The sequence below is a fragment of the Leisingera sp. ANG-M1 genome (assembly GCF_000813745.1).
Taxonomy (GTDB): Bacteria; Pseudomonadota; Alphaproteobacteria; order Rhodobacterales; family Rhodobacteraceae; genus Leisingera.
Genome location: NZ_JWLC01000002.1, coordinates 31,046 through 80,872, shown reverse-complemented (window position 1 = coordinate 80,872; position 49,827 = coordinate 31,046). Strand labels below are relative to the sequence as shown.

General features: G+C 63.1%; 44 protein-coding genes. 15 read left to right on the top strand and 29 right to left on the bottom strand.

All coding sequences use genetic code 11. The annotated features are described in order from the left end of the window. Positions 1-248 precede the first annotated feature (248 nt). Entirely contained in the window at positions 249-1,346 is a 1,098-nt protein-coding gene (locus RA19_RS01275) for an AAA family ATPase (protein ID WP_039158823.1), read from the bottom strand. A 497-nt stretch (positions 1,347-1,843) separates the two neighbouring features. Between RA19_RS01275 and RA19_RS01270 the strand changes: the two genes are divergently transcribed. After that, positions 1,844-4,261, top strand: coding sequence for a GcvT family protein (locus RA19_RS01270; RefSeq protein ID WP_039158822.1), 2,418 nt, complete (start codon positions 1,844-1,846; stop codon positions 4,259-4,261). A 178-nt stretch (positions 4,262-4,439) separates the two neighbouring features. On the opposite strand, the gene RA19_RS01265 is transcribed toward RA19_RS01270, so the two are convergent. From RA19_RS01265 to RA19_RS01255, 3 genes are all read right to left on the bottom strand, one after another. Beyond that, positions 4,440-4,826 carry a type II toxin-antitoxin system death-on-curing family toxin gene (locus RA19_RS01265; RefSeq protein WP_039158820.1) on the bottom strand — a complete coding sequence of 129 codons (387 nt, stop codon included), beginning with the start codon at positions 4,824-4,826 and terminating at the stop codon, positions 4,440-4,442. Then, on the bottom strand, positions 4,823-5,047 hold the full coding sequence (locus RA19_RS01260; protein WP_008558191.1) for an AbrB/MazE/SpoVT family DNA-binding domain-containing protein: 225 nt from the start codon (positions 5,045-5,047) through the stop codon (positions 4,823-4,825). The genes RA19_RS01265 and RA19_RS01260 overlap by 4 nt, the downstream gene beginning before the upstream one ends. A gap of 81 nt (positions 5,048-5,128) precedes the next feature. Beyond that, positions 5,129-6,016, bottom strand: a complete 888-nt coding sequence (locus RA19_RS01255) for a LysR substrate-binding domain-containing protein (RefSeq protein ID WP_039158837.1) — start codon at positions 6,014-6,016, stop codon at positions 5,129-5,131. A gap of 222 nt (positions 6,017-6,238) precedes the next feature. On the opposite strand from RA19_RS01255, the gene RA19_RS01250 reads away from it, so the two are divergent. Genes RA19_RS01250 through RA19_RS01220 form a run of 7 tightly spaced genes read left to right on the top strand, consistent with a single transcriptional unit; the run spans position 6,239 to position 15,039 of the window. Further along, positions 6,239-7,591: an MmgE/PrpD family protein gene (locus RA19_RS01250; protein ID WP_039158818.1), complete on the top strand. Its 1,353-nt coding sequence runs from the start codon at positions 6,239-6,241 to the stop codon at positions 7,589-7,591. 45 nt (positions 7,592-7,636) lie between these two features. Then, positions 7,637-8,878, top strand: a complete 1,242-nt coding sequence (locus tag RA19_RS01245; protein WP_039158816.1) for an FAD-dependent oxidoreductase — start codon at positions 7,637-7,639, stop codon at positions 8,876-8,878. A 1-nt stretch (position 8,879) separates the two neighbouring features. Then, on the top strand, positions 8,880-9,146 hold the full coding sequence (locus tag RA19_RS01240) for a sarcosine oxidase subunit delta (RefSeq protein ID WP_039125145.1): 267 nt from the start codon (positions 8,880-8,882) through the stop codon (positions 9,144-9,146). Next, positions 9,143-11,983, top strand: a complete 2,841-nt coding sequence (locus RA19_RS01235) for a 2Fe-2S iron-sulfur cluster-binding protein (protein ID WP_039158814.1) — start codon at positions 9,143-9,145, stop codon at positions 11,981-11,983. Before RA19_RS01240 ends, RA19_RS01235 begins: the two co-directional genes overlap by 4 nt. Before the next feature lie 2 nt (positions 11,984-11,985). After that, positions 11,986-12,531, top strand: a complete 546-nt coding sequence (locus tag RA19_RS01230; protein WP_039158812.1) for a hypothetical protein — start codon at positions 11,986-11,988, stop codon at positions 12,529-12,531. Next, a complete protein-coding gene (locus RA19_RS01225) occupies positions 12,531-13,496 on the top strand; it encodes a D-2-hydroxyacid dehydrogenase (protein WP_039158810.1) in 966 nt (321 codons plus the stop codon). Before RA19_RS01230 ends, RA19_RS01225 begins: the two co-directional genes overlap by 1 nt. A gap of 4 nt (positions 13,497-13,500) precedes the next feature. Further along, entirely contained in the window at positions 13,501-15,039 is a 1,539-nt protein-coding gene (locus tag RA19_RS01220; RefSeq protein ID WP_039158808.1) for a trimethylamine methyltransferase family protein, read from the top strand. 123 nt (positions 15,040-15,162) lie between these two features. On the opposite strand, the gene RA19_RS01215 is transcribed toward RA19_RS01220, so the two are convergent. The 5 genes from RA19_RS01215 to RA19_RS01195 form a co-directional block, all read right to left on the bottom strand. Next, a complete protein-coding gene (locus RA19_RS01215) occupies positions 15,163-15,903 on the bottom strand; it encodes a maleate cis-trans isomerase family protein (protein ID WP_052261597.1) in 741 nt (246 codons plus the stop codon). Continuing rightward, the gene (locus RA19_RS01210; RefSeq protein WP_039158807.1) at positions 15,900-16,967 is read right to left on the bottom strand and encodes a pyridoxal phosphate-dependent aminotransferase; all 1,068 of its coding nucleotides are present in this window, start codon (positions 16,965-16,967) and stop codon (positions 15,900-15,902) included. Before RA19_RS01210 ends, RA19_RS01215 begins: the two co-directional genes overlap by 4 nt. After that, positions 16,964-18,616: a hydantoinase B/oxoprolinase family protein gene (locus RA19_RS01205; protein WP_039158806.1), complete on the bottom strand. Its 1,653-nt coding sequence runs from the start codon at positions 18,614-18,616 to the stop codon at positions 16,964-16,966. The genes RA19_RS01210 and RA19_RS01205 overlap by 4 nt, the downstream gene beginning before the upstream one ends. After that, a complete protein-coding gene (locus RA19_RS01200) occupies positions 18,616-20,727 on the bottom strand; it encodes a hydantoinase/oxoprolinase family protein (RefSeq protein ID WP_039158805.1) in 2,112 nt (703 codons plus the stop codon). Before RA19_RS01200 ends, RA19_RS01205 begins: the two co-directional genes overlap by 1 nt. Positions 20,728-20,999: 272 nt before the next feature. Next, positions 21,000-22,421 (bottom strand): aldehyde dehydrogenase family protein, encoded by a 1,422-nt coding sequence (locus RA19_RS01195; protein WP_039158803.1) that lies wholly within the window; start codon positions 22,419-22,421, stop codon positions 21,000-21,002. Between the two features lie 392 nt (positions 22,422-22,813). On the opposite strand from RA19_RS01195, the gene RA19_RS01190 reads away from it, so the two are divergent. Next, on the top strand, positions 22,814-24,235 hold the full coding sequence (locus RA19_RS01190; protein ID WP_039158801.1) for an efflux transporter outer membrane subunit: 1,422 nt from the start codon (positions 22,814-22,816) through the stop codon (positions 24,233-24,235). Between the two features lie 56 nt (positions 24,236-24,291). Here the strand turns inward: RA19_RS01190 and nqrM are convergent, their stop codons facing one another. From nqrM to RA19_RS01175, 3 genes are all read right to left on the bottom strand, one after another. Continuing rightward, on the bottom strand, positions 24,292-24,534 hold the full coding sequence (gene nqrM, locus RA19_RS01185) for a (Na+)-NQR maturation NqrM (RefSeq protein ID WP_039158799.1): 243 nt from the start codon (positions 24,532-24,534) through the stop codon (positions 24,292-24,294). A 29-nt stretch (positions 24,535-24,563) separates the two neighbouring features. Then, positions 24,564-25,592, bottom strand: coding sequence for an FAD:protein FMN transferase (locus tag RA19_RS01180; protein WP_039158797.1), 1,029 nt, complete (start codon positions 25,590-25,592; stop codon positions 24,564-24,566). 81 nt (positions 25,593-25,673) lie between these two features. Then, positions 25,674-25,862 (bottom strand): hypothetical protein, encoded by a 189-nt coding sequence (locus RA19_RS01175; RefSeq protein WP_039158795.1) that lies wholly within the window; start codon positions 25,860-25,862, stop codon positions 25,674-25,676. A 109-nt stretch (positions 25,863-25,971) separates the two neighbouring features. Between RA19_RS01175 and RA19_RS01170 the strand changes: the two genes are divergently transcribed. After that, the gene (locus RA19_RS01170) at positions 25,972-26,496 is read left to right on the top strand and encodes a CBS domain-containing protein (protein ID WP_039158792.1); all 525 of its coding nucleotides are present in this window, start codon (positions 25,972-25,974) and stop codon (positions 26,494-26,496) included. 670 nt (positions 26,497-27,166) lie between these two features. Here the strand turns inward: RA19_RS01170 and RA19_RS01165 are convergent. Beyond that, positions 27,167-27,610 carry a MarR family winged helix-turn-helix transcriptional regulator gene (locus RA19_RS01165; protein ID WP_052261596.1) on the bottom strand — a complete coding sequence of 148 codons (444 nt, stop codon included), beginning with the start codon at positions 27,608-27,610 and terminating at the stop codon, positions 27,167-27,169. Between the two features lie 155 nt (positions 27,611-27,765). Between RA19_RS01165 and RA19_RS01160 the strand changes: the two genes are divergently transcribed. Continuing rightward, positions 27,766-28,344: a YceI family protein gene (locus RA19_RS01160; protein WP_039158790.1), complete on the top strand. Its 579-nt coding sequence runs from the start codon at positions 27,766-27,768 to the stop codon at positions 28,342-28,344. A gap of 212 nt (positions 28,345-28,556) precedes the next feature. On the opposite strand, the gene nqrF is transcribed toward RA19_RS01160, so the two are convergent. The 16 genes from nqrF to RA19_RS01080 form a co-directional block, all read right to left on the bottom strand. Continuing rightward, on the bottom strand, positions 28,557-29,780 hold the full coding sequence (gene nqrF, locus RA19_RS01155) for an NADH:ubiquinone reductase (Na(+)-transporting) subunit F (RefSeq protein WP_039158788.1): 1,224 nt from the start codon (positions 29,778-29,780) through the stop codon (positions 28,557-28,559). Positions 29,781-29,795: 15 nt separating this feature from the next. Continuing rightward, positions 29,796-30,404 (bottom strand): NADH:ubiquinone reductase (Na(+)-transporting) subunit E, encoded by a 609-nt coding sequence (nqrE, locus tag RA19_RS01150; protein WP_019296950.1) that lies wholly within the window; start codon positions 30,402-30,404, stop codon positions 29,796-29,798. Next, positions 30,404-31,057: an NADH:ubiquinone reductase (Na(+)-transporting) subunit D gene (locus tag RA19_RS01145; protein ID WP_039158786.1), complete on the bottom strand. Its 654-nt coding sequence runs from the start codon at positions 31,055-31,057 to the stop codon at positions 30,404-30,406. The genes nqrE and RA19_RS01145 overlap by 1 nt, the downstream gene beginning before the upstream one ends. Further along, positions 31,057-31,860 carry a Na(+)-translocating NADH-quinone reductase subunit C gene (locus tag RA19_RS01140; RefSeq protein WP_039158784.1) on the bottom strand — a complete coding sequence of 268 codons (804 nt, stop codon included), beginning with the start codon at positions 31,858-31,860 and terminating at the stop codon, positions 31,057-31,059. The genes RA19_RS01145 and RA19_RS01140 overlap by 1 nt, the downstream gene beginning before the upstream one ends. Beyond that, positions 31,853-33,061, bottom strand: coding sequence for an NADH:ubiquinone reductase (Na(+)-transporting) subunit B (locus RA19_RS01135; RefSeq protein ID WP_039158782.1), 1,209 nt, complete (start codon positions 33,059-33,061; stop codon positions 31,853-31,855). Before RA19_RS01135 ends, RA19_RS01140 begins: the two co-directional genes overlap by 8 nt. A gap of 5 nt (positions 33,062-33,066) precedes the next feature. Next, on the bottom strand, positions 33,067-34,410 hold the full coding sequence (locus RA19_RS01130) for a Na(+)-translocating NADH-quinone reductase subunit A (RefSeq protein WP_039158781.1): 1,344 nt from the start codon (positions 34,408-34,410) through the stop codon (positions 33,067-33,069). Between the two features lie 403 nt (positions 34,411-34,813). Beyond that, on the bottom strand, positions 34,814-35,938 hold the full coding sequence (locus RA19_RS01125; protein WP_039158779.1) for a mandelate racemase/muconate lactonizing enzyme family protein: 1,125 nt from the start codon (positions 35,936-35,938) through the stop codon (positions 34,814-34,816). Beyond that, entirely contained in the window at positions 35,935-37,029 is a 1,095-nt protein-coding gene (locus RA19_RS01120) for an alcohol dehydrogenase family protein (RefSeq protein WP_039158777.1), read from the bottom strand. Before RA19_RS01120 ends, RA19_RS01125 begins: the two co-directional genes overlap by 4 nt. A 94-nt stretch (positions 37,030-37,123) precedes the next feature. Continuing rightward, the gene (locus RA19_RS01115; protein WP_039158775.1) at positions 37,124-37,363 is read right to left on the bottom strand and encodes a hypothetical protein; all 240 of its coding nucleotides are present in this window, start codon (positions 37,361-37,363) and stop codon (positions 37,124-37,126) included. 3 nt (positions 37,364-37,366) lie between these two features. Beyond that, positions 37,367-38,818 carry an aldehyde dehydrogenase family protein gene (locus tag RA19_RS01110; RefSeq protein WP_039158774.1) on the bottom strand — a complete coding sequence of 484 codons (1,452 nt, stop codon included), beginning with the start codon at positions 38,816-38,818 and terminating at the stop codon, positions 37,367-37,369. Beyond that, positions 38,815-39,969 (bottom strand): aromatic ring-hydroxylating oxygenase subunit alpha, encoded by a 1,155-nt coding sequence (locus RA19_RS01105; protein WP_039158773.1) that lies wholly within the window; start codon positions 39,967-39,969, stop codon positions 38,815-38,817. The genes RA19_RS01110 and RA19_RS01105 overlap by 4 nt, the downstream gene beginning before the upstream one ends. Before the next feature lie 95 nt (positions 39,970-40,064). Further along, positions 40,065-40,979: a LysR substrate-binding domain-containing protein gene (locus RA19_RS01100; RefSeq protein ID WP_039158772.1), complete on the bottom strand. Its 915-nt coding sequence runs from the start codon at positions 40,977-40,979 to the stop codon at positions 40,065-40,067. A gap of 96 nt (positions 40,980-41,075) precedes the next feature. Continuing rightward, on the bottom strand, positions 41,076-42,026 hold the full coding sequence (locus tag RA19_RS01095) for a GlxA family transcriptional regulator (protein WP_039158770.1): 951 nt from the start codon (positions 42,024-42,026) through the stop codon (positions 41,076-41,078). Positions 42,027-42,101: 75 nt separating this feature from the next. After that, on the bottom strand, positions 42,102-43,091 hold the full coding sequence (gene proX / locus RA19_RS01090; protein WP_039158768.1) for a glycine betaine/L-proline ABC transporter substrate-binding protein ProX: 990 nt from the start codon (positions 43,089-43,091) through the stop codon (positions 42,102-42,104). A gap of 53 nt (positions 43,092-43,144) precedes the next feature. Next, on the bottom strand, positions 43,145-44,080 hold the full coding sequence (locus tag RA19_RS01085) for an ABC transporter permease (RefSeq protein ID WP_039158767.1): 936 nt from the start codon (positions 44,078-44,080) through the stop codon (positions 43,145-43,147). A 12-nt stretch (positions 44,081-44,092) separates the two neighbouring features. Next, the gene (locus RA19_RS01080) at positions 44,093-45,175 is read right to left on the bottom strand and encodes a quaternary amine ABC transporter ATP-binding protein (protein WP_052261598.1); all 1,083 of its coding nucleotides are present in this window, start codon (positions 45,173-45,175) and stop codon (positions 44,093-44,095) included. A gap of 159 nt (positions 45,176-45,334) precedes the next feature. Here RA19_RS01080 and RA19_RS01075 point away from each other — a divergent pair, with 159 nt between their 5' ends. Genes RA19_RS01075 through RA19_RS01060 form a run of 4 tightly spaced genes read left to right on the top strand, consistent with a single transcriptional unit; the run spans position 45,335 to position 49,802 of the window. Continuing rightward, a complete protein-coding gene (locus tag RA19_RS01075) occupies positions 45,335-46,045 on the top strand; it encodes a GntR family transcriptional regulator (protein WP_039158766.1) in 711 nt (236 codons plus the stop codon). An 8-nt stretch (positions 46,046-46,053) separates the two neighbouring features. Continuing rightward, entirely contained in the window at positions 46,054-46,965 is a 912-nt protein-coding gene (locus RA19_RS01070) for a dihydrodipicolinate synthase family protein (RefSeq protein ID WP_039158764.1), read from the top strand. A gap of 3 nt (positions 46,966-46,968) precedes the next feature. Then, positions 46,969-48,465: an aldehyde dehydrogenase gene (locus RA19_RS01065; protein ID WP_039158762.1), complete on the top strand. Its 1,497-nt coding sequence runs from the start codon at positions 46,969-46,971 to the stop codon at positions 48,463-48,465. Then, entirely contained in the window at positions 48,462-49,802 is a 1,341-nt protein-coding gene (locus tag RA19_RS01060) for an NAD(P)/FAD-dependent oxidoreductase (RefSeq protein ID WP_039158760.1), read from the top strand. The genes RA19_RS01065 and RA19_RS01060 overlap by 4 nt, the downstream gene beginning before the upstream one ends. Positions 49,803-49,827: the final 25 nt, after the last annotated feature.

The window sequence follows — 49,827 nt, the reverse complement described above, 5'->3', positions numbered from 1 at the left end:
CAGTTCAGTTGGGGAGGCTCACAGCGCCGGCAGCGAGAAGCGTGGATCCCGTCGTTAGGAATTCCCGCCCTACTAGAAAACCTGTGTTGTTGTCATGAGTTTCTTCCTTACTTCAGCTTTGCCGCTGGACGTTCGCACACTTCAGCGAGCAGCTTCATGAGACACAACGCTTCACCTTTGAAATAGAGGATTTAATCAGGAGTAGACCGCTGTATTGAACGAGTTCGGCGGCAGGAGAAACCGCTGCGTCAATGGAGGATCCCAGCCTCCTCCATCGTTACACCACGAGCTAGCATCCGGATGACATGTCGCAAGTTCAGCTCCGCACAGCGTCCGGCAATTTCCAGCGTCTCGGCCACAGCTTCAACCGATGCCTGCGTCAATCCGCGCCGCCCGCCCTCACGGCGGGCAAAAGCGGCCAGCTGGGATACAGGAACCGGCGGGAGGCGGATAACCTCCAGGCGGCTTAGCAGAGGGGCTGGCAGAGTGACCAGGGTGTTGGAGGTAAGCACCCAGCTGATCCAGGACATGTCGAAACCTACCTGATAAAAGGGGCACTGCCACGAAGCCGCGGAAGATGTTTCCAGGAGGGACAACAGCCCCTCAGTCAGGCCGAAGCTGTTTCCTTTGGTCGAGGTCGCAACCCCGGCCTTTTCCACTTCATCCACAACAACCACCGGGTTCGCGATCAGATGTTTCAAGATCGTCATCAAAGGGCGTCCCGGCTGCGCGTTGGACCAGCCGCGTTGAGAGCCCACGATACCGAACGACGCCTGCTCCGCCGTCGCCTCCACACCACAGCGGGGCACGCCAAGTGCGGTGCTCAGCTGACGGGCCCACATGCTCTTTCCAATTCCCGGCGGTCCGTCTAGCAGCACCGGAGGCAGGCGGAAGCCCGCGTCACCATTGCGGACCGAGCGCCGCATCGACTTCCAAAGAAGATCTGTCGCGGGCGCCATCCAGGGCATGTCGGCATGAATTCCGGCGGCGATTTCATCCGCCTGATGCTCTGTCCGGATCCGGTTCAGCTCCACACCGTTGCGCAGAACCTCCAAGGCTCTCCGGTCGTCCAGCTTGAGGTGGGAGAGGCCTGCGGCCGCAGCCCGCCTTTCCGCTAGCCTACTCACCCGGCGATCTACTCGGTCCTGACCTTCGCGCCCGAGACCGACCTGCATCAATTCATTCTCCCACCGAAGACGGTCTTCAGGATCCTCAGGGTCCGGAGGCACGATACCCCTCTCGAGGGCGCGGCGCGTTTTCAGGAACCGCTGCAGGCGATGCCGTATTGCCCGCCGGTCTTTGTCGGCATTGTGGAACTCTGCTTCGATGAACTTGATCTTGGACATAGCTTGCCCTTTCCCGGCGCGTCGCGCCGTCTGGTTCCCGATTGCACACAGTGCGGTCGGGGAATTGCGGGAAAGAACCTGGCCAGGTTTGAGCTTCAGTCCTGCTCAAAACCGCCGTTTCAGTCAACAGGAGGAGCTGAAGTCCGAGGGGGACACGTGTCCCCGCAACAAGAAAAACGCGGAAATCACCTAAGCTATTGTTTTAAAACAATACCACTGCCCGAAGTTCGGACGATGGCAAACAATCTCGTGTCGGAATGGCAGAAAACCCCCACCAATGGCAAATATTTCATGGGTCCGACAACTGCCGCGCAAACCCCGCTTTCAAGCCATGGGATCAGGCCGCAAATGACCTCGAAATTCCGGGGGCATTGGGTTTGAATTCTTCACGGGTCATCTTGTACCCCCGCCGCTAGGGTCGCCGGGAAGGATACAGCGGCCCTCCCCAGCCTGCAGGGGGGACCGTTTCCAGGCACGCAGGCAAGGGAACATGACGCATGAAAACCCATGCACAGGCAGTTGTTATCGGCGGCGGACTGGTCGGCTGTTCGATCCTCTACCACCTGGCCAAGCTCGGCTGGACCGACGTGGTTCTGCTGGAGCGCGACGAGCTGACCGCCGGCTCCACCTGGCACGCGGCGGCCAATATCCACGGCCTGCACGACAACAACAACGTCACCCGCATCCAGCACTACACCATGAACCTCTACAAGGAGCTGGAAAAGGAAACCGGCCAGGGCTGCGGCGTGTTCCAGCCGGGCTCGCTGTACCTTGCCAAGACCGAAGAGCGCGAGCACCAGCTGCGCCTGCAGGAAGCGAAGGCGAAATACTATGGCCTGAACTTCCACGAAGTCAGCCGCGAGCAGGCCAAGGAACTGCACCCGCTGGCGCAGTTCGACGACATCCGCTGCATCATGTATGAACCCGATGGCGGCAATGTGGACCCCTCGGGCGTGACCATGGCCTATGCCGCCGGCGCCCGCGCCATGGGCGCCGAGGTCGAGCGTTTCTGCCCGGTGATCGGCACCGAACAGCAGCCCGACGGCTCCTGGATCGTGAAGACCGAAAAGGGCGACATCCACACCCAGTGGGTGGTCAACGCAGGCGGTCTCTGGGGCCGTGAAGTCGCTGCCATGGCTGGCCTCACCCTGCCGCTGCAGCCGACCGAGCACCAGTATTTCGTGACAGAGACCATCGACGAGGTCGCCAACCTGGGCCGCCGCCTGCCCTCAATCGCCGACCGCGACGGCGAATACTACTTCCGCCAGGAGGGCAACGGCTTCCTGATCGGCGCCTATGAAAAGGACATGCGCTTCTGGGCTGAGGAGGGCACGCCTTGGGACTTCGCCCATGAACTGTTCCCCGACGATCTGGACCGGATCATGGAAAACGTGATCCGCGCGACCGAGCGCGTTCCTTGCGCCGAAACTGCAGGTGTGAAGCGTGTGATCAACGGCCCGATGATCTGGTCGCCCGACTCCAATGCTATCTGGGGCCCGGTGCCCGAGCTCAAGAACTACTTCTGCTGCACCGGCATCATCCCCGGCTTCTCGCAGTCCGGCGGGTTGGGCCTGCTGGCGGCCCAGTGGATGATCGAGGGCGAGCCGCAATACGACATGTTCGCCTGGGATCTGGCGCGCTTTGGCGACTGGGCCGACAAGAAGTTCACCAAGGCCCGCGTCGAGGACCAGTACGCGCACCGTTTTGCCATCCATTTCCCGAACGAGGAACGCAGCGCCGGCCGTCCGGCCCGTGTGCGCCCTGCTTATGAGATGCAAAAGGAAATGGGCTGCGTCTTTGGCCTGAACTGCGGCTGGGAACACCCCTTGTGGTTCTCCGGCGTGCCCGGCACCACCGACACCAACAGCTTCACCCGCCAGAACTGGTGGGAGCCGGTTGGCCGCGAGGTGAACATGCTGCGTGAAAACGTCGGTGTGATCGACATCTCGAACTTCGCCAACTACATCATCAAAGGCCCGGGCGCGTTCGAGTGGCTGGACAAGCTGGTTGCCAACAAGGTTCCGACCGAGGTGGGCCGCTCCTGCCTGACCCCGCTGATCTCGGTCCGCGGCGGCGTGGCCGGCGACTTCACCATCACCAAGGTGGCGGACGACGAATACATGATGGTCGGCTCGGGCATGGCGGAACGCTATCACCAGCGGTTCTTCAACATGGTCGAACTTCCGGAAGGCACCACCTTCGAAGTTGCCACCAACCGCATCGCGGGCTTCAACGTGGCCGGCCCGAAATCGCGCGACATGCTGCAGCGGATGACCAATGCGGATCTGTCAAACGAGGCCTTCCGCTTCATGCGCTCGCGCACCATCGAGGTCGGCGGCGTGGAATGCCTGGCGATCCGCGTGTCCTTCACCGGCGACCTGGGCTGGGAACTGCACTGCGCCGAAGAGGATCAGGTCAAGCTTTACTCTGCCCTGCTCGCAGCGGCCGCAGAGTTCGACGGCGGCCCGGTCGGCGGCCGTGCTCTGGGATCTTTGCGGATCGAGAAGGGCTACGGCTCCTGGGGCCGCGAGTACAGCCAGGAATACTGGCCGCAGGAAGTGGGTCTGGCCGGTCTGGTCAAGCTGGACAAGGACTTCCTCAACAAGGAAGCCTATCTGAAGGTCAAGGACAACGCCCCGCGCGAAGTGCTGGTCGGGTTCGAGATCGACGCGGTGAACAACGCCGATGCCTCCGGCGGCGAGCCGGTCTTCACACCGGACGGCAAGCCGGTGGGCCGGGTCACCTCGGGCGCCTATGGCTACTCGGTCGGCAAATCGCTGGCACTGGGATACGCCAACCCCGAGACCGCCAAGCCGGGGGATGAGGTCGAAGTCTACATCCTGGGCAAGCCGCATACGGCGCGGATCCTGGAAACTGCTGCCTTTGACCCCTCGGGCGCACGTCTGCGGGCCTAAGGTCAGCTCAGCAAGACAGCGGGCCGCCTAATTAGGCGGCCCGAAATGACTCGGGAAGGGCAATACCCGTCCGCAAGCGGAAGCAAAGCGCCCGCCCATGGGGGCGGACGGGCGCAGCCCGGCCTGCAACCGGGCGGGGCATGGTTGCAAAGAACCCGCAAAACTAACCCGAGATGAGCTAGATCGGTTGCATCCCGGCGGTCAGCCACTCTGCAAAACTGGCCTCATCCACATCTCCAGTGGCAAGGTCTTCCATCATCCTGACCCCTTCAACCGGGTCAGGGCGGAACTGAAAGCCGTTGAGGCGCAGGAAAGTGACCGCGGTCACAAAGGCGGTCCGCTTGTTGCCATCGACAAAGGCATGCGCCTTGGCGATCCCAAAGGCATAGGCAGCAGCCACTTCAGCCACACCGGCATCAGAATAGGCCGCCAGGTTCATCGCCCGCGCGCAGCCCATCTCCAGCAAAGCCTTGTCGCGCATGCCTGCGGCACCGCCATGGCGGGCAATCTGGCGGTCATGGATGACAGTCACCGCGGCCAGCGGCACCCATGTGTAGCGGCTCACGCCAGCGCCTGAAGCAGGTCGCGGTTCTCATCCATCACGATCTCAGCCGCGGCCAGCGCCTCAGCCACCGAGGGGTCATGCGCCATCACCTTGAGGCTGCCGTCATCTCCGCGTACCACAAACAGCGTATCGCCTTCTTTGGCGTCCAGCATGGTGAGCATCTCAGTCGTCAACGTGATGACGGCAGAGTTTCCGACTTTTCTGATCTTGGTCTCAATCATGGCAGGCCTCGCGTATATATACCCGTATATACGCCGACCATCGCAAAATTTCAATGCCGCCCGTATGCGGCGGTTAACACGCTACAACTCCATCTCTGCAGCGGCCTTCAGCAGCCAGCTCTTGAAATGCTTAACCGAGGGTGTCGCCGCCTTGTCCTTGAAGGTGGCGAAATAGGTCCAAGGGCAGTCGAGGTCGAAATCAAACGGCTCCACCAGCCGCCCGTCCGCCACATGGCTCCGCACCAGCGATTTTGGCAGCACCACGCAGCCAAGCGATTGCACCGCAAATTCCAGCCCCATGTTGGAGGAGTTGGTCTGCAGCCCGCCTTTGTGCTCGATCCCCGTAAGCCCATAATGCTTGGCAATTTTCTCCCAATAGATCGGGCGGCCAAGGATGTGGATCAGCTTGGCATCCGTCAGCTGCTCGGGGCGGGTCATCGCCTCGCCGCCGACCCGGTAGTCCGGCGAACACACCAGCGCCAGTTTCTCGTCCCAGAGCTTTACTGCCGACCCTACCACGTCATCCACGTGGTTGATAGTTATCGAAATATCCGAGACATTAGTCTCCACATCCACCCAGATGGTGCTGTGAATGGTCAAATCGATGTCCGGATGCACCTTGGTGAAATCCTCCACCACATGGATCAGCCATTTCTCGGCCAAGCTGACCGGGCATGAGATCACCACCTCGCGCTTGTGGCTCTGCGAAATCAGCAGCTGGGTGGCGCTGTCGATTTCCTGCAGCGCATGGCGGACCGAGGGCAGATAGGCCTCGCCCACATCGGTCAGCGACAAGGACCGCGGGTGGCGCACAAACAGCGGCCGGCCGATGAATTCCTCCAAGCTGCGCACGTGGTTCGACACCGCCGACTGGGTGCAGTTCAGCTCATCAGCTGCGGAGGTGAAGCTCAAATACCGCGCGGCGGCCTCAAACGAACGGAGAAAGGTCAGATGGGGGAGATTCTTCATCATGGGTCCGGCAGCGGTTTCGGGGGCCATGTTCCCATGCTTTGGATTGCACCGCAATTCCTTAGAGTTAGCGCCCCGGGAGGGTCAGAAAACGACGTCTATCACTGCTTTCACGAAATATCCCGAGGCTATGACCCATCTTAATTTGTGTGTCACTTGGCCCCGCACCCCCTACCCTGACGCGAGAGATTTGCCCCGACCCGCATCTGCCAGAGAGCCGCCATGACCGCCACCTTCGACCGCGCTGCCGATTTCACCTTTGACCTCGCCCCCGGCGACCTGCCGGAAACCACCCGCGAGGCGGCGGCGCTGATGTTCCTGGATACCATCGGCATCACCATCGGCGCAGGCCCCATGGAGGCCGGCCGAATCGCCCGCGAAACTGCAGTAGCGCTTTACGGCTGCGGCGAAGAGGGCCTGGGCGCGCGGATGATGTTCGACGGCCGCAAGGTGAGCGTCGCAGGCGCCGCCTATGCCTCCGCCACCGCCACCGACAATCTGGACGGCCACGACGGCTATTACCCGACCAAAGGCCACATCGGCGTAGTGGTGATCCCGGCGATTGCGGCGCTGGCGGAAACCGTACCGGATTTCTCCGGCCCTGAAGCGCTGGCCATCACCACTCTGGGCTATGAGCTGTCAGGCCGGGCGGCGCTGTCTCTGCACAACACCGTCAGCGACTACCACACCTCGGGCGCCTGGAACGCGCTGGGGGTGGCTGCCATGGCCGCCCGGATGCGCGGCCTCAGCCGTAAGCAGCTGCGCGAGGCATTGGGGATTGCCGAATACCACGGCCCCCGCAGCCAGATGATGCGCGAAATCGCCAACCCTTCGATGCTGCACGACGGCTCTGGATGGGGCGCGATGGTCGGCATGTCCTCGGCGATCCTGGCGGAAAAGGGTTTTACCGGCGCGCCCGCCATCACCATCGAAGAAGACCGGGTGGCCGAATACTGGGAAAATCTCGGCAGCTTCTGGCAGATGGAGCACCAGTATGTGAAGCCCTACCCGATCTGCCGCTGGGCCCATGCCCCGATCGACGCCGTGCGCCAGGTGATGCTGGACAACAATCTGACCCACGAGCAGATCGCCAAGATCCACATCAACACCTTCCACGAAAGCGCCTGCCTCTACCCCGGCATCCCCTCCACCACCAGCCAGGCGCAGTATTCGCTGCCCTTCGCGGTGGCAACCCAGGCCGCATACGGCCGGATCGGGGTTGAACATATCTCCGGCGAAGGCCTGAACGATCCGCTGGTTGCCTCGATCCACGAGCGTATCTCGGTTTCCGAGGCGGCGCGCCACTCGGTCCGCTTCCCGATGTGCCGGGTCGCCGATGTGGTGGTCACCCTGACCGACGGCCGGGTGATCGAGTCCGGCGATGTGCATGCCCGCGGCGGCCCCGAGGCACCGCTCACCCGCGATCAGGTGGTCCAGAAGTTCATGGAATTCGCCTCGCCGTCCCTGGGCGAAGCGCGCGCCGGAGAAATCCGCGACGCGGTGCTGGGCTTCACCAGCGAAGGCAGCAAGTTCTCGGACCTTGGCCGCCTGATTTACGACGCGCCTGCCAACTAACACCCACTAAGCCCGGCCAAAACCGCGGCATTTGAAGGACCGGCCATGCCCCTCCGGCTACTGAAATACGGGTTGTCCAAGGACTACCCGGTCACCGGCGATATTCCGGCGACCCCCGATCTGAAACCCTCTTACGACGTGGTCATCGTCGGCGGCGGCGGCCATGGCCTCGCCTGCGCCCACTACCTGTCGAAGTACCACGGCATCACCAATGTGGCGGTGCTGGAAAAGGGCTATCTGGCCGGCGGCAACACCGCCCGCAACACCACCACCATCCGCTCCAACTACATCACCAAGGAGGGCATCGCTTTCTACAAGGAAGGCGTGCAGCTCTATGAGGAGATGAGCGAGGAGCTGGACTTCAACGTGATGTTCAGCCAGCGCGGCCAGCTGACGCTGGCGCATACCGAGGCAACCCTGCGCTCCTTCCATCTGCGTGCCGAGATGGGCAAACACGCGGGCACCAACATCGAGGTGGTTGACGCCCAGACGGTCAAAGAGCTGTCGCCGCATCTCAACATGGACGAAGGCGGCCCGCTGGAGATCATCGGCGGCCTCTGGCATTCCGACGGCGGCACCGCCCGCCATGACGCGGTGGCCTGGGGCTATGCCGCGCAGGCCTCACGCCGGGGTGTTGAGATCCACCAGCGCACCGAGGTCGAGGGCTTTGATATCGAAGCCGGAAACATCACAAAGGTCCGCACCAACCGCGGCACCATCAGCGCCGGCCAGGTGATGATCGCTGTGGGCGGCATGAACTACGACATGGCGCTGAAGGCCGGTGTCGAACTGCCGATCCGCTGTTTCCCGCTGCAGGCGATGGTCACACAGCCGCTGAAGCCGTGGCTTCACACGCTGGTGAGCTCCGTCTCCTTGCACACTTACCTGGTGCAATCGTCGCGCGGCGAGATCGTGATCGGCGGCGGCTCGGACCCCTATCAGCTTTACTCCACCCGCTCGACGCTCGACATGAAGGAGCATTTGGCCGAGGGCGCCACCCACCTGTTCCCTTTCCTGCACGGAGTGCGGCTGCTGCGCCAATGGGCAGGCATCACCGACATGACACCGGACTATTCGCCGATCATGGGCGCGAGCCCTCTGAAAAACCTCTGGCTCGACTGCGGCTGGGGCACCTGGGGGTTCAAGGCAACCCCGGTGGCCGGCAAATACATGGCCCAGACCATCGCCAATCAGAAGGTCGCGCCCATGCTGGAGCCCTTCACCATGGAACGCTTTGCCACCTTCGACCTGCTCAACGAAATGGGCGCCACGGCTGCGAGTCACTGATATGAAGATCCTGACCTGCCCGATGAACGGGCCCCGCAACATCAACGAATTCCAAAGCTTCGGGCCGCTCAAAGCCAACCCCGACCCGGAGACCACCTCCGACCAGGACTGGGCCCGCCACCTGTTCCGCGCCGACAACACGCGCGGCGTGATCGTCGAATGGTGGCGCCATGTGCCGTCGAACTACTTCTTTCTAGCCGAGCGCAACGCCACCACAAACGAGGTGATCCGCACCTTTGACCCGTCTGAGCTGGAGGCCGCCCAATGACCCGCCTCCCCGCACCCTACGGCTCCCGGATCAACCGCGCCAAACCTGTCCGGTTCTCCTTTGAGAACAAGCCTTTCGAAGGTTTCGAAGGCGACGTCATTGCCTCCGCCCTGGCCGCAGGCGGCCAGTGGATGCTGTCGCGCTCGTTCAAGTACCACCGCCCGCGCGGGTTGATGTCGATGGCGGGTGCCGAGGCCGACACGCTGGTGCAGCTGCCCTCTGATCCCAACGCCCAGGCCGATCTCACCCCGGTGACCGAGGGCCTGAAGGTCACCGCCCAGAACGTGAACGGCTCGCTGGAGAACGACCGCGACGCCTTCATGGACAAACTCGGCCGCTTCATGCCGGTCGGCTTCTACTATCGCACCTTCATGGGCCCGGCGCGCTCCAGCTGGCTGAAGCTGTGGGAGCCGCTGATCCGCAAGAAGGCAGGCCTCGGCGTCATCGACCTGAAGGCGCCGCATCAGGATTACGAGAAAGCCAACCTCTACTGCGACGTGCTGGTGGTCGGCGGCGGCCATGCCGGGCTGGCGGCGGCTATTGAGGCTGCACAGGGCGGCGCTGACGTGATCCTCGCCGAGATGGAGCCGGAACTGGGCGGCGCCCTCACCTACCGCCGCGGCAGCGATGCCATGCTGCACGATCTGCTCTACCAGGCCCGCAAGCTCCCCAACCTCCGCCTGATGACCGGCACCACCGTCAACGGCTGGTTCGAGGACAACTGGCTGCCGCTGATCCAGGGCCGCAAACTGTTCAAGACCCGCGCACAGGAAGTGATCCTCGCCACCGGCTGCATCGAGCAGCCTGCGATCTTCCGCAACAACGACCTGCCCGGCGTGATGCTCGGCTCTGCCGCGCAGCGGCTGATGCGGCACTACGCCGTCAAGCCCGGCAGCCGCGCCGCAATGATGGCCGCCAATCCCGACGGCTACCGCGTGGCACTGGACCTTTTGGAGGCCGGCGTCGAAATCGCCCTCCTCGCCGACCCGCGCCCCGGCGGCAGCGGCGGGGGGCTGGCCGACGACCTCCGCGCCAAAGGCGTGCGCATTGTGCAAGGCCAGTTTGAGGAAGCCCGCGGCAAATCCCATGTCTCCGAGGTGAAAATCGCGGGCGAATGGGTGCCTTGCGACCTCGCCGTGGTCTCCGTGGGCTACGCCCCGATGTGGCAGCTCCCCTGCCATGCCGGCGCCAAGCTCGGCTATGACGAGGACACCGCGCAGTTCTCGCTGACCCTGCCGGATGCGCCGATTGGTGCAGCGGGCGGTGTGGCTGGCCTTTTCGGCGCCGAGGCAGTCGCAGCCAGCGCCCAATCCGCAGCCCAAACAGCGCTCGCCCGCCTCGGCAAGGACACCCGCGACATCGCGCCGGTTCCGGACAGCGAAGCCTCGCTTGCCAACTTCGAACTCCCGGTCAACGCCAACCCCAAGGGCAAGGATTTCATCGACCGTGACGAGGATCTGCAGGTCAAGGATCTGCAGAACGCGGTCAAGGAAGGCTACAGTGAGCTGGAGCTGGTCAAGCGCTTCTCCACCGTCGGCATGGGCCCCTCGCAAGGCCGCCACTCGGCGCTCGCCACCGCCCGCACCGTCGCCAAGGCCACCAGCCGCAAGGTGGCCGAGGTCGGAGTCACCACCGCCCGCCCGCCCTTTGCCCCTGAAACCCTGGGCGTGCTCTCGGGCCACCACCACCCGGCCGAGCGCCGCTCTGCCCTGCATCAGGAGCACATTCGCCTCGGCGCCGACATGCGCCCCGTGGGTGCCTGGCGGCGGCCCTATTTCTACGGCCCCAAGACAGACGCCAAACGGCTGATCGAGGAAGAGGTTCATGCCGTCCGCAATGGCGTCGGCGTGCTGGACGTCTCCACCCTCGGCGGGCTTGAGGTCCGCGGCCCGGATGCGGGCGAATTCCTTAACCGCATCTACACCATGGCCTACAAGAAACAGCCAGTGGGCCGCTGCCGCTATTGCCTGATGACCAACGAGATGGGCACAGTGATCGACGATGGCGTCGCCTACCGCCTGGCCGAGGATCTCTACTATGTCACCGCCACCACGGGTGCTGTGGCGCGGGTCTACTCCGATATGCTGTTCTGGAACGCCCAGTGGCGGCTGGATGTGGATGTGCTGAACGTGACCGCCGCTTTCTCCGGCTTCAACATCACCGGCCCCAAAGCCCGCGCCATAGTGGAGGCGCTGGAAAGCGATATCGACTTTTCGCGCGACGGCTTTGCCTATCTCGACGGCCGCGAGGGCACGGTGGCCGGCGTCCCGGTCCGCGCCATGCGGATCGGTTTCACCGGCGAGCTAAGCTATGAGCTGCATTGCCCCTCGACCTACGCCAAAACCCTGTGGGATGCGGTGATGCAGGCAGGCGTAACTCACGGTTTGCGCCCCTACGGGCTGGAGGCCAGCCGCATTCTGCGCCTTGAAAAAGGGCATATCCTGATTGGCCAGGACACCGACGCGCTGACCTCCCCGGATGAGCTGGGCTTTGGCTGGGCGGTCTCCAAGACCAAGCCGTTCTTTGTCGGCAAACGCGCCATCGAGATGCGCCGCAACAAGGGGCTGCCTCGCAAGCTGGTCGGCCTCACCTTCGACGGCCCCGACGTGCCGGGCGAAAGCTGCCTGGTGCTGAAGGACGACATTCCCGTCGGCCACGTCACATCGGTCCTGTGGTCGCCGACGCTGAACACCCATATCGCCCTGGCCTATGTGCATGGAGACGACGCGGCCGAAGGCACCCCCGTCACGGTGAAATGCCGCAATGGCGCCCGCGTCACCGCGCCGGTGCGCGGCCATGCCTTCTTTGACCCGGACAACAAACGGCAGGAGCTTTGACCATGCGCCTCTACCCGCTGGACCCGCAAGGCGCCGCCGAAGGCACGCCGCTGATCACCGGCCCCGTCTCCTTGCGCGACGACAGCCGCACGCCGCGCTTCGGCCTCAAAGGCCGCGGCACCGTCAGCTTCCTGCAGGCGCAAGGCTATGAGGTGCCGGAAGTGAACCGTATTGCAAACGGCCTGCTGCGTCTGGGCCGCGAGGAAGCGGTGGTGCTGAACCACCCGGAGGACCTGCGCACCCGCTGGGATGCAGCCGCAGCACCAAAGGGCTATTATTCCTGGCGGGAGGAAACCTGGGCGATGATGCACCTGTCGGGTCCGCATCTCTTTGACTTGATGGCCAAGATCTGCCCGGTGAACCTCGCCAACGGCGCGTTCGCTCAGGGCGAGATCGCCCAGACCCGTGTCGGCTATGTCGAGGCGATCACCTGGCGCGACGACCGCGGCGGCCCCGGCTTTTCAGTGCTGTTCGACATCGCCGCCACCGCCTTCTTTGCCAATGCCGTGGCCACCGCAGCGGGCGAGTTTGAAAGGGAGACCGCATAATGAAATCCCCTGTTGTCATCCTGCACACCGACAATCCCGCCCCGGCGCGCGAGGTGCTGGCCAAGGGCCACCCGGACCTGCTGATCCACACCTGCGACACCTACGAGGGCCTGCCCGCCATGGTCGCGGAAACCGGGGCCGAGGTAGTCTATTCCGTGCGCTTCAACGGAACCCCGACTTTTCCGCGCCAGGCTTTGCTGGACGCTTCAAGCGTCAAATGGGTCTCGGTCGGCGGCTCCGGCACCGACCACATGAACCCCTGGGACCCGGCGGCACTCACCGTCACCAATTCAGCCGGCGTCGCCGCCGACATGATGGCGCAATATGCGCTGGGGGCGATGTTCCACTTCAGCCTCGGCCTGCCTGCCTTCCGCGCGGCGCAAGCCCGGCGCGAGTGGCTGTCGGCACAGGTCGAACCCATCGACGGCAAAACAGTGCTGATCATCGGCCTCGGCAAGACCGGCGAGGCGGTGGCGGCGCGGTCCAAGGCTCTGGGGCTCAACACCATTGGCGTCCGCGCCCGGCCCAAGGACACACCCAATATCGATGAAGTGCATGGCATGGACGCCCTGCCCTCCCTCTGGGGCCGCGCCGATTTCATCGTCACCTGCGTGCCGCTCCTGGACAGCACCCGCGGCATCGTGGGTCCGGACGCCTTCGCCGCGATGAAAGACACAGCGGTTATCATCGACGTCTCCCGCGGCGGGGTGATCGACGAGGCGGCCCTTCTAGCGGCACTCGACGCAAATCGCATCCGCGGCGCGGCGCTGGATGTCTTCACCGTCGAGCCGCTGCCCGCAGAACACCCGCTCTGGGCCTATGAAAACGTCATCATCACCCCGCATTGCTCCTCTGTCTACCAAGGCTGGGATTTGAAATCGGTGGAGATGTTCTCCGAAAACCTGATGCGCTACCGCAAAGGCGAAGCGCTGAGCAATATCGTCAATCCTGAAAGGGGATACTGAAGTCATGGCACGTGAACGGCGCAGCGGCGGACGCCGCGGAAAATCCACCCGTTCCGGCGGCAGCATCGAACAGCTGCCTTGGACCCAGGTGAAAAACACCTACCCGGCGTATGAGCTGCTGAACCCCGACCAGATGGACCAGTTGCACGCCACCTCGATGCGGATCCTGTCGGAGGCCGGCATCCGGGTGATGGGCGACAATGTCATGGACATCTTCGAGGACGCAGGCGCCATCGTCGACCGGGACACCAAGACCATCCGCATGGATGAAAGCATTGTCATGGAGGCGCTGAAGACGGTGCCGCGCACCTTTACCCTGACCGCGCGCAACCGGGCCAAGCAGATCACCATGGGCGGCAACAACGTGAACTTCGGGCTGGTTGCTGGCCCGCCGAACGTGCACGACTGCATCAACGGCCGCCGCCAGGGCAACCTCACCGACTATCAGAACTTCATCAAGCTGGCGCATCACTTCAACGCTATCCACATTATCGGCAACCAGGTTACCGCACCGCTGGAGCTGCCCGCCAACAACCGCCATCTGGACACTTACCTGGCCAATCTGACCTACTCGGACCTGTCCTTCCACTGCACCGCCATCGGCCGCGGCCGCGCGGTGGACGGCATCAACATGATGGCAATCACCCGCGGACAGAAACCAGAGGAGATGAACGGTGATCCCGGCGTGATCACCATCATTTCAGTGAACTCGCCGCGGCTATTCGACGACACCATGGGCGACGGGCTGATCGCCATGGCCGAGCACGGCCAGCCTGTCTCGGTCACGCCGTTTACCTTGATGGGTGCGATGACTCCGGTCACCCTGCCCGCCGCGCTGGCGCAGCAGAACGCCGAGGCGCTGTTCGGCGTGGTGCTGACCCAGCTGGTCAACCCGGGCACGCCGGTGATGTACGGCTCGTTTACGTCGAACGTCGACATGCGCTCCGGCGCGCCGGCCTTTGGCACCCCGGAAAACGCCAAGGCCAATATCGTCGGCGGCCAGCTGGCGCGTCGATACGGCATCCCTTACCGCACCTCCAACGCCAATGCCTCCAACGCGGTGGATCTGCAGGCGGCTTACGAGACCATGATGGGCAGCTGGGGCGCGGTGCTGGGCGGCGCCAATATCGTCTATCACGCAGCCGGCTGGCTGGAGGGCGGGCTTACTGCATCGTATGAGAAATTCATCATGGATGTGGAGATCATCCAGAACATGATGGAATTCCTCAAACCGATGAAGTTCGACGAGGACGAGCTGGGCTTTGACGCGATCCAGTCGGTGCCCACCGGCGGCCATTTCTTTGGCGCCGAGCACACGATGGCGCGCTATGAGACCGCGTTTTACAAGCCGATGCTGTCTGACTGGCAGAACTACGAGAACTGGGAAGCAGCCGGCGCCAAGGACGCGCTGCAGCGCGCCACCGGTCTTTGGCAGCAGGCGCTGCAGGACTACGAGGAACCCGCGATGGATCCTGCAATCAAGGAAGAGCTCGCGGCCTATGTGGCCAAGCGCAAGGAAGAAATCGGCTCTGACGAGCCTTGAGAGGGCGGCAGCGAGGGGCCGGCCCCTCGCGCTCCCCCGGGTATTTTAGACCAGAAAGAAGCAAAACCCGGCGCCTGAGAAGGGGCCGGGTTTCACATTGGCGAACCTTAAAGCCGCAATCCGCTAAAGCAGATCGAACAGGCGGCCCGGCACGTTGCCCTGGCGCGGCAGCCCAAGCGCCCGCATCACTGCAAACATCATTGCCTGGTTGGAAGTGACCACCGGCTTGCCAAGCGCCGCCTCGATCCGGTCGACAGCCTCGACCGAGCGCATGTCGGTGCAGCTGAGCACGATGGCCTGGGCTTCCGGGTGATCCGCCTGGCAGGCCAGATCAAAGACCTCATCCGGGGTCAGCTCGCCCTGTCCGTAGTTGCCCAGCTCTCGGCCCACATCGGCGCATTTCACCGTGGCTATCTGGTTCTGCGCCAGGAAATCCATCGCCTGCTCATTGACCTCACCCAGATAGGGCGAGGAGAACCCCACCTTGGTTGCACCCAGAGCCTTGATCGCCTCAACCAGCGCGCCCGCGGCGGTAAAGGACAGCGCTCCGGAGCCCGCTTTGATATCCTTGGCCAGCTGTTCATCAAAGCCCGGCCCGTGGGTGAGCGTCGCCGAGGTGCAGCCATAGAGCACCACGTCGGGGCGCACGCCTGAGATCATCCTGAGATCCTGGCTGATGTCGGAGGCGCCCAGCCCCGCCATCTGGTCGGAGCCTGGGATCTCATCCACGTCATAGCCGCCCATGCGCTGGAAATGCACCGTGGTGTCCGGACAGCGCATCAGCATCATATCCGGTTCCAGGTTGGTGTTGGTGAAGGGCACCAGCACGCCGATTTTGGCACGGGTGCGGGTTTCGTGAGTCATTTGAGCACTCCTTTCAGCACCGCCAGGGCGCGGTCCATGATCTCCTGGCTGCAGATGGTGGCGCGCAGGCAGTCATTGAGGCCGTAACCTCCCATGCCGCGCATCAGCAGCTTTTCTGCCCGCAGCGCAGCGTCTGCCGCTTGCGCCTGTTCAGGTGAGGCAAAGCGCATCAGCACAAAATTGGTATGGCTTTGCGGCACCGTGAGCCCCAGCGCGCGGCAGCCTTCGGCAAAACCGTCGCGGATGGCGGCGGTTTTGGCCACCACATCCAGCAAATGCGCCTGATCGCGCATCGCCGCTGCGGCCATGGCCTGCGAGGGGATGGAGATGTTGTTGGGGTTCAGCAGCTTACGTACCTCGCCCGCAATCTCCGGCGGGAAATAGCCCCAGCCGGCGCGGGCACCTGCGAGGCTATAGGCCTTGGAGAGCGTTCGCATGACCACCGTGTCGCCGCGGTCAACAAGCGCGAAGACATCCGCCGGATCATTCGATGCATCGGCAAATTCGGCATAGGCCTGGTCGACGACCAGCAGCACATCCGCAGGCAGCCCTTCGCGCAGGCGCAGGATCTCACCGTTGGGGATCAGCGTGCCGGTGGGATTGCCCGGGTTGCAGACAAAGACAATCCGCGTCTCCGGCGTCGTGGCAGCGAGGATGTCGTCCACGGACACCGTCAGTTCCCGCTCCCGCGCCTTGACGTAATCCGCTTGCACCTGAGCCGAGGCCGAAGACACAAAGGCATAGCCATAGTCCGTCCCCAGCACCCGGTCGCCCGGGCCGGCAAAGGCGCGGATCAGGCAGCCGATCAGCTCCATGGAACCGGCGCCACACAGGATTTTGGCCGGGTCCAGACCGTGCACTTCGTCCACTGCGGCGCGCAGGTCAGGCCATTCCGGGTCCGGATAGAGCGGCATCTGTTCCAGCACCGCCTTGCCCGCCGCAATCGCGGCAGGGCTGGCGGCAAAGGCGCTTTCGTTCTGGGCGAGAGAAATGGTCCCCTCGCCGCCAAGATCCGCCAGTGCATAAGACGCCATGGCGGCAACATGGGGAACCGCGCGGATCATTTGCCACCTCCATAGGCGCTTGCGCCGTCTTGTGTAACAAGGCCGCGTTTCATGTCCAGCGCCAGCGCCTCGGGGTCGCGTTCGTACGGGTCGCCAAAACCGCCGCCGCCGGGGGTTTCGAAGATCAGGTAGTCGCCTGCCTCCACCCGCAGCTCGCCCTTGCCGGGGATATCCTGCTCGCCGTCGCGGAAGCGGATGCGGCCCGGGGCGCCGGGCTGCCCGCCCATGCGGCCCAACGCCGGGAACTTCAGCCGCTCCACCGACAGGAACACGATGAAAGGCGCATCGTTGGAGGCCGTCATCTCGATCCGCTGGCCAAGGCCACCGCGGTACTTGCCGGCACCGCCCGAGTCAGGCCGCAGCTCGCGCCGCCACATAACGACCGGGGCCACTGCCTCGGTGATCTCCACCTGTGAGCCATAAACGCCGGACGGATAAGCCGTCGCCGACAGACCGTCCGCATGGGGCCGCGCGCCGGTGCCGCCGTTGTGGACCGGCTCGATGGCGAACTCGCGGCCGCCGTCGCGGGCGACTTCGGGCGCGTGGCGCATTGGCAGGTCGAACATGCAGGACGCGCCTTCAGCCGGCACCTGGTCCGGCAGCGCCTGATGCAGGCAGCCCAGCACAAGATCCGGCGTCACCTGCCCCAGCGTGTGGCGCATTGCCACCGGCACCGGGCGCTGTGCATTCAGGATACAGCCCTTGGGGCCATCAACCGTGAACAGCTCCAGCGAGCCGGCATTGTTGGGAATATCCGGCCCCACGATGCAGCGCAGCGCAAACACCGTGTAAGCGGTAGCATAGTTCAAAGGCACGTTGATGCCTTTCTTGGAACAGCCCGAAGTTCCGGTGAAATCCACATGCATGCCGTCCTTGGAGACAGTCAGCGTGGCGTGCAGCTCCAGCTCATTCTCATAGCCGTCCATCTTGAGGACGTTCTTGTAAACTCCCTCGGGCACCTCGGCGATCGCCTCCAGCGTGCCGCGGCGGGAGGTGTCGATGATGTAGGACCCCAGCGCATCCAGATCGTCGATGCGGAACTCCTCCATCATGTCGACCAGCCGCGTCACCCCGGCCTCGCAGCAGGCAATCAGCGCATAGATGTCGCCCTCATTGGCAATCGGCTCCCGGCTGTTGGCACGGATGATGTCCATCAGCAGCGCGTTGGGCTCGCCTTCTTCGACCAGCTTGCAGGGCGGGATCAGCAGGCCCTCGTCATAGATGTCGGAACCTTCCGGCCCCATGCCAAGGCCGCCCAGATCCACCAGGTGCGAGGTGCAGGAGGTGAAGCCGACCACCTTGCCGTCTTTGAACGCGGGCATCATCAAAAGGAAGTCGTTCAGATGCCCCGAGGCCAGCCAGGGGTCGTTGGTCATGTAAATGTCGCCGGGCTTCATGTTCTGCACCGGGAAGCGCTCACGCAGGTGCATCACGGCTTCAGCCATGGTGTTGATATGGCCTGGGGTGCCGGTCACCGCCTGGGCCAGCATCCGGCCCTGAACATCAAAGATACCAGCGGAAATATCGCCGCACTCGCGCACGATGGGTGAGAACGCCGCACGGATCAGGGTCTGGCCCTGTTCCTCGACCACCGCCAGCAGGCGGTTCCACATGACTTGAAGGCGAGCGGGGGAAAGATCGGCAGCCATTATGCGCCTCCTTTCTGGTCGTCTTTCTGATCCTGGATCAGGACGAGGTTACCAATTGCATCCACATGGGCAGAGAAATCCGCCGACACCAGCGTGGTGGTTTGCGGTTCGGTGATCAGAGCCGGGCCGCAGACACGGTCGCCGTGTTTCAGGCTGTCGCGCGGCACAAACGCCGCCTGCTTCGTTGTGCCGTCCACATCGCAGGTGATCGGGCGGAAGGATTCGGCCCAGATGTTCTTCAGCTCAGGCGTCTCCGGCACCGCCGTGACGGCAACGTCCGGGGTGGCCACCCGGACGGCCCAGTTCAGGATCTCGATCTTCATGCCCGGCACCGGACGCGAGAACTGCTTGGCATATTCGGTTTCAAAGGCCGCGGTCAGGGGGCCCAGATCCTCTGCCGTCAGATCGCGGTCCGGCAGGGTGATCTCAATCTCATGCCCCTGCCCGTTGTAGCGCATGAATGCGGTGCGCTGGGTTTGCGTTTCGGCATCGCCCGCACCCTGCGTGACCACCGATTTCGCCTCATCGATCATCTGGGCGAACAAGCCGTTGATGCCTGCCATGTCCATGGTTTCCAACATGGAATAGCGGGAACGCACGATCTCAAACGAGACCGGTGCAAACAGGAAACCGACAGCCGAGCCGACCCCCGGATTCGGCGGGATCACGATGCGCGAAACCCCAGCGGAGCGCGCCACCCGGCTGGCATGCAGCGGGCCGTTGCCGCCGAAGGCAATCATGGTGCGCGGGCCCAGATCCTTACCGGATTCCACCGCGTGCATGCGCCCGGCGCTGGCCATGCTCTCGTCGACAATGCGGCTGACACCATCCGCGGAACCAACCCCGTCCAGCTTCAGCCGGGACCCGATCACCCGGGACAGCGCCTCTTTGGAGGCATCCGGGTCGATCTTGATGTGCCCCTCGGCAAACGTGTCCGGCACGATGTAGCCTAGGGTGATGTCGCTGTCGGTCACCGTCGGCTCGGTACCGCCGCGGCCGAACGCCACCGGGCCAGGCTCGGAACCGGCCGATTTCGGCCCTACGGTCAGCCGCCCCAGCCGGTCCACTCCGGCGATGGAGCCACCGCCGGCGCCGATTTCGATCATCTCAATGACGGGTATGCGCACCGGCATACCGGAGCCTTTAATGAAACGCGCCGCGCGGGCGATTTCGAACTGGCGCGAAGTCTGCGGGCGGGCGTTGTCGATCAAGCACAGTTTGGCTGTGGTGCCGCCAACGTCAAAGGACAGCACCTCATCCAGGCCTGCGCGGGCCGCAATGCGGGCGGCTAGGATGGCGCCGCCTGCGGGGCCGGATTCCACCAGCCGGATCGGGAAACGCGCCGCGGTCTGAATGGTGCACATGCCGCCGCCCGCAGTCATCATCAGGATCGGGCAGGTCACGCCTTCCGCTGCGAAACGTTCGGCAAAACGCGCCAGATAGGTCTCCATCAGCGGCTGGATATAGGCATTGGCCACGGTGGTGCAGAGCCGGTCGAATTCCCGCGCCTCGGGGCTGACCTCGGATGAAATCGAGACCGTCAGGCCGGGCCGCCGCTCGGCCAGGGTATCGCGCAGCCAGCGCTCATGATCGGGGTTGGCGTAGGAGTGCATCAGGCAGATTGCCACCGCCTCGGCGCCGCAGGCGTCCAGCTCCTCAATCAGCGCCTCAACCGCGCTGTCTTCCATGCCGATCAGCACTTCGCCCTCGGCCGACATCCGCTCGCGGATGGTCAGCGAGCGCTCGCGCGGCACCAGAAGGTCCGGCTTTTCCAGGTTGATGTCATACTGCGAATAGCGCCGCTCATAAGCGATCTCGAGAATATCACGGAACCCTTCGGTGGTGACTGTCGCAACCGTGGCCCCGCGCCGCTCGATCAGCGCATTGGTGGCCAGGGTGGTGCCGTGGATAAAGCCAGTCACCTCGCCCAGGGACCGCCCGGATTGCGCCATAACCCTTGCCGCGCCTTCCATCGCGCCGTCTGCCGGGTTTTGATGGGTTGTCAGGGTCTTGGTCGAAGCCAGAATAGTGTCTTCACCCGCCACCAGCACGGTGTCGGTAAAGGTGCCGCCAATATCAATGGCAAGGCGCAGCGCAGTTGATGCTGTCATCTATCATTCCAAAGTCTGTCGTTGAGTGTCCGCCGGAAAGCCCCTCAAAGGGCGGCGGATTCAGACAGCGACCAGGTCGCAACCCGTGGCGCGGCGGTCCAGACGTTTGGGAATGAATGTGTGTTTCATGGCCGTATCCTGCGGCGCCACTGCGCGGGCAGCTTTGCGGATAGCGACATGAATCTTGCCTGATAACGGCATCAATACGGTGCCCTGCGACTCCGCGCGGCCTTCCGGCCGGGCAGTAAACCCAGCCGGAAGCCTTTGTTTTCTTACCCGAAATGCAGGGTTTTGACTTCCTGGTAGTCCTCCAGCCCCAGCATGCCGCCTTCGCGCCCGTTGCCGGACTGCTTGTAGCCGCCAAAGGGCGAGCCATAGTTGAAGCCGCCGCCGTTGATATGCACGGCGCCAGCGCGCAGCCGGGCGGCAACCCGCTCGGCCCGCTCCGGATCGCCGGTCTGCAGATAGGCCGCCAGGCCATAGGGCGTATCGTTGGCAATGCGGATGGCGTCTTCCTCGTCCTCAAACGGGATGATCACCAGCACCGGGCCAAAGATCTCCTGCTGGGCAATCGCCATGTCGTTGGTCACATCGGCAAAGACGGTCGGACGCACATACCAGCCTTTGTCCAATCCCTCGGGCCGGCCTAGACCACCGGCCAGAACCGTGGCGCCCTCGTCGATCCCCTTCTGGATCATGGTCTGCACCCGGTCGAACTGGATACGGTCAAACATCGGGCCGATGTGATCGCCTTCCTGGGACGGGTCACCCACCGCCTGGCCTTCGGCCGCGGCCTTGGCGATTTCCAGCACTTGATCGTAGCAGCTGCGCTCCACCAGCATCCGGGTCGGCGCATCGCAGCTCTGGCCGGTGTTGTACATGCACTCGAGCACCGAGTTGGTGACCTTCTCTTGCAAGTCGGCGTCGGCAAACACAAGGTTCGGAGACTTGCCCCCCAGCTCCAGCGTTACCCGCTTCACGGTGTCGGCCGAGTCCTTGGAAACCGCGATCCCCGCCCGGGTCGAGCCGGTAAAGGACATCATGTCGACATCCGGATGCCGCGACAGGCCTGCCCCGACGGTCGGTCCATCGCCATGGATCAGGTTGAACACACCAGCCGGGTAGCCCGCATCATGGATCATCTGAGCATAAACGGCTGCCGACATCGGCGTATGCTCCGAGGGTTTCAGAACACAGGTTGAGCCGGTGGCCAGCGCCGGCAGCACCTTCAGCGCAATTTGGTTCACCGGCCAGTTCCACGGCGTGATCAGACCGCAGACCCCAATCGGCTCGCGCACCAGAATGTCCCCGTTGGAGAGCGACTCGCGCAATTCCTGCGACTTCAGCGCCTCCAGGATGCCCTCCAGATGCCCGATTCCCGAATCAGCTTGCGCATCGCGCGCCATGGAAATCGGCGCGCCCATTTCCGCGCTCAGCGCCTGCGCCATTTCTTCGCGGCGCGTGTTGCTGATTTCCAGCAGCTTCTCCAGCAGCGCAATCCGTTCCTCACGCGAGGTGCGTGAGAAGCTGTCGAACGCCGCCTTGGCTGCCGCCACAGCGTTGTTCACGTCCACCTCATCGCCGAGGATGATGGTGCCGGTCTGCTCTTCCGTGGCCGGGTTCAGCACCGGGAATTCGCGCGTCGAATGCGGCGTCACCCAGGCGCCGCCAATATAGAATTTCTGCAGATCCATCAGGTTGTTCTCACTTTATGCCGTGATTGCGTTTCAGCTGTTTGCATAGGCCGTGCCCGGCCGGGATTTGCGGCTGCGCTCCCCTGCAGCCGTTTGGGAAACAGTGACCGGGCCCCCGGCGTCCGTCAAGCTCTGGCTCAGCCGGGCCGGAGACGCCTGTTCCCCGCCGCAGCCTGCCGTTCTGGCCTGGCAGCATGGCGCGCATTATCCGGGACCGGGCAGGTCAAAACCGGCAAATAAACAGGACTTTTCGAAACCTCCGGGCTGTGGGCTCTGCGCATCACTGGCCTGTAAAGACTCTGTTTACAGCAGGAAGTTGTTCGCCGCCCTTCCCGCCGCTGGCTATGCTTCCTCAAAAGCCCGCATCAAGACCGGGCGCCTAGAGGCAAGTCATGAGCAGATCCAAATGGACAGCCCGTTCCGCGCTGCTGGCCGGAACTATCCTGTGCAGCTGCACCGTCGTCGGCCTGGATTACCAGCGCCCGGACTTTGCGGTGCCCGCCGCCTATTACCAGTCCCGCACCTATGCCACGGTTCAGGGCGCAACCGAGACCTGGTGGCAAGGGCTGAACGATGCCACCCTGAACCGGCTGGTCGAGGCCGGGCTGGCGCAAAACCTGGGCATCAAGGCCGCTCGCGAGCGCCTGGTCGCCGCCGAGGCCCTGCGCCGCGGTTCGGGCCGCGCCGAACAGGTCAGCGGCGATTTGGAAGGCAGCTCGATTTTCGAACGCCGCGAGTCGGAAAACGGTTCACGCAACACCGACACTGCCGCGATCGGCGCCACTTATGTGTTCGATCTGTTCGGTGATTTCCAGCGCCGCTCGGAACGAGCCGTGGCAAACCGCGACGCGCAATTCTACCAGACCGCCACCACCCGGCTGGCGATCATCGACGCGGTTACCCGCACTTATATTCAGGCCCGCTTCTTCCAGCGCGGCGCGGCTGTGACCCGCAAGACCATCCAGCTGCGCCAGCAGATCCTGGGCACCGTCGAAGAGCTGAAAGAAGCCCGGGCCGTCCTGGCGCTTGATGTGGAGCGCACCAAGCTGCAGGTCGCCAGCGCCAAAGCCGACCTGCCCAGCTTCATCGCGAATTACGAGTCTTCAGTCTTTGCCCTGGCCACACTGCTGGACCGCGACGCCTCCGAAGTCTTTGCAATGATGCAGGGCAGCTACAGCCAGCCCTATCCGGCCACGCAGCCCGAGCTGGGCGTGCCCGCCACCCTTCTGCGCAACCGGCCGGATGTGCTGCTGGCTGAAGCCCAGCTGCGCAGCGCCACCGCTACAATCGGCGTCACCGAAGCCGAACTTTACCCGACGCTGGAAATCACCGGCTCGGTACAGGCCACACGCGGTGTGAATGATCTCTACCGGATCGGGCCCGAGCTGACCCTGCCGCTGTTCAACCGCAAAGTCCTGCGTGCTGCGCACAAGAACGCGATCGCCCAAGCTAAGGCTACCGAATACGACTACCGTGCCTCTGTCCGCAGCGCAGTGGAAGAAGTGCAGTCGCAGCAAAGCGCCCTCCGGGCCGCGCGCCAGCGCACCGCCGCTCAGGCGCGTGCGGTCAACCTGGGCACCAAGGTGGCCGATCTCGCCCGCGAGACATTCAAGGCCAATGAAATCACCTTGTTCGACTTGCTGAACACCGAAGAGGCGCTGCGCGAAAACGAGCTCAACCTGATCGCCGCCCGCCGTGATCTGGCGCTGGCCTGGGCCAGCCTGCAAATCTCGCTCGGCAAGGGCTGGGCACCCGGCCAAAACCCTGCGAGCGCAGCCGCAGCAGCGCTTCAAAGTTCATCCATAGCTGAATAAAGGAAAATGAGGCTTCCTGGCTGAAATCCACGCTGGATTTCAGCCCGCGACGGGTCTCAGGCCTTTTGCTCTTCCTGCATCCGCTCGACCATTTGCCGCGCGCGCTTGCACTGCAGCTTGTCGCGCAGCGGGCTGTCCGGGTCGATGTCCTTGGAACAGACCACGCATTTGTCGGCGCCAGAGATCGCATTCAGACCGCCGCAGCTGCCTTTGATCTTCTTACCCATCAGAATGACACCCAGCGACATGCCCAGGATCACGATCAGCAGCACAAAGAAGGCCAGGAGAAAGGTGCTCATTTCAGTCCCTCGCAGAAAGGCTTGGCGGCTCAGTTTCCAGTCAGCGCCACAAAGGCACTGCTTTGCGACGTCATATAGGCATTCTCTCCGGCTTGCACGTCCCGATCGATGAAAAACACGGCAAGTTTATGCTGCCCGGCCAGCTTCAGTCCGGCTTCGCTGCCCAGCACCAGCATCGCCGTGGCCCAGGCATCCGCCAGCATCGCGTTTTCCGCGATCACCGTCACCGATGTCGTGCTATGCGTCACCGGCCGCCCCGCCACCGGATCCAGGATATGGGAATAGCGCACGCCCTCGTGTTCGAAGTAATTCCGGTAGTCGCCCGAGGTCGCCAATCCATAGTTGCTCACCGGCACGATCAGCTGCACCGTCTGCGCCGCCGCATCCGGTTTCTCGATACCGATCCGCCAGGCCTCCCCCTTGGCATTGTTTCCTTTGGTCACCAGATCGCCGCCGATCTCGACCATATAGTTCTCCACCCCGAAGCCCTTCAGGGCCCTGGCCACCGCATCCACACCATAGCCCTTAGCAATGGCCGAGAGGTTGATGCCGGTTTCCGGCGCCGATTTCTTCAAAGTGCCCGCCGCCGCATCCAGCGTCAGCAGCCGTGCCTGGCCAACCCCTTCCAGCGCTTGGGCAATCTCTGCATCGGCCGGCACAGGGTCCTCGGGCTGGCGCGGGCCAAAGCCCCACAACTCAATCAGCGGGCCAAGGGTCACGTCGAACTTGCCGCCGGATTTCTCATGCACATCATTGGCCGCTGCCAGCACCTGGGCAAACTCGGGTGACACCCGCACCGGCGCCGTGCTGCGCGCAGCCGAGAATTTGGACACTTCCGAAGCCGGATCCCAGTTCGACATCTTGGCATTGACCGCTGCCAGGGTTGCTTCCACTTCCGTGGCCAGCGCCGCCTCGTCCAGATCCTCGCCAATGGCGATCACATTATAGGTCGTGCCCATGGTCTGGCCTGACAGCCGCACTTCCTCCGGCCCGCTGCCAAACCAGCAGCCCGCCAGCACCACAGGCAGGATCAGAACAAGCAGCAAGCGTTTGGGCATAGGGCAACCTCCGGCGGAAAAGCTCGCGCTGCTATGCCCCCGCCCCGCGGCAGAGTCAAACCGCGCGCCCCCGCCCGGCCTTCAAAACTTCAGCGGTACAAAGGCCAGCGCCAATAGGCCAAGCGCGGCCGGCACCCCGTACAGCCAGGAGCGGAGCCGGGCATTGGGTGCTTCAGACTTCCAGTTCTGCCGGTACAAGTGGCCGCAGACCACCACAAGGAACACGGTCAGCGCACCGGTGACGGGGGTCAGGTAAAGGGTCTCGAACATGTTGTTTTCCCGCCTATGTTAGCGCTCGCGTCATTTCGCCCCTTCCCGGATCGTATTCCCGCGTTAAGATGAACCTGTCACCTGGTTCAGGATAGGAGGAGACCCGTACATGGCACCGACCTCATACCAAGCTCCGATGCGGGGCGACAAGGAGGACAAGCACACTTACAGCCAGTCCGCCGAGTCAAACCTGTCGCATTCGCAGACAACAGTGGCCAAGCTGCTGGAGGGCAAGGGGGACGCCATCTTTGCGGTACGGCCCAATGACACCATCAGCCATGTGGTCGAGGTGCTGAAAGAGAAACACATCGGCGCGCTGGTGGTAACGGATCAGAACGGCGACCTGCAGGGTATCCTGTCGGAACGCGACATCGTGCGCCGGATGGCGGAGACACCGGGCCAGACCCTGCCGCAGGAAGTCAGCGCCTTGATGACCACCAATGTCAAAACCTGCACCCCGGAAGATTACCTGCACGATGTGCTCAAGACGATGACCCAAGGCCGCTTCCGCCACATGCCGGTGATCAGGGACGGTCATCTCTGCGGCATGATCACCATCGGCGACGTAGTGAACTTCCGCCTGCAGGAACTGGAATACGAAACCCTGCGCATGAAGCAGATGATCGTCGGCTAAGCCCGGCGGGCGGACCTGCCCCATTTGCGGGCCGCCCATCACGCCACTGCTGCGGCCGCAATCAGTGCTGCCCCCCCCTCGCACGGCCGCAGGTTAGGGGTGCGCCCAAAAGGAATGCCCAGGTGCGCTGAGCACGGCCCGCCGTCAGAGCAGCCCCGCGCAGCGAATGCAACGGTGGAGCCATTGCGCACAAGTCCCTCGAACGGGCTGGCCCATGCTGGGCGCGCCCCGAGCCGCAAGCCATGTCAGGACTGATCATAAAGAAAAGCTCCCGCCCGTCGCCAGGCACATCAAAGATGTGCCTGCTCCCGTTGGGCCGGGCGCCGCGCTAACGCGCGGCGCGCCTGTCACAGCAAATGTGCGGGCCTGCGGCGTGCGTGAGCACGGCGCTGCGCCCAAGGCTGTAATTTGGCCCCGCAGGGGACAACTTCAGGCGCGGGAGCCCTCATACGATCTGCTGCCCCAGAGGCCTTGCCCGTGCTGCAGGCGCATGCGGCCCCAAGAACAGAAATACAAATCTGCCACGGAACTTCCCGGCACACCTCACCGGGCCTGGTTTCAGGCGGTGTCCCAAAGTGCCCCAGTTTTCTTTAGCAGTTCCGCGGAACCGCAGCCTGTATCGACCGCCCTTAGTGCAAAATGGCTCGAAGCAATGCCCGGCCTCCGGCCATCAGGGAAACGGCCCGCCGCCTGTCTCCTGCAGGATCTCCAAAAACTCCGGCAATTCCTCTGTTCCGGCCAGCGCCGCCATGTTGCGCTTGATGGCCGGGCCGTAAATCGCCCACATCTTCAACCGCAGCGCCGCCCCTTCCGGCGTGATGTGCAGCACCTTGCTGCGCCGGTCCTGCTCGCAGACCGTTTCCCGGATCAGCCCCTGTTTCGCCATCTGCGCCAGGATGCGCGACAGGTTGGATTGCTCAAACAGCAGGTTCTTCGTCAGTTCAAAAGCACGCACTCCGCCGCCGCCGGACATCTCGATGCCCCACAGCACATCATACCAGCGCAGGCTGGGCAGCCCTGCTGCGCGCAGCTCCGCCTCCATCTCCCGGTGGGTCTGGCGGTAGGCGCGGTTCAGCAGAACCCAGATTCTGGTCTCGTGTTTGTTTGGTGTCATGTGCGTTCACATATGAGTGAGTGTGCAGGCGTGCTGAAGAGTTTCCAGTGGATACCCGGAAATACATGCCATAGCATCTATCCCGGGTTCAATACGTTCAACGATCCCCGAACTTCACATTTGCACCAAGACTGAAATCAGACAGGGATACCGTCATGATGATCAAGATTGCCTCGCTTGCAACTGCAGCCCTGCTTGCAGCGCCCGCCGCCTTTGCAACTACCTACAAAACCGACCAGGGCCATACCGAGGTCCAGTTCAGCTGGAGCCACGCCGGCGTTTCAGTCCAGAGCGGCGAATTCACCGAAGCCACCGGCACCCTGGACATTGATCCGGAAAACCCGGAAGCGGCCTCACTGAATGTAACCATCAACGCCAAAAGCCTGGCTACAGGTTTCGGCCCGCTGGATGACCACCTCTCCAGCGCCGACTTCCTGGAAGTAGAAACCTACCCGGAAATCACCTTTGTCAGCACCGGCATCGAGAAGACCGGCGACAAGACCGCCAATGTGACCGGCGACCTGACCATTCACGGCACCACCCATCCAGTTGTACTGGAGACCACCATGACCCACTTCGGCCCGCATCCGCTGGGCGGCGTGATCGAGTACTACCAAGGTGATTGGGCGGCGTTTGAAGCCTCTACCACCATCGACCACCAGGCGTTTGGCGTCGGCGGCTTCTCCACCGGCCCGATCACCATCCGCATCAGCACCGAGATGAAGGCGGAATAACCCGCTCATCCTTTAGAGCCAGCAACGCTCCAGTATCATCAACGCCCGTCGCGCCAGCGGCGGGCACGCGCCTGCCCGCCCCACGGCGGGCGCGTACCGCGCCCACCCGGGCAGCCGCTCACCGTGAAAATTAACCGGACTGAATGGATTAAAAAGAAAAAGCCCACGCTGCGAAAACAGCGCGGGCTTCTTTGTTGTCCTGTCGTCCGGGCTCAGCCGCCGAAGTCATCCAGCATGATGTCCTCGCGGTCCACGCCCAGATCCAGCAGCATGTTGATCACCGACTGGTTCATGATCGGCGGGCCGCACATGTAGAACTCGCAGTCTTCCGGCGCCGGGTGGTTCTTGAGGTATTCCTCGAACAGAACGTTGTGAATAAAGCCGGTGTAGCCTTTCCAGTCATCCTCTGGCTGCGCATCGGACAACGCGACGTGCCATTCGAAGTTGTCGAACTCCTCGGCCAGCTGGTCGAAGTCTTCGACAAAGAACATCTCTTTCTTCGAGCGCGCGCCGTACCAGAAGCTGATCTTGCGGTCGCGGTTCTGCAGACGCTTCAGCTGGTCGAAGATGTGGCTGCGCATCGGCGCCATGCCTGCACCACCGCCGATGAAGACCATTTCCTTCTGGGTCTCGCGGGCAAAGAATTCGCCGAACGGGCCCGAGATGGTGACTTCATCACCCGGCTTCAGGTTGAAGATGTAGGACGACATCTTGCCGGCCGGAATGTCGCTGGAACCCGGCGGCGGCGAGGCGACGCGGACGTTCAGCATGATGATACCCTTTTCGTCCGGGTAGTTGGCCATCGAATAGGCACGCTCAACCGGCTCATCCACAACGGACTTGTACTGCCACAGGTTAAAGCGGTCCCAGTCCTCGCGGTACTCTTCCTGCACGTCGAAATCGGTGTAGGCCAGCTGGTGCGCGGGCGCCTCGATCTGGATGTAGCCGCCGGCGCGGAAGTTCACGTCTTCGCCTTCCGGCAGTTCCAGAACCAGCGCCTTGATGAAGGTGGCCACGTTGTCGTTCGAGCGCACCTTGCAGCGCCATTTCTTGACGCCGAAGACTTCCTCGGGAACTTCGACTTCCATGTCCTGCTTGACCGCAACCTGACAGGACAGGCGGTCGCCGCAGGACGCCTCGCGCTTGGTGATGTGGCTTTCTTCGGTCGGCAGGATCGAGCCGCCGCCGGAATGCACACGCACCCGGCACTGGGCACAGGTGCCGCCGCCGCCGCATGCGGAGGGGACGAACAGTTTTTCGGCTGCCAGCGTCTGCAGCAGCTTGCCGCCTGCAGGCACCGAGATGGTTTTTTCACCGTTGATGGTGATGTTGACATTGCCGGTCGAGACCAGGCGGGAGCGGGCGGCCAGAATAATGGCCACCAGCGCCAGCACGATCAACGTGAACAGGACAACGCCGAGCGAGAAAGTTTCCATGTTTCCGCGCTCTCCTTACAGTTTGACGCCGCTGAAGGACATGAAGGCCATCGCCATCAGACCCGCGGTGATAAAGGTGATGCCCAGGCCCTGCAGGCCGTCCGGCACGTCGGAATACTTCAGCTTCTCGCGCACGCCCGCCATTGCGGTGATCGCCAGCGCCCAGCCAAAGCCGGAGGAGAGGCCGTAAGTTGTTGCTTCCGCAAAGTTATAGTCGCGCTCCACCATGAACAGCGAACCGCCAAGGATCGCGCAGTTCACCGTGATCAGCGGCAGGAAGACCCCCAGTGCGTTGTAAAGCGGCGGGAAATACTTATCGAGGATCATCTCCAGGATCTGCACCATCGCCGCAATCACCCCGATATAGGAGATCAGGCCAAGGAAGGTCAGATCCACATCCGGGAAGCCCGCCCAGGCCAGCGCGCCCGGCTTCAGCAGGTAGGTCAGCAGCAGGTTGTTGGTCGGCACAGTAATGGCCTGCACCAGCATCACCGAAATCCCCAGACCCAGCGCGGTGGAGATCTTCTTGGACACCGCGATGAAGGTACACATGCCCAGGAAGAAGGAGAGCGCGAGGTTCTCGACAAAGATGGCCTTAACGGCGAGTGAAATCAGCCCTTCCATCAGTGGCCTCCCACAGTCTGGATTTTATATTCACGCTCTTCCACCTGCTTCGGCTTCCAGGTGCGGAACGCCCAGATCAGCAGGCCGATGACAAAGAAGGCCGAGGGCGGCAGCAGCAACATGCCGTTCGGGACATACCAGCCGCCGTTGTTCACGGTTTCCAGGATGGTGATGCCGAACAGGGAGCCGGAGCCGAACAGCTCGCGGATCACGCCCACCAGCATCAGGATCAGGCCATAGCCCAGACCGTTGCCGATGCCGTCGATGAAAGAGGCGACCGGCGGGTTGCTCATGGCAAACGCTTCGGCACGGCCCATCACGATACAGTTGGTGATGATCAGGCCGACGAATACCGACAGGGTTTTCGAGATCTCAAAGGCATAAGCCTTCAGCACCTGGTCCACCAGGATCACCAGCGAGGCGATGATCACCATCTGCACGATAATCCGGATCGACGAGGGGATCTGGTTGCGCAGGATCGAGATGAACATCGACGAGAACGCGGTCACAAAGGTCACCGCCAGGGTCATCACAAATGCCACCTGCAGCGAAGAGGTCACCGCCAGCGCCGAGCAGATGCCCAGAACCTGCAGCGTGATCGGGTTGTTGTCGACCAATGGGTCGACCAGCATTTCTTTCTTGGTCTGCGCCATCAGAACTCTCCCGCTTGCAGGGCTGCGATGAAGGGTGCGTAGCCTTCTTCGCCCATCCAGAATTTCACCAGGTTATCGACACCCACCGACGTCAGCGTGGCACCGGCCAGCGCATCGATGTGGTGGTCAGGTCCGGCCGGACCTTGTGCCTTGGCAACGGTGATCTGCAGGGTGCCTTCGGCGTCATGCAGTTTCTTGCCGCTCCACAGCGACTTCCAGCGCGGGTTGTCCACCTCGGCACCCAGGCCCGGGGTTTCGCCGTGCTGATAGAACTGCAGGCCAAAGATGTCGTTGCCGTTTTCCTCAACCGCGATGAAGCCATAGAGGGTCGACCACAGGCCATAGCCGTGGATCGGCAGGATCACCTTGTCCAATTCGCCGGCTTCGTCACGCAGCAGATAAACGGTCTTGTAACGCGACTGGCGGCCAATGCCCGCGGGATCCACGTCCAGTGCGCGGCTCAGCTCCGGGTCCTGCGCGGCAGCGCGGTCGTCAAAGCTGGCAGCGTCGAACTGGTCGGTGAACTGGCCGGTCTCAAGATCCAGCACCTGCGGCTCAAACGCTTTGAAGGCTTCGGCCACATCCTGGCCGGGCTGGTAAAGGCCCGCCACCTGCAAAACGTTCAGCTGCTTGTCGAGTTTCTTGTTGATCTCCTGCACCGGGCGCAGGGACACGGCGGCGGTGGACACGATCATCGAGGCCAGCAGGCAGACGCCGACCGCGATCACCAGGGTCTTGCCGACCGAGTCCGGGGACGCGGCGAGGAAGCGGCCGATCAGGCCTTTGCTTTGGGTCTCAGCCATGGCGGCGCGCCCTCCGTTTGATGTTTGCCTGCACGACGAAATAGTCGATCAGCGGTGCAAAAACGTTGCCGAACAGGATGGCCAGCATCATGCCTTCGGGGAAGGCCGGGTTCAGCACCCGGATCAGCACCACCATCACACCGATCAGCGCGCCATAGATGTAGCGGCCAACGTTGGTGTGCGACGCCGAAACCGGCTCGGTCACCATGAACACCAGGCCAAAGGCATAGCCGCCCAGCACCAAGTGCCAGTACCAAGGCATCGCAAACATCGGGTTGGTGTCAGAGCCGATGACGTTCAGCAGCAGCGAGAAGGCAATCATGCCGCCCAGGCAGCCAACGATCAGGCGCCAGTTGGCAATCTTGGTCGCCAGCAGGAACAGCAGACCTATGGCACAGGCCAGGGTCGAAGTTTCGCCGAAGCTGCCCTGGATGGTGCCATAAAACGCATCGGACCATTCGATGCCTTTAGCGGCCAGCGCCTGCACGCCTTCAGCTGCGGAGACACCCAGCGCAGTCGCGCCGGAGAAGCCGTCAACCGGAGTCCAGACAGAGTCGCCCGACATGTTGGCGGGATAGGCAAAGTACAGGAACGCACGGCCAGTGAGGGCCGGGTTCAGGAAGTTCTTGCCGGTGCCGCCAAAAACTTCCTTGCCGATCACCACGCCAAAGATAATGCCAAGCGCCACCTGCCACAGCGGCGTCGAAGCCGGCATGATCAGGGTGTAAAGCATCGAGGTGACCAGGAAGCCCTCGTTGACTTCATGGCCGCGCACGGTGGCAAAGATGACTTCAAAGATGCCGCCCGCAACCAGCGTCACGATGTAGATCGGCAGGAAATACAGGAAACCATGGGCAATATTCGCCAGCGGGTTGGCCGCATCCAGCGACACACCCAGCGTGTTCAGAATGGCAATCCGCCAGCCGGTGGCCGCATCAGCACCCAGCGCGGCAATCGCCGAGTTCGCCTGATAGCCGGTGTTCCACATGCCCCACAGGATGCAGGGAATGGTCGCCAGCACCACGTAGGTCATGATCCGCTTCATATCCACATAAGAGCGGGCATGCGGGGCCACGGTGGTGACGGTTTTCGGGGTATACAGGAAGGACTCGACCATCTCGTAGATGGGGAAGTACTTCTCGTACTTGCCGCCCTTCTCGAAATGGGGCTCGATCCTGTCAAAGAAGCTGCGCAATCCCATCCGGCTCAGCCCTCCTTTTCAATCTTGGCCAGGCAGTCGCGCAGCGCCAGCCCGTATTCGTATTTGGCCGGGCAGGCAAAGCCGACGAGGCCCATGTCCTCTTCGTCCAGCTCCAGCGCACCCAGTGCCTGTGCGGTGTCGGTGTCCATCACCAGCAGTGCGCGCAGCAGTTGCGTCGGCAGGTAGTCCTGCGGCATCAGCTGCTCAAACGTGCCGGTGGGCACCATGGCGCGGCGGCCGCCGTTGAGATTGCTGGTCAGGCCGAACAATTTGCTGGTCAGGGCCGAGCCCAGCACCGGCTGCACAGCGTATTTGCTGCCCATCGGACGGATCCAGCCCAGCGGGATCTGCTCGCGGTCTTCTTTGATCAGCGCAACCTGACGCGCAAACCGGCCGAGGAAGGCAATCGGGCCTGCGGCCTGGCGGCCCGACAGGATCGAACCGGAGATCACACGGACGGGGCCGTCTTCGGCAATCTCGCCGCGGGTCAGCTCATCGGTGGAGGCGCCCATCACGGTGCGCACCAGACGCGGGGACCGCGCAGCGGGACCGGCCAGCGCAACCACGACGGAAGGGTCCAGATGACCGGTCTGCAGCAGACGGCCAATGGCGATCACATCCTGATAGGAAATCGTCCAGACCTGATCCTCGGCGCGCACCGGGTTCAGGAAGTGGATGTGGGTGCCGGCCAGGCCCGAAGGATGCGGACCGGAGAAACCTGCCGCCTCAACCCCGGCCAGGTTCGCGCCCGGAATGCTGTCGCCGGTTTTCTGGCACAGGTAAGTGGTGCCCTCGGTCAGCAGGGTCAGCGCCTTCAGGCCGGCCTCGAACGCCTCAGCAGCGTCGTTGATGATCAGTGCGGCATCCGCGGCCAGCGGCTCGCTGTCCATCGCGGTGACAAAGATCGCGCCCGGCTTGGAGCCCGGCACCGGCATCTTGGAATAGGGACGGGTGCGGAAGGAGGTCCACAGACCAGCCGCGCAAAGCTTCTCGGCCAGCCCTTCGGCGGTATCGGCGTTGCCAACACCCGAGAAATCGATGCCCTTGTCCTCGGCGTCCGAAATCTCGATCACCACGCTCTGCAGAACCCGGCGGGCGCCGCGGTTGATCGCCACGACCTTACCGGTCATCGGCGCCACCATCATCGCGGCTTCGGCATCTTTGTGGCAGAACAGCGGAGTGCCGCGTTTGACCTCCTCGCCTTCCTGCACCAGCATGCGGGGTTTCAGGCCCAGATAGTCGGGGCCCAGCACCGCCACCGAAGTGATGGCCGGGCCGGGGTGAATGGTCTGTTCCGGTGCGCCTGTCACCGGCAGATCCAGCCCCTTCCTCAAGTTAAATGTTTTCATATTGCGCTACGTCCTTCCGAGGCCGATTCCCGTGGCGGTTCTTATCTGTTTCCGGCGGCGGAGACAAAGAAAACGCAGGTTAGCGGTCGCTTTTGACTCTTTGCCAGCCGGGTCCGGCCTTGTTTGATCCGGCGCACTCGAATCAAATTTGCCGCCGAATGGCAAGGCCGCCTCCCCGCCTGCCGGGTAAATTCCTTCGTGATCGCAGCTTCTAAGCCAGAATGCCGCATCCGGGGCCTGTTAATACGTCAGATCCGGGCCGCGGAACCGGCAACCAAAGCTCGGGCCTGTGGACAAAACGCCCCGGCAAACCTGGGTCTGCCGGGGCGGGTAAGTTTGATGGCGCTAACGCAAGCGACGCCCGGAATATGATTCGCGACAGGCGCCGGTTTCCGAGGCGGCGTTACAGTTCCCAGACCGCCTGCGGCGCGTCCATCAGATCGCGGTCGACGGTGATGCCCAGGCCCGGCGCATCCGGCACCAGCACGCCGCCATTCTTCACCGGCGCATCGAACTCCGCCGTCTTCAGCGTCACCATATCGCGGCAGTCCAGAATACAGCGCAGGGAGCGCTCCGGCACGGTGGCGCCCAGATGCGCAATTGCCGAGAACGCGATGACCGACCCAACCGTATCCTGCACGCTGACCGTGGCGCCGGAGGCCAGGCACATGTCCCGGTGCCGCCGGCCATGGGTCAGCCCGCCAGCCTTGGAGATCTTGAGGCCGATACCGTCGGCCACATCCTCGGCCAGCATCAGCGCAATGTCCTCGTCCTGCTGCACCAGCTCGTCCAGAATGATCGGCACGTTGCAGCGCTTGCGCAGCGACATGGTCTCGCGCCAGGTTTTGCAGGGCGCCTCCAGAACAAAGTCCAAGCCCTCGGGCAGCATCCGCAGCATGCGCAGCGCGGTTTCCGGCGTCAGCCCGCCATTGGCATCGACCAGGAAGAACTCGCCCGGCTGCCGGTCGGCCAGCGACGCGCGGATGCGCTCGGCATCCAGCGCCGGTCCGCCCTCGCTGTCCAGCGCGCCGATCTTCACTGAATGGCCCAGATAGCCCATCTCGCGGTGCTGTGCGACGCGGGCGCGCATGTCTTCCGGCGTGCCTGCGTAGATCGAGGAAATCACCGGCAGGCGTTTCCCGGTGGAGCCGCCCAGCAATTCGCAAACCGGCATGTTCACCGATTTGCCGAACAGGTCCCAGCACGCAAGGTCAATCGCTGACTTGGCGTGGTTGTGGCCCACCAGCGCCTCGTCCATTGCTTCGTTGATCCGGTCCATCTGCCGCGGGTCGCGGCCCAGCAGGTACGGTGCAATCTCAGCAATCCCGGCGCGGGTGCCCAAGGCATGGGACGCAATATAAGTGGAGCCGAACGGCGTGCTCTCACCCCAGCCCTCAAGGCCGGTATCGGTGGTGATGCGCACAAAAGACGCATCAAAGCTGCGGTATTCGCGCCCGCCCGACAGCATGTAGACACCGCCCGAATAGGGCAGATCCAGCTGATAGAGCTCGATCTTCTTGATCTTCACGATTGGACCTCCGGGATCATCAGCACCAGCTTGCCGGTGTGCTTCTTGCTCAGGAAATCCTCCTGCGCGGTGGCAATCTCGCTGAGCGGATAGGTCTTGGCGACCAGCGGGCGGATTTCATCCGCTTCTATGTAGGAGATCAGATTGGCGAACACCTCATCCTCCTGGAAGGTGCAGCCCATCAAGGTCAGGTCCTTAAGGTAAAGCGTGCGCACGTCAATCTCACTGATCGGCCCGGCGATGGCGCCGGCGGTTGTGTAGCGCCCGCCGCGGCGCAGCACATCCATGAACGACGGCCACTGCGGCCCGGCCACCAGATCGACCACCACGTCGACGGAGCCCTCGCCCAGTTCCTTGACCAGATCGGCATTGCGATCGACAACGCGGTCGGCGCCAAGCGCCAGCACCTCATCCGCCTTTGCGGCAGAGGAAAGTGCAATCACGGTCGCACCCCGGCGTTTTGCCAGTTGCACGGCGGCCGATCCGACACCGCCGGAAGCACCCGAGATCAGAACGGTCTCGGCACCCAGGCCAACCCGGTGCAGCATGTTCTCAGCCGTAGAGTAGGCACAAGGGATAGAGGCCAGCTCCGCATCCGACCAATCGCAGTTCACCGCATGGGTTTCGCGCGCGGGTGCCACTGCGAACTGGGCAAAACCGCCGTCGCATTCACTGCCGAAGGTCCAGCACTCATAGGGGCGGTAGTCCACATAGGTCCTTAACATGTTGCGCACCAGAACCCGCTCACCGATACGGGAGGCGTCGACGCCTTCGCCCACAGCGGCGATATGGCCGCAGGCATCTGCGCCTTGAATGCGGGGAAACTCCAGCGGCTTGCCGGACCAGCTGGCGTCGTCATCGTTGACGCCGTCAAACCCGGAGGCGCCGCCGGCGTTGGTGTCGGCTTCCACCGCCTTGGAGTACCAGCCGATGCGGGTGTTGATGTCGGTGTTGTTGATGCCTGCCGCCGCGACGCGGATCAGCACCTCGCCGGGGCCGGGCTGCGGCACGTCAACGTCGGTGCGGTAGTCCAGTTTTTCGATACCGCCGTGGCCGGTCAGCAGGACCGCTGCCATTTTGCTGGGGATCATAGGTTTTCTCCCTTTGGAAATTAGATTGGCCGGCCCTCCCCTGCCGGCCAAAACAGACCGCTGTCCCCGCGGGGACAATGGCCTGAAACATGTGTCAGAGCTCCAGCGGGTGCGCGCGGCCCCGCTCCGCCAGACGGCGGTTCAGCTCTTTAGCGTCCGGAAGCCCGGCCTCCAGCGCGAAGACAAAGGCGTGGGTCAGAAAGAAACAGGCGGCATCGATGTCGCCCGCTTCTTCGGCCCGGTCGCCGGCCAGGGTGTACAGCCGGACCAGCTCGGCGTGGTCGTTGTCCTCATGCGCCTTCAGCAGCGCGCGATCGAGGTCGTCGCGGTCCATGGCTCAGCCCTTCAGCGAGATCGCGATGTTCTTGGTGCGCACATAGTTATAGAGCGCCTCCAGTCCCTTTTCGCGGCCAAAGCCCGACTTGCCGACCCCGCCGAACGGCGTTGAGATGCCGCCCGCGAACCATTCGTTCACAAAGACCTGCCCGGCACGCAGACGGTTTGCAACGCGATGCGCCCGTGCAAGGTCCCGGGTGAAGACACCGGCAACCAGACCGAACTCGGTGCCGTTGGCCATGGCAATCGCTTCGGCTTCGGTGTCGAAGGGCGTGAAGCAGGTGACCGGACCAAAGATCTCTTCCTGTGCAACACGGGACGCAGGGTCCACATCGGCCAGGATGGTCGGCGCCATGAAGTAGCCCTCGCGCTCCAGCCGGGCACCGCCGGATGCCGCCCGCGCGCCGCTTTGGCGGGCCGTGGCGGTCAGGGTTTCGATGCCGTCGAGCTGCCGTGCCGAGATCACCGGGGTGAGTCCCGGGTTTTCCAGCCCGTGGCCGACGCTCAGGCCATTGGCCAGCGCAGCAGCGCGTTCGACAGCTTCCTCGTAGATCGAGCGGTGCACCAGCACCCGCGACATGGCGGAACAAACCTGACCCGCGTTATAGAAGATGCCGCTTTGCAGGGAGGACATCAGCGCGTCGAGGTTGGTGTCCTCAAACGCCACCGCGGCGGATTTGCCGCCCAGCTCCATCAGCGCGGGCGTCACCGGGTTGGCAGCGGCGCGCAGAATCGCCTGGCCGGTTGGGACCGAGCCGGTAAAAACGATCTGATCGACGGCGGAGCTTTCCACCAGCCGCGCGCCAAGGTCTGCGCCGATGCCGTTCAAAATGGAGACTGTCCCCGCGGGGACATCGGCGCGTTCCAGTGCCACGCCCAGCATCGCCAGCGCTATCGGGTCGAGCTCGGGCGATTTAATGATCACCGAGTTGCCCGCCGCCATGGCCGGCGCCAGCGAGCGCGCGGCAATCGACACCGGGAAGTTCCAGGGCACGACCTGGGCGGAGACGCCATAGGGCTCATAGACCGTAAAATCAGCGTAATCAGGGCCGAGCGGGATCGACTTGCCTTCGATCTTGTCGGCCATGCCGCCGTAGTATTCGAAATACTGCGCGGCTTCTTCGAACTCGTCATGCGCGGCGCTGAGGCTCTTGCCGCTTTCCCGGCACAGAAGCTCGGCGCCTTCATCGGCAATGCCGCGGATTTCCGCGGCGATGCGCTGCATCAGCTGGCCGCGCTTGGAAGGCTGCATCGCAGCCAGGTCGCCGCGCTCGAAACTGGCGCGGGCGGCTTCCAGGGCTTTGGCTAGGCTTTCTTCGCCGGCCAGCGCACAATCAGCTACATGTTCGGCGTTACCGGGATCCTCGACGGCCATGCGCTGGCCGCCGTCGCCTTCAACCCAGGCACCGGCCAGGAAGTTCCTGGCCAGCCCGTCGTTCAGAAAGGAACTCATGCCTCGCGGCCTTTGGTCACTTGATCCGCCACCCAAGCGTGGAAGTTGTGGGTCGGCCCGTCCATCGCCGGGGAGAAGCGGCCGCCGTCGAACAGCTCGCCATGGCGGCCCTTCTGCATGCCTTCGACCACAAAGACGTCTTCCTCAAACACGGTCTTCCAAAGCTTCGAGTTCTCATCGCGCAGGGCTTCCAGCTCCGGCGTGTCCTCGGAAGATTTGGAATAATAGAGCTCAATGTGTTCGACGGTGTTTTCGGTATCGACCGGCTCCAGGATGATCGCAAAGGCGTGGTCGCGCTGCACGCCCAGGAGAACGTTCGGGTAGACGGCCACGTATTCGCCGCCCTCGTCCCATTTGCTGCTGAGGCCTTCGAAATCCGGGAAGATCTCGCCGTTTTCACCCTTGAGCTGGCGGTAGACCAGAGTGCCCTGGCCGGAGTAGTGGCCCGGCACTTCGATGTTGTAGTGGTCTTCCAGGCGGGAGTAGCTGTTCAGGCCCGGGTGCACCCACGGCAGGTGGTAGCTTTCGCAGTAGTTTTCGACCGCCAGTTTCCAGTTGGTTTTGACTTCCAGTTTGAAACCGGAGCCTTCGCCGCCGTGATGCACCGGGGTTTCGAATTCCTTCCAGCGCTCCAGCAGGGTGGCATGGGCGTCTTCGAATTCCGGCGCGGTGCCGTCGACGTTCACAAACACCACATCGCGCCAGACGTAGGAGCGGATGCGCACCAGGCCCAGCTCGTCCAGCTTGATGTCTTCATGCTTGTTGTTGCCGGGGCCGCCGACATGCGGGGTCGAGACCAGGCGGCCGTCGAGCCCATAGCACCAGCTGTGGTAAGCGCAGCGGATGGCACCGCGGATCTTGCCAGCCTTCTCGACCAGGATCATGCCGCGGTGGCGGCAGGTGTTCTGAAAGACCCCGATCTCGCCGTCCTTGTCGCGCACGATCAACAGCGGCATGCCGAGGAAATCCACCGGTTTGGCATAGCCCGGCTCCGGCACGTCCTTGCCAAAGCCGATGCCCGACCAGTTCTTGAACAGAACCGAGCGTTTCTCTTCGGCAAAGACGGCGGGATCGATGTAATGGGCGTTCGGCAGGCCGTTTGCAACGTTGACCGGAGCCATCACCGGGGCAAGCGTGTCGTGCTTGTTCATCTGGGGTTCTCCAAAGCTGGGAAATATCTGGCGCGTTTGGAGTGTTAGACGTGAGGGCGCGGATTCCCTCAATATCAGGAATTTTCGCGTTTGGCTTAACTGGATTCACCCGAGGCTTGGTTGACCTCGCCAATCACCCAGTCCCGCAGGGAGCGGGCAGCATCCGACAGTTCGGCATCGGCCCGGCCGACCAGATGAAATCCATGCGGCGCCGCCAGCACATGGGGGCCGATCGGCACCAGCTGGCCGGTGGTCAGGAGCGGGTTCAGCAGGCGCTGCCATCCGAGCGCCAGCCCGACTCCGTCCTGGGCTGCCTGCAGCGCAACCGAGTAGTTGTTAACGCGCACGCCCGGCGCAATCGGGCCGTCATAGCCCAGCTGCTGGAACCAGTCGGCCCAGGTGGTCCAGCTCTTGTCGTCGGATTCCAGATGCAGCAGCCGCTGCTGCGCCAGTTCCTCCAGCGGGCAGCCGGTGAGTCTTTCGGCCAGTTCCGCATTGCCGACCGGCACTAGGTGGTCGCGGTAGAGCTCGGTCTGTTGCAGGCGGGTGTCGCGTTCGCGTCCGTAGCGAATATAGAAATCCACGTCGGGCATGCTGCGGAACAGCCGGTCCTGGACGATCTGGTTGACGTTCACGTCTGGGTGCTGGCGCCAGAATCGCACCACCGAGGGCGACAGCCAAAGCGAGGCCACGGCAGAGGTGGAGCCGATGGTCACAGTGTCGCCGGTATGGCGGTCGCGGATGGTTTTGAGGCTGAGCGAGATTTTCGAGAACGAGGTCGCCAGGGTTTCAAACAGAGCTTCGCCTTCTTCGGTCAGCTCAACCCCGCGGTGCTTGCGCTGGAACAGCGGCACCTGCAGCTCTGCCTCCAGCGCCTTGACCTGGTGGCTGACGGCGCCGGGGGTGACGGAGAGCTCCTGGGCGGCGTTCTTGAAGCTCAGATGCCGGGCAGCGGCCTCAAATGCGGCAAGCGTGGTGAGCGGCGGCAGGTTGTAGTGGCGGCGGGACATCTGCGGCTCCTGGCCTGTAGCTGGGATGAACGGGCTTCATTTCAATATGGGAAATGCAGCTTTGCTGACCAGCCCTTTTCAACCTGGTCTGCCCTCTCAGCTGATCCGGCCGCGCTGCAGCATGGGCGTCACATTAAAGGCTGCCCGGTAGACACGGGAGAAATGGCCAGGGCTGTCGAACCCGCAGGCCAGAGCCACTTCTGTCACTGACGACTCGGTTTGGATCAGCAGGTTGCGGGCGCGTTCCAGGCGCATCTCCATGAAGTATTTCTTGGGCGAAGTGTTCAGGTACTTGCCGAACAGCCGCTCCAGCTGGCGGGTGGAGATGCCGATGTCCTCGGCAATCACGGTGGGCGAGATCGGGTCGCTGATATGGTCGTGCATCATCTGGATGGCGCGGGCCAGATGGGTGTTGCGCATGCCGTTGCGCGATTGCAGCGAGACCTTCTGCTCGGCCGTTGCGTTGCGCACCGCGTTATAGACCATCTGATCCGCCACCGCGACGGCAAGGTCATAACCGTGCTCGCGCTCGATTAGATGCAGCATCAAGTCAGCCGTTGCCGTTCCTCCGGAGGCGGTCATGTGTTTTTCATCCGCGACAAAGACGCTGCGCACCAGATTCACCTCGGGAAAGGCTTCCATAAAGCTGTCGTGGTATTCCCAATGGATCGCCGCCTGCATGCCATCCAGGAACCCGGCCTCAGCCAGCACCCAGGCGCCGGAACACAGTGCGCCAACGGAAATGCCGCGTGCCTTTTCGCGGCGCAAAGCTGCCAGCAAGGGTTTGGTCACATGGTTGCGCATGTGGATGCCTGAAAGGGCAAACAGCTGGTCGCATTTCGGGATCGCGTCAAAACCGTAGTGCACCAGGGTCACCGAACCGTTGGAACAAACCGCGTGCTCGCCGTTCTCCGACCCGAAGGACCAATCGTAAAGATCCTTGCCGCTCACCAGGTTGGCAATGCGCAAAGGCTCCACCGCGCAAGAGAAGGCTAGATGGGAGAATTCCTCGACGAGGAGAAAGGCAAAATGCTGTGTCTTGGCCATGGCGTGCCCCCAAAAATGAAGCGGACTGCGCGGAGGGATGCCCCGCGCAGTCCAATGAGTCGGGTTTATCCCCTATTACTTGGCTGCGGCGCGGGCGGCGTCCAGCCATCCGTCATAGGCGGCGCGGTTGGCGTCGATCCATTCGGCCACATGACGGTCGATGTCGTCCGAGCTGTCCTCGCCGTCTGCAACTTTCTTGTTCTGGATGGAGACGTCGTTAATACTGATCTGGGCCACTTCGAACAGCTTTGCAGCTGCCGGGTTGGCGTCCAGGAACTCATCGGTGGCGACAATGCGGATGCTGTCGACCGCAAAGCCCAGGTCCTTGCCGTTGAAGGTGGTCTCGGCAGTCGCGCCATCGGGCAGCGAGGAGTACGGCACAGCCAGGAATTCCACGTCTTCACCCGGCACCAGCGCACCAGAGACCCAATAGGGGGTCCAAGTGTAGTACAGCACGTTTTCACCGCCTGCGTTGCGGGCGATGGTGTCGGCGATGATGGCGTTATACTCACCCTGGTTGTGGTTCACGGTGTCGCGCAGGCCGAATTCGGTCAGCTGATGCTCGATCACACGCTCGCAGCCCCAGCCGGGCACACAGCCGGCCAGATCGGCCTTGCCGTCGCCGTCAGCGTCGAACATTGCCGCCTTGGACGGGTCCTTGAGATCACCCAGGTTTTGAACGCCGGCGTCATAAGCCGCCTTGTTCACCAGATAGCCCTGCAGCGCGCCGTCGATCAGGTGGCCGACTTTCTCCAGCACGTCATCGCCGCCGGATTCCTGAAAGAAGTTGTCATGCAGCTTGTTCCAGGAGGCGGTGGTGAAGTCCGCGTCGCCGGTGCCCAGGGCCAGGTGCATGGTCTGGGCCAGCACTTCTTCCGGCTCGGCCACATCATAGCCGAGGTCGCGGAGCGCCTGGAACACGATGCGGGCCTGGAAGAATTCCTCGACGGTCGGCTGGATCACCGGGCGCACGGTGACGCCTTCGCCGGGGTTGTCTGCAGCAAACGCAGCGCCTGCCAGCATGGTCGAAGCTGCCAGCGCAGCCAGTGCGGTCTTTCTGAACATGTATGAGTCCTCCCTTGGGTGTTCAGATGAAAGAGAAAGTTAGGTCTTGCCGGTCAGGCCTTGCCCGCCAGGCGCAGCACCGCGCCCACAGGGCCGCCCTGCCACCAATGGCGGTGGCCGCGTTCGCGGCCCGACTGGCCCATGCCCTGGGTGATGCGGTCCAGAACAATCGCCAGGATCACGATGCCAAGGCCGCCGACCAGCGCCTTGCCCGCATCCAGGCGGCCCATGGCGCGCAGCACTTCGTTGCCCAGGCCTTTGACCGAGATCATCGAGGCAATCACCACCATCGACAGCGACAGCATGATGGTCTGGTTGACGCCGGCCAGGATGGTGGGGGTGGCCAGCGGCAGCTCAACCTTGAACAGGATCTGGCGGGGGTTGGCGCCAAAGGCGCGCGCGGCCTCGACCACTGAGGGATTCACGCCGCGGATGCCCAGCGAGGTCAGGCGGATCAGCGGCGGCAGCGCAAAGATGATCGTCACGATCACGCCGGAGACATTGCCGATGCCGATGAGCATCACCACCGGCACCAGGTACACAAAGGCCGGGATAGTCTGCATGGTGTCGAGCACCGGGCGCATGGCGGTCTCGAACCGGTCATTTTTGCCCGCCAGGATCCCCAGCGGCAGGCCGATGATGAAACAGAGGATCACCGCCGAGACCACAATCGCCAGCGTGGTCATCGCCAGCCCCCAGGCGTTTGGCGACAGGAAGCCAAGCGCGAACATCGCGACGCCGACCAGGATCGCCACCCGGCGGCCGGCGGCCTGCCAGGCGATCAGGATCAGGATCACCAGCATGATCAGCGGCGGCACTGCATTGAGCGCAGTGTCGATGCCGACAATCATCTCGTTGAAGAACTTCTTGATCGGCTGGATGATGCCGCGGTTGGCAATCGCCCATTGCTTCACGCCGTCTGCCGATTCCGCCAGCCCTAGATCAACCGAGGAAAACGGGTCGAGAATGCTGAATTCTTTGTCTGCCATTGTCCCGTCTCCTCAGTGCTTCAGGCTGGCTGCATCTTCGACATCGCCCTGGATGCCGCGCAGCAAGGCGTTTTTGGTGACGATGCCGATGGGTTTGCCATCGGCCTTGACCACCACCGGGTGCTGGGTGGCGATGGAGAGGTTGACCAGATCGTCCAGCGAATGATCCGGGTGCGCCTCGGGCCAGCTGTCGGTATTGGCGGGGCCGTTCATCTGCTCGAACTGCTCGACCGGGGTCATGATCTTGGCAGCGGAGATCAGTTCGAGCTTGGAGATGCCCGCCACAAAGTCGGCGACATAGTCGTCGGCCGGATTGGTCACGATGTCCTCGGGCGTGCCGACCTGCACCAGGGCGCCGTCTTTCATGATGGCGATGCGGTCGCCGATGCGGATCGCCTCGTCCAGGTCGTGGGTGATGAAGAGGGTGGTTTTCTTCATTTCAGCGCTGAGCGACATGAACTTGTCCTGCAGCTGGCGGCGGATCAGCGGGTCCAGCGCCGAGAAGGGTTCGTCCATCAGAAGGATCGAAGGATCTGCGGCGATGGCGCGGGCGAGGCCGACGCGCTGCTGCATACCGCCTGAGAGTTCATCGGGGTATTTCTGATCCCAGCCGTTCAGGTCCACAGCGTCGATGGCGCGCATGGCGTTTTCGCGGCGTTCCTTCGGATCGTGGCCGCGCACCTCCTGGCTGAAGGAGACGTTATCCAGCACGGTACGGTGCGGCATCAGCGCCATATTCTGGAACACCATGCCGATTTTCTCGGCCCGCACCTCGCGCAAGTCTTTCGCGGACAGCTGATTGACGTCCTGGCCTTCGATGAACAGCTGGCCGGAAGTGGGCTCGATCAAGCGGTTCACGTGGCGAATCAAAGTTGATTTGCCGGAACCCGACAGCCCCATGATGCAGAAGATCTCGCCGCGGCCGACGGTGAAGGTCGCATCCTGCACCCCAACGACGCAGTCAAAGCGGTCGCGCACTTCCAGCTTTCCAAGCCCCTGTTCCTTAACGGCTTTCATCGCCTCATCTGCGCGGCGGCCAAAGATCTTCCACAGATTGCGGCAGTCGATCACGGCCTCTTCTGTATGCGTCGTCACCGGTTTCTCCCCTCCGAAAACATTTCGTGCATACTGCATATTTTTTCTCTGTACACAAATTGTATTTTCTCCTAACACAAAATGAGCAATGAGGTTGCCGAACCTGCTGAGCCGCGCCATCTTGGCCAAACAGGTTCAAATGCAACGATGGAGACTGGAATGAAGGACGCGTCTAAGCGCAGGAAAGCAGAGCTGTATGGCCATCTGAAAACGGCCATCATGACGCTTGCCTTGCGGCCGGGCGCAGATCTCGACGAATCGAGGTTGTCGGAAGAGTTCGAATTGTCCCGCACGCCGCTGCGCGAAGTGCTGCGCCAGCTGGCGGGAGAGGGCTATGTCGATCTGCGGGAAAACCGCGGGGCACGGGTCAGCGAGATGTCGCATATGACCCTGCGGGACTTCTTCCTGGCAGCGCCGATGATGTATGGCGCGGTGCTGCAGCTGGCGGCAAAGAACGCGACCGAGGCGCAGATTGCCGAGCTGAAGGAGGCGCAGGAGGCCTTCAAGGCGGCGCTGCGCACCGGCTCGGGTGCCGACCGGGCGATGGCCAACAACCGCTTTCACGAGATCACCGGCGAGATGGCCGACAACATCTATCTCGCCCCGTCCTTTCAGCGCCTGCTGATTGATCATGCCCGCATCGGCATGACTTTCTACCGCCCCCAGGACCGCCAAATGGCGGAGAACCTGGGCGAGGCCAGTTCCCAGCACGACGATATCATCGCCGCCATCGAGGCCGGCGACGAGGCGGCGGCGGGGCAATTGGCGATCGACCATTGGAACCTGTCGCGCGATCAGATCGAGCTGTTTGTCATGCCCGCCGGGCTTGACCTGCCGCTGGGGACGGTGGCGCGAAAAACCCCTGCATGAGGACGCAGATGACCCCTATTTTCAAGTTTGAAGGGATCTACACCCCTGTGGTGACGCCCTATCACGAGGACGGCAGCGTCAACTGGGACGCCCTGGCCCAAGTGATCGACTATCTGATCAAGAGCGGCGTGCACGGCCTGATCTCCGGCGGTTCGACCGGCGAGAACTATGCCCAGACCGTTGAGGAACGGCTGGAGCTGGCCCGCTTCACCCGCGAGCACAGCAAGCTGCCGCTAGTGGTCGGCACCGGCGCCATGCGCACGCCGGACTCGATTGCTCTGGCCGAAGGCGCCGCCAAGCTGGGCGCCGAAAGCATCCTACTTGCGAGCCCCGCTTATTCGGTTCCGACCGACCGCGAAAACGCGCTGAATGCGCTGGCCATCGACAAGGCGGCCGATCTGCCGGTGATGCTGTATAACTATCCGCACCGCACTGGCACCATGATGGGCGAGGAGTTCCTGGACCGGGTCTGCCGCTCGCGCAATTTCTGCGGCATCAAGGAAAGCTCGGGCGATATTAACCGGGTGCACCTGCTGGCCCGCGACTATCCGCATATCCAGCTGGGCTGCGGCATGGACGACCAGGCGCTGGAATTCTTTGCCTGGGGCGCGCCTTTCTGGGTCTGCGGCGGGTCGAACTTCCTGCCGGAAGAGCATGTGGCGCTGTACAATGCCTGCGTTGTCGAGGGCAACTTCTCCAAGGGCCGCCGGATCATGTCGGCGATGCTGCCGCTTATGCGGGTGCTGGAACAGGGCGGCAAGTTCATCCAGACCATCAAGCACGGCGTCACCATGAACGGCTTTGACGCAGGCGCCATGCGGGCGCCGCTGACCGGGCTGAACAAGGACGACAAACGCGCGCTGGAACAGGTTGTGCGGGTGCTGAAACAGAAAATCGCAGATATCCAGGCGGAGGGCTGATCCATGTCGCTGCTTACTCATGACGAATACAAATCCATCGCGGCCGGCCTGGATCTGCCGACGGCGGCTTTCATCGACGGCAAGTTCTGCCCCGCGGCCTCGGGCAAGACATTTGAGACCCTGAACCCGGCGACTGGCGAAAAGGTGGCCGATATTGCGGCCTGCGGTGCCGAGGACGTGGATTTTGCGGTGGAGAAGGCGCGCGAGTCCTTTGACGACGGCCGCTGGTCGAAACTGCACCCGTCCGAGCGCAAGGACGTGCTGATCCGCCTGTGCAAGCTGATGACCCGCAATGCGCGCGAACTGGCGGTGATGGAAAGCATCGACAGCGGCAAGACGATCTATGACTGCGAAACCGTCGATGTGCCGGAGACCATCCACTGCCTGAAATGGCACGCCGAGGCGATCGACAAAATTTACGACCAAGTGGCGCCGGCGTCTGACGACCACATCGCCATGGTAGTGCGCGAACCGATTGGCGTGGTTGGCCTGGTGCTGCCCTGGAACTTCCCGCTCCTGATGCTGGCCTGGAAGATCGGCCCGGCGCTGGCGGCAGGCTGCTCGCTGGTGGTGAAACCGGCGAAGGAAACCACACTGACCGCGCTGCGGGTGGCAGAACTGGCGGCAGAAGCCGGCGTTCCGGCCGGTGTTCTGAACATCGTGCCTGGCGGCGGCGGTGACGTGGGCGAGCCGATTGGCCGCCACATGGACATCGACATGGTCTCCTTCACCGGCTCCACCGTGACCGGCAAGAAGTTCCTGACCTATTCCGCGGAAAGCAACGCCAAGGAAGTGGTTCTGGAGATGGGCGGCAAGAACCCCGCCATCGTCATGGACGACGCCGAAAACCTGGACCGCGTGGCCCAGCATCTGGTCAACGGCGCTTTCTGGAACATGGGCGAGAATTGCTCTGCCTCCTCGCGCCTGATCGTTCACAAGGACGTCAAGGCGGAACTGCTGGAGCGCATCACGCATCACGCCAAACAGTGGAACATCGGCGACCCGCTGCACCCGGAAACCCGCATGGGCGCCCTGGTCAGCGAAGGCCATTACACCAAGGTTTGCTCTTATCTGGAGAAGGCAGAAAACGTGGTGATCGGCGGCAAGGCCGAGGCCGGTTTTGTCGAGGCCACTGTGGTTGAAGTCGAGGACAACAACGCCCTCTTGGCGCGCGAAGAGATCTTTGGTCCGGTGCTGTCGGTGATTGAGGTGTCCGGCTTTGACGAGGCGATCCGGGTCGGCAATGACACCGAGTACGGCCTCTGCGCGTCGATCTTCACCGCCAATGCCAAACGCGCCATCCGAGGCGCCCGCCAACTGCGCGCAGGCACCGTGACGGTGAACAGCTTTGGTGAAGGTGACATCTCCACCCCGTTCGGCGGCTTCAAGCAGTCGGGCTTTGGCGGCCGCGACAACTCAGTCCATGCCCACGACCAGTACACCCAGCTGAAAACCATCTGGATCGACTTGGCCGACGACGCTGACGAGGCCGTGGATTGAGCCGCTACGACGCCAAAAGACTGCCCCGGCAGACCGGCGCGGCGGGATGGAATGCCATCCTGCCGCCGCAGGACCCGTTGCCGGTGCTGGACCATGATCTCACCGCCGATGTCACTGTCATCGGCGGCGGGTTTGCCGGGCTGACGGCGGCACGGCGGCTGCATCAGCTTGACCCGTCGCTGAAGGTGGCGGTGCTGGAGGCAGGTCCTTTTGCCGAAAGCTCGGCCGGGCGCAATTCCGGCTTCATGATCGACCTGCCGCATGATCTTGCGTCCGACAATTACGCAGGCGACGCGCTGGAAGCGGACCGGGCTGCCATTGCCATGAACCGCAAGGCCATTGCCTTTGCCAAGGGCGTGGCCGAAGACGGCGCCCTGCCGCAGGAGATGTTCGACCAGGCCGGCAAGATCAACGCCGCTGCGACCCGCGCAGGCGACAGGCACAACCGCGATTTTGCCGCCTATCTGGAGCGGCTGGGCGAGCCGCATACGCTTTATTCCAAAGCGGAGATGCAAGAGCTGACCGGCTGCCCGCATTACACCTCGGGCCTTTATGCACCAGGCACGGTGATGATCCAGCCCGCCGCCTATATCCGCGCCTTGTCGGCGCATTTGGCCGGGCAGATCAGCGTGTTCGAGAATTCCCCGGTCACCGGCTTTGAAAAACAGGGCAACGGCTGGGTGGTGAAAAGCCTGAAGGGGCGTATCACCACCGGGTCGATCATCCTGGCCAACAACGGCCACCTGGAAAGCTTCGGCTTTTACCAGCGCCGTCTGATGCATATCTGCCTTTATGCCTCGATGACCGAACGGCTGACGCCGGAGCAAGTCCAGCGCCTGGGCGGCGAGGCCCGCTGGTCGGTGACGCCGGCGGATCCAATGGGCACCTCGGTGCGGCGGATTTCCGGTTCTTACGGCGACCGGATCCTGGTCCGCACCTGCTCGAGCTTCCACCCGACGATCGAAACCAGCACAATGCGGCTGCGCAACGCTGCTTGGGTGCATGACCGCAAGTTCAAGGAGCGGTTCCCGCATATGGGCGATGTGCAGATGGAGCACCGCTGGGCCGGCATGCTCTGCCTCAGCCGCAACGGGTCTGCGGCCTTTGGCGAGCTGGACCAGGGCGTCTATTCCGCCTGCTGCCAGAACGGCCTTGGCGTCGCCCGCGGCACCTTGCAGGGGATCGGCGCTGCAGACCTGGTTGTTCAGGGGGGATCAGAGATTGCCAGCCATTTCCTGGCTCAGCCGGAACCGCCGAAACTGCCGCTGGAGCCTTTTGCCTCGCTGGGGGCCAATACCTACCTGATGTGGAAGGAATGGCGGTCGGGGAAGGAATAGAGCATGGAGGGGGCGCTGCCCCCGC

What these genes read in the sequence shown, in the direction of transcription:
- RA19_RS01190 (WP_039158801.1), top strand. Translation starts at nt 22,814, where the DNA reads ATGAGCAGATCCAAATGGACAGCCCGTTCCGCGCTGCTGGCCGGAACT.
- RA19_RS01275 (WP_039158823.1), bottom strand. Translation starts at nt 1,346, where the DNA reads ATGTCCAAGATCAAGTTCATCGAAGCAGAGTTCCACAATGCCGACAAA.
- nqrE (WP_019296950.1), bottom strand. Translation starts at nt 30,404, where the DNA reads ATGGAAGGGCTGATTTCACTCGCCGTTAAGGCCATCTTTGTCGAGAAC.
- nqrM (WP_039158799.1), bottom strand. Translation starts at nt 24,534, where the DNA reads ATGAGCACCTTTCTCCTGGCCTTCTTTGTGCTGCTGATCGTGATCCTG.
- RA19_RS01165 (WP_052261596.1), bottom strand. Translation starts at nt 27,610, where the DNA reads ATGACACCAAACAAACACGAGACCAGAATCTGGGTTCTGCTGAACCGC.
- RA19_RS01225 (WP_039158810.1), top strand. Translation starts at nt 12,531, where the DNA reads ATGAAATCCCCTGTTGTCATCCTGCACACCGACAATCCCGCCCCGGCG.
- RA19_RS01215 (WP_052261597.1), bottom strand. Translation starts at nt 15,903, where the DNA reads ATGACTCACGAAACCCGCACCCGTGCCAAAATCGGCGTGCTGGTGCCC.
- RA19_RS01230 (WP_039158812.1), top strand. Translation starts at nt 11,986, where the DNA reads ATGCGCCTCTACCCGCTGGACCCGCAAGGCGCCGCCGAAGGCACGCCG.
- RA19_RS01240 (WP_039125145.1), top strand. Translation starts at nt 8,880, where the DNA reads ATGAAGATCCTGACCTGCCCGATGAACGGGCCCCGCAACATCAACGAA.
- RA19_RS01120 (WP_039158777.1), bottom strand. Translation starts at nt 37,029, where the DNA reads ATGATCCCCAGCAAAATGGCAGCGGTCCTGCTGACCGGCCACGGCGGT.
- RA19_RS01245 (WP_039158816.1), top strand. Translation starts at nt 7,637, where the DNA reads ATGCCCCTCCGGCTACTGAAATACGGGTTGTCCAAGGACTACCCGGTC.
- RA19_RS01135 (WP_039158782.1), bottom strand. Translation starts at nt 33,061, where the DNA reads ATGGGATTGCGCAGCTTCTTTGACAGGATCGAGCCCCATTTCGAGAAG.
- RA19_RS01100 (WP_039158772.1), bottom strand. Translation starts at nt 40,979, where the DNA reads ATGTCCCGCCGCCACTACAACCTGCCGCCGCTCACCACGCTTGCCGCA.
- RA19_RS01145 (WP_039158786.1), bottom strand. Translation starts at nt 31,057, where the DNA reads ATGGCGCAGACCAAGAAAGAAATGCTGGTCGACCCATTGGTCGACAAC.
- RA19_RS01130 (WP_039158781.1), bottom strand. Translation starts at nt 34,410, where the DNA reads ATGAAAACATTTAACTTGAGGAAGGGGCTGGATCTGCCGGTGACAGGC.
- RA19_RS01175 (WP_039158795.1), bottom strand. Translation starts at nt 25,862, where the DNA reads ATGTTCGAGACCCTTTACCTGACCCCCGTCACCGGTGCGCTGACCGTG.
- RA19_RS01220 (WP_039158808.1), top strand. Translation starts at nt 13,501, where the DNA reads ATGGCACGTGAACGGCGCAGCGGCGGACGCCGCGGAAAATCCACCCGT.
- RA19_RS01075 (WP_039158766.1), top strand. Translation starts at nt 45,335, where the DNA reads ATGAAGGACGCGTCTAAGCGCAGGAAAGCAGAGCTGTATGGCCATCTG.
- RA19_RS01235 (WP_039158814.1), top strand. Translation starts at nt 9,143, where the DNA reads ATGACCCGCCTCCCCGCACCCTACGGCTCCCGGATCAACCGCGCCAAA.
- RA19_RS01070 (WP_039158764.1), top strand. Translation starts at nt 46,054, where the DNA reads ATGACCCCTATTTTCAAGTTTGAAGGGATCTACACCCCTGTGGTGACG.
- RA19_RS01250 (WP_039158818.1), top strand. Translation starts at nt 6,239, where the DNA reads ATGACCGCCACCTTCGACCGCGCTGCCGATTTCACCTTTGACCTCGCC.
- RA19_RS01195 (WP_039158803.1), bottom strand. Translation starts at nt 22,421, where the DNA reads ATGGATCTGCAGAAATTCTATATTGGCGGCGCCTGGGTGACGCCGCAT.
- RA19_RS01065 (WP_039158762.1), top strand. Translation starts at nt 46,969, where the DNA reads ATGTCGCTGCTTACTCATGACGAATACAAATCCATCGCGGCCGGCCTG.
- RA19_RS01160 (WP_039158790.1), top strand. Translation starts at nt 27,766, where the DNA reads ATGATGATCAAGATTGCCTCGCTTGCAACTGCAGCCCTGCTTGCAGCG.
- RA19_RS01110 (WP_039158774.1), bottom strand. Translation starts at nt 38,818, where the DNA reads ATGAGTTCCTTTCTGAACGACGGGCTGGCCAGGAACTTCCTGGCCGGT.
- proX (WP_039158768.1), bottom strand. Translation starts at nt 43,091, where the DNA reads ATGTTCAGAAAGACCGCACTGGCTGCGCTGGCAGCTTCGACCATGCTG.
- RA19_RS01260 (WP_008558191.1), bottom strand. Translation starts at nt 5,047, where the DNA reads ATGATTGAGACCAAGATCAGAAAAGTCGGAAACTCTGCCGTCATCACG.
- RA19_RS01095 (WP_039158770.1), bottom strand. Translation starts at nt 42,026, where the DNA reads ATGGCCAAGACACAGCATTTTGCCTTTCTCCTCGTCGAGGAATTCTCC.
- RA19_RS01270 (WP_039158822.1), top strand. Translation starts at nt 1,844, where the DNA reads ATGAAAACCCATGCACAGGCAGTTGTTATCGGCGGCGGACTGGTCGGC.
- RA19_RS01105 (WP_039158773.1), bottom strand. Translation starts at nt 39,969, where the DNA reads ATGAACAAGCACGACACGCTTGCCCCGGTGATGGCTCCGGTCAACGTT.
- RA19_RS01255 (WP_039158837.1), bottom strand. Translation starts at nt 6,016, where the DNA reads ATGAAGAATCTCCCCCATCTGACCTTTCTCCGTTCGTTTGAGGCCGCC.
- nqrF (WP_039158788.1), bottom strand. Translation starts at nt 29,780, where the DNA reads ATGGAAACTTTCTCGCTCGGCGTTGTCCTGTTCACGTTGATCGTGCTG.
- RA19_RS01115 (WP_039158775.1), bottom strand. Translation starts at nt 37,363, where the DNA reads ATGGACCGCGACGACCTCGATCGCGCGCTGCTGAAGGCGCATGAGGAC.
- RA19_RS01085 (WP_039158767.1), bottom strand. Translation starts at nt 44,080, where the DNA reads ATGGCAGACAAAGAATTCAGCATTCTCGACCCGTTTTCCTCGGTTGAT.
- RA19_RS01210 (WP_039158807.1), bottom strand. Translation starts at nt 16,967, where the DNA reads ATGATCCGCGCGGTTCCCCATGTTGCCGCCATGGCGTCTTATGCACTG.
- RA19_RS01140 (WP_039158784.1), bottom strand. Translation starts at nt 31,860, where the DNA reads ATGGCTGAGACCCAAAGCAAAGGCCTGATCGGCCGCTTCCTCGCCGCG.
- RA19_RS01205 (WP_039158806.1), bottom strand. Translation starts at nt 18,616, where the DNA reads ATGGCTGCCGATCTTTCCCCCGCTCGCCTTCAAGTCATGTGGAACCGC.
- RA19_RS01180 (WP_039158797.1), bottom strand. Translation starts at nt 25,592, where the DNA reads ATGCCCAAACGCTTGCTGCTTGTTCTGATCCTGCCTGTGGTGCTGGCG.
- RA19_RS01200 (WP_039158805.1), bottom strand. Translation starts at nt 20,727, where the DNA reads ATGACAGCATCAACTGCGCTGCGCCTTGCCATTGATATTGGCGGCACC.
- RA19_RS01170 (WP_039158792.1), top strand. Translation starts at nt 25,972, where the DNA reads ATGGCACCGACCTCATACCAAGCTCCGATGCGGGGCGACAAGGAGGAC.